The following is a 55,958-nucleotide window of genomic DNA, read 5'->3' as shown; positions in this document are numbered from 1 at the left end:
ATCAAGGCGGTCAGCAAGGCGGCAGCCGATATCTCGCGCGCGTTCGAAGAGGCGGTGACGCGCGGCGCCATATCGGTGCATGATCTGTTCGACGAGTCCTATGTCGGGGTTCCCGGCACGGACCCGCAACAGCACATGACCCGCTTTGTCACCTTCACCGACCGTGTGTTGCCCGGGATACAGGAGCCGATGCTGAATTTCTCGGATCGGGTCGTGTTCTGTGCCGCGACAGACCGCAACGGCTATATCGCCACCCATAATCTCAAGTTCAGCCGCCCGCAGGAAGCGGGGGCCGTCGAGTGGAACGCCAAGAACGCCCGCAACCGGCGCATCTTCAATGACCGTGTCGGGCTGCGTGCGGGGCAAAGCCAGCGGCCCTTCCTGGTGCAGGCCTATCGCCGCGACATGGGCGGTGGCGAATACCGCATGATGAAGGATGTCTCGGCCCCGATCACGGTCAATGGCCGCCATTGGGGCGGGTTGCGGCTGGCCTATCTGGTGGGCTGAGAAAAAGCACGGGGCAGGGCGCAGATCATGCGCCCTGCCGCCGATCTATTCGTCCAGCGATCCGTGGATCGCGAATTGCTCGAGCCCGGCATCCTGCGCCTCGATCACGCGAAACGTCTCGCGCACGCCCGACGGGGTCAGTTCCCGCGCCACGGTCAGCAGCGTGTTGGGGGTGTGATCCTCGCACAGCTCGATCATGTGGTCGATCTCGGCCTCGGCCACGGGGCGGGCCGCCTCGGGGCTTGGGGCGCCATAGACATCGACGAAATGCCGCGCCAGCGCATCAGCCAGCGCGTCGCGCTCGGCCGGCTCGATCTGGGTGACGGCGACAAAGGTCACCCGGCCAAAGGTTTCCACCCCAAGCCAGCCGTTTGAAAATGCCTGTCGCGGCTTGCCGGTCAGATCGGCCTCGGACCAGTTCGAAAACTCGAACCCGCCCGCGACGCACCATTCCCCGGTGCGTGCCGGGCTTGCATAGACACGCATGTCGCTTTCGTCGAAATGGATCGCACGGGCCAGTTTCATGAGCTTTTCTCCAGAACGCTGCTCAGCGGGATGAGATGCGTTTTCGTGTCGTCGCGCAAGAGCATCCCGAAATTCTCGTCCACCCCCAGAAAGGTGCCGGTCAGCCCGTTGCAGGTGATATCCTCGCCGATCCCATGGGCCAGACCGCGCCAATCGGCATGCAGGGCGCGCGGACCGTCCTCTTCCCAACGGGTGATCCAGGCCAGCGTGTGCCGCGCCCAGGCTTCCAGCAGCTCGGTCGCATCCACATCGGCGCACCCCTCGTCATAAAGCGCCGTTTCGTCGGGGCGCTCGCCGGGGGCATGGCCGACGCTCAACAGCGGCACCTCCAGCCCCACCACCAGCCAGTCGGGCAGGGCGGTGGCATCGGGCGTGCTGGCCATCGCCCGCAGCTTGCCGCAGGAGGCGCCGTTCACCCGCAGCCCGCCTGCCCATTCCAGATGCACCGCCACTTCGGGCGGGCCAAGGGCGCCAAGGGCGTTCTGGAAGCCCACACCGCATAGCGGCAGCATGGCCATCGCCTGCTCCAGCGGCACCTCGGGCGCCATGACCAGCGCCGCCGCCAACCGGTTGGCGCCGATGTTGTGCACGATCAGTCCCGCGTCACAGCCAAGCGCCGCCATGGCACAGGCCTTTTCGAACGGGTCGATCCCGGCATCGACCGGGTGGCCCGACATCAGCGGTGGAAAGGCCGGGGCGTCGCTCATGCAACCCCCTGGGCCACCAGATAGCGGGCGATTTCCCGGAACGCCTGCGCCTGCGGCGCATCGGGTTTCGACACCACGATCGGCGCCCCCCCGTCCGAGGCGGTTCGGATGTCGATATGCAACGGCACTTCCGCCAGAAGCGGCACGCCGATCTTCTCGCATTCCGCCTTCACGCCGCCATGCCCGAAGACATGTTCTTCATGGCCGCACTGGCTGCAGATATGGGTGGACATGTTCTCGATCATGCCCAGCACCGGGACATGCAGCTGATTGAACATGTCGATCCCCTTGCGCGCATCCAGAAGCGCCACGTCCTGCGGGGTCGAGACGATGATCGCCCCGTCCACCACGGCCTTTTGCGCCAGGGTCATCTGCACGTCGCCGGTGCCGGGCGGCAGATCGACCAGCAGCACGTCAAGCGCGCCCCACTGGACCTGCATCAGCATTTGCTGCAGCGCCCCCATCAGCATCGGACCGCGCCAGACCACGGCCTGATCCTCGTTGGTCATCAGACCGATCGACATCATTGTGACGCCGTGATTGCGCATCGGCAGGATGGTCTTGCCATCGGGGCTGGCAGGACGGCCCGAGACGCCCAGCATCCTTGGCTGGCTGGGGCCATAGACATCCGCATCCAGCAGACCGACGCGCCGCCCCTCGGCGGCCAGCGCACAGGCCAGGTTGGCCGAGACGGTGGATTTGCCCACGCCGCCCTTGCCGCTGGCGATGGCGATGATGTGATTGACGCCGGGCACATGCTGCGGCCCTTGCGGTTCGGCCTTGCGCTGCGGCTTGAGGTCCGGCGGCGCCTTGGAGGAATGCCCCGTCAGCACCGCCGAGACGCTGGCCACCCCCGCGAGCGCCTTGACCGCGGCTTCGGCCTGTGCGCGCACCGGCTCGTAGATATCGGCCTTTGCCGGGTCGATCTCGAGCACGAAGCGCACGGTGTCGCCTTCGACGTTCAGCCCGCGCATCACGCCTGCCGATACGATATCCGAGCCGCTCACGGGGTCATTGACCGCCTTCAGCGCCTCGAGAACGGTTTCTCTAGTCAGAGCCACGGTCAGCCTTGCCCCTTGATGATGCCGGTCACTTCGTGCTCGATATCCAGCCCGTCGACCGTCAGAACCACGCGCGCCTTGAATTCCTTGCCGTCCAGATCGCCCGCCTTGCGCAGACCGTCCTCGATCGCCTGCTGCGAGGTGACGCCCACCTGCTTGAGGAACTTGCGCATGGACATGTTGAAATCACCGATATCGTCGCTCATTTCCGTCTCCCTCTCTCAAGATTGTTGACGCGGTGGGCCTTGGCTTTCTACCTTGGGCCCATGCGTCGGCTCGTTGTTTCATCCTGCCTTGCCCTGGCAAGCGTGCTTGGCCCCGTCACGGTCGCGGCGGCCGAGGATGTTCGGCTCGCCGTGCCTCCGGCGCTGATGGACTCGGGCCTGCTGGACTATGTGGTGCCGCGGTTCTCGTTGAAAACCGGGGTTCGGATCGACATGGTCGGTGCGCAGGACAGCGCCGATCTGGCGCTGACCAACCAAACAGCGGGAACGCCCGTGTTTCAAGGCCCGAACGCCACCTGGAGCCTGATGCGGCTGGATACCGGCAATGCGGATGCCGCGCGGTTTGCCGACTGGCTCACCGGCGAGATCGGCCGCCGCACGATCACCGCCTTCGAGATCGATGGAACCGCCCCCTTCAGCCTCCCGCAAGAGGTCCGCGCCAAGGCGGTGGCGGTCACCTTTGACGGTGACGCGGCCCTGGGCAAGACGCTGTCGGACGAAATGTGCGGGCGCTGCCATGTGGTGATGGACGAAAAGCGGATGAACGATATCGGCTCCGCCCCCTCGTTCTTCGTGCTGCGTGCCATGCGCGACTGGGACAGCCGCTTTCAGGGCTTTTTCGCGCTCAACCCGCATCCCGCCTTCACCCAGATCAAGGACGTGACCCCGCCCTTTCCCATCGACCGCCCGTCGCCCATCGTGCCGGTCGAGATGGATCTCGACCAGCTCGAGGCGATCCTGGCCTATGTCTCGGATATCGAGCCGGCCGATCTGGGCGCGCCGATCGAACATCAGTGATCCCGGCGCTTGCTGAAATAGTCGTCCGTTGTGCGCACCTGCGGGCGGTCGCCCCCGGCAAAGGGGTTGTCCTTGGAATGGAACTGCGCCTTCACCCGGCAATTGTCGCACATCTGGATCATGCGCGCGGCCTGTTCGTTGGCGAACATCGCGTGCTTGCCGGCCAGCTTCTCGGTGATCCGCTCGACCGTTGACTTCACCCCGAAAAGCCCACCGCATTCCACGCAGGCAAACGGCTCTTCCTCGTTGAGCACCACCTGGGTCATCGCCGCATCGGCAAGGTTCAGGCGCGGCTCATAAGTGATCGCCGTCTCGGGGCAGACATTCGCGCAGAGCCCGCATTGCAGGCAGGCATCCTCCTGAAAGCGCAGCTGCGGCTTGTCGGGATTCTCCAGCAGCGCGCCCGACGGGCATAGCGACACGCAAGATAGGCACAGCGTGCAGGCATCGGTACCCACCAACACCGCGCCATAGGGCGCATCTTCGGGCAGGGGCAGAACCGCATCGGCCGGGTTCAGCGCCTTGGCGGCCATCCGGGCCACCTGCCGGCGGCTTCCCATCAGCAGCACGGTGTCCTCCACCGGCTGCGGCAGGTCGCCCGGCGCATAGAGCGCCTCGCACATCGCATCCGGATCGTTCACATCCAGCAGCTTTATTTTCCCTTCGCCCGCAATGGCTTGCGCCAAAGGCACTTCGCTGTCCAGCGCATCGCGCTCGGTCGTGGGGGCCAGCAGGATCGTGACATCCGCAAAGCCCGAGGCCAGCGCCGCCAGCATCTCGGCATGCCCGAAGCCCGAGATCACATCGATCTCCATCGGGATCACATCCGCTGGCAATCCGCGCCCATGCCGCGCCGCAAGCTGGATCATCTCGGTGCCGAACTCCCGGTCGCAGACCAGCAGGCGCGGGGCGATGCCCCCCGCCTTGCGATAGGCCGAGGCCAGCGTCTGAATGCGCCGGAACGTGGTGTCGGGCGAGGGCGCGTCATAGGTGATCGCCCCCGAGGGGCAGCGCGCGGCACAGGCCCCGCAGCCCGCACAGATCATCGGGTCGATGGTCACATGCTCGCCCGCCGGGCTGATCGCGCCCGTGGGGCAGATATCAAGACAATTGCTGCAGCCCACCTTGCCAGCCCGGCTATGGGCGCACAAGAGCGGCTCCATCGCCACGTAAAGCGGCTTTTCGAACGTGCCGATCATCTGCGCTGCGTTCAGCACCGCGTCGGCCACCGCCGTGATGCTGCCGGGATCGGCCCGCAGATAGCCTTCGCGCTTTTGCGGGGCTGGAAACAGCGCCGTGCCACCCGTCAGATCGAGGATCACGTCGCACTCGGTGACCGCGCCATCGCGCGGCTCGGTCCATGTCAGCGGGCCACGGCCTGCCGGGTTGACCTGCCGCAGCGCATCGATCTGCACGCGGAACTGGCCAAGGGCACCCTGTGCGCTGCGCAAATTGCCCCGGATCACGTCGAAGTCGCGGCTTTCGGGCGGCTCGGTATCGTCCGTCACCAACACCGTCACGCCAAGGATCGGGGCCAGTTTGCGGCCCGCCTCCAGCGCCACATCCGACGCGCCGATCACAAGGCACAGCCCCTCCGAGACCACATCCAGCGTCTTTTCGGCGGGAACATTCAGCGTCGCATCGGCCATCAGCGCGGCCATTTTGGGTAGTTTGGACCGGGGGTCGTCGGACCATCCGGCCCGGTCGCGCAGGTCGGTGAATGCGGGGCTTGGCGCCTCCGAATCGGCGGCCAACTCTTCGAAAATGCGTTGCTCCTGACGACAGCAAATCACCGCATCTCCGGCGGCGATTTCCTCGGCCGCGCGATCGAGTTGGGTCGTGCAGAGCCCCGAATGCACCTGAGAGCATGTCAGCCCGGTCGCCTGTTCCAATCCCTCTCGGTCGATCTCTTGGGTGCCGGAACAGTTACATAAAATCAATCGCTTAGCCATGTCGCTCGCTTTGACTGCCTCCCCATGCCAGACGCCTTCAGAGCGTTCGGCGAGCCACAGATTACACATGATTCGCAGCCGTGGTAAACATCATTTACCAAAGCGGACCGACCGCGCGTTGCGCCGCGAATCACCCAAGTGATTCTCCTTGATGGCTCCGCCGGGCGCGCTTCGCCGACATGTGTAAGGGCCGCGCCGGGACTTTTTGTCCAATGCGGCGGTTTGCCTCTTTCACCGCTGCCCATTCTGTCCGCAGCCCTCCATTGTGGACAATGGAATGCAGATTTCGCTTTGAGTGGTCCGGAAACTGTACCAGTCTATGGGCTACCGAAACTGGGGAGGATCGGTGTGGTTCACAATCCGTCGAGATACGCCAGCATGCCGCTTGGCGTTGTCATCCGGAAAACGCCGGGCGCGACCCGTTGGGCGGCCTGGGCCTGGAAAGCCGTGGCCGTGCTGCCCGGTGCCGGCCCGGCCGATTGGCGTGTGCTGCGCTCGGAAGGGGACGTGACCGAATACCATGCCGCGACACCCACACTCGAGTTGCACGGCGCCGACACCGATGCCTATGTCCACGGCCTCGCCGCTCAGGTGCCTTGCATCTACGTCGTGCTGCGCGCCACCGCGTCGACCGAAGGGGCGCCCTTCGAGGTGCTGCTGGTCACCGCCTCGCCCTATGAGGCTCAGGATTATTGCGACAGCGGCGAAGAGATCGTCGAGAAGGTCGCCATGCCCGAAGGCTTGCTGGCCTGGGTCAGCGAGTTCGTCGATACCCACCATGTCGAAGAGGAATTCAAGAAGCGCCGCCGCGACCGCGTCGATATCGATGTGGTCGAGGATGGTGTGGGCGATCCGCGCATTCACCAGATGCGCGATGTCTTCCGCTCGCCGGCGCTGCAGCGCAAGGGACGGATGCAATGAGCCGGGGTGATTTCTGGTCGCGCCGCAAGGCCAGGGTTCAGGCCGAGCAGGAGGCCGAGGCCCGCGCCGCGCTGGCCGCCGAAGAGGCCGCCCGCGAGCAGGAGCTTGCGGAAAAGCCCGATGCCGAGATCCTCGAGGAACTGGGCCTGCCCGATCCCGACACGCTCGAGCCGGGCGCCGATTTCCGCGCCTTCATGCAAAAGGCCGTGCCCGACCGGATCCGCCGCCGCGCCTTGCGGCGGCTTTGGCTGTCCAACCCGGCGCTGGCCAATCTCGATGGCCTGATCGACTATGGCGAGGATTTCACCGACAGCGCCACCGTGCTCGAGAACCTGCAGACCGCCTATCAGGTGGGCAAGGGCATGATGGCCCATGTCGAGGAACTGGCCCGTCAGGCCGATGAGAAATCCGCCGCCGAAGCCGACATCGCCGAGGCCGCAGATACGACCGACGCCGCCACCGCCGAAGAGCCCGCCGACGACGCCGCGCAAACATATGCCGAGACCGCACAGGCCGACACCGAGCAAGACGACGACCCCGATCAGCACGGCGAGGCGTATGTCTGGCAGGAAAACGGCCCCGAGCCTGCCGCCCCGCCGCGCCGACGTTTGCGGTTTTCCTTCGATGACCGGGCATCGGCCGGTCAGGGCTTTGACATGACGGGAGCATCACAGTGACGGAGCAAGCAGCAGTGAGCCACGCCATCCTCGAAGAAGACCGGCTGCGCGCCGATCTTTACGACTATCTCGGTGTGCTGCTGGCCGGTCCGCCCAATCAGGGCCTGCTCGACCAGACCGCGCGCCTGTCGGGTGACGACACCGACCTCGGCACCGCCATCGCCGCGCTGTCGCGCATCGCGCGCCACACGCAGGAACCCGCTGTCGAACGCGAGTTCAACGCGCTGTTCATCGGTCTGGGCCGGGGCGAGCTTCTGCCCTATGCCAGCTATTACCTGACCGGGTTCCTGAACGAAAAACCGCTGGCCGCCCTGCGCCGCGACATGGCCGCGCGCGGCATGACCCGCGCCCCCAATGTCTATGAGCCCGAGGACAACATCGCCTCGCTGATGGAGATGATGGCGGGCCTGATTACCGGACGGTTCGGCAAGCCCGCGTCGCTGGCCGATCAAAAGACGTTCTACAACAAGCATATCGGCCCCTGGGCCGGGCATTTCTTCACGGATTTGGAGGCTGCAAAGAACTCGGTTCTCTATGCCTCGGTCGGCGCTGTCGGCCGGGTCTTCATGGAGATCGAGGCCCAAGGCTTCCGAATGAGCGCGGAGTGATCCGCATGACCCGGCGGGCAACCGCCATCACCAACGAGAGGAGGACTCTCATGTCGAAGAAAACCGAGGATGGCGCCAGCCGTCGCGATTTTCTCAAACTGGCCGCCTCCGGCGCGCCCGCTGTTGCGGTCGTGACGGCAGTGACCGGTGGGCAGGCCGAAGCGGCCGAGCCCGATCTTGCATCCAGCCGGATTCAGGACACCGCGCATACGCGTGCCTATCTCGACTCTGCCCGGTTCTGAACCGGACAAGGTCACCCATCCATGCCGGCGACCGGTTGCGTGACGCCCGACTGTCCGGTGATCAACCTTAGTACCCAGCAAGCCCCTTGGGGCGCGCCCGGGAGGAGATGAAAACATGCTTAGGAAAAAGACCAACGGGGTTGCGAGACGCCCCCAGCGGACAAGTATCCTGTCTGAGGTCGCCGGGAAATCCGTCGACCGCCGCGCGTTTCTGCGCGGCAGCGGTCTGGCCATCGGTGGCCTTGCCGCGATCGGTGCCATGGGTGGCACCGTCACGAAAGCCAGCGCCGCCACCGCGGCGCAAGGCGCGGTCCAGACCCTGAAATCGGTCTGCACCCATTGCTCGGTCGGCTGCACGGTCATCGCCGAAGTGCAGAACGGCGTCTGGACGGGTCAGGAACCCGGCTGGGACAGCCCGTTCAACCTCGGTGCCCATTGCGCCAAGGGTGCGTCGGTGCGTGAACACGCGCATGGCGAGCGTCGTCTCAAGTATCCGATGAAAAAAGAGAACGGCGAGTGGAAGCGCATCAGCTGGGAACAGGCGATCAACGAGATCGGCGACGGCATGATGCAGATCCGCGAAGAAAGCGGCCCCGACAGCGTCTATTGGCTGGGCTCCGCCAAGCACAACAACGAACAGGCCTACCTGTTCCGCAAGTTCGCGGCCTACTGGGGCACGAACAACGTGGATCACCAGGCCCGGATTTGTCACTCGACCACCGTTGCGGGCGTTGCGAACACATGGGGCTACGGCGCCATGACCAACTCCTACAACGACATCCACAATTCCCAGGCGATCTTCATCATCGGCGGCAACCCTGCCGAGGCGCACCCCGTCTCGCTGCTGCACGTGCTGAAGGCCAAGGAACAGAACAACGCGCCTCTCATCGTCTGCGATCCGCGCTTCACGCGCACGGCCGCACATGCCGATGAATATGTCCGGTTCCGTCCGGGCTCGGACGTGGCTCTGGTCTGGGGCATCCTGTGGCACATCTTCGAGAATGGCTGGGAAGACAAGGAATTCATCCGCACCCGCGTGTGGGGGATGGACCAGATCAAGGAAGAAGTCGCCAAGTGGACCCCCGAAGAGGTCGAGCGCGTCACCGGCGCCCCCGGCAGCCAGCTCGAGCGCGTCGCGCGTACTCTGGCCAACAACCGTCCCGGCACCGTGATCTGGTGCATGGGCGGCACGCAGCACACCAACGGCAACAACAACACCCGCGCCTACTGCATCCTGCAGCTTGCTCTTGGCAACATGGGTGTGTCGGGTGGCGGCACCAACATCTTCCGCGGCCATGACAACGTGCAGGGCGCCACGGACCTTGGTGTTCTGTCGCACACGCTGCCGGGCTACTACGGTCTGGCCGCAGGCTCGTGGGCGCATTGGGCTCGCGTCTGGGGCGAAGATCCCGAATGGCTGGCGGCACGCTTCGACAAGATCACCGGCAAGGACGGCAAGGAAAAATCCCTGCAGAACCTGTCGGGTATCCCGGTCAGCCGCTGGATCGACGGCGTCCTCGAAGACACCGCGAACATGGACCAGCCCAACAAGGTCCGTGCGATGGTGCTCTGGGGCCACGCGCCCAACTCGCAGACCCGTATGACCGAGATGAAGACGGCGATGGAAAAGCTCGACATGCTTGTCGTGGTCGATCCGTTCCCGACCGTCTCGGCCGTGCTGCATGACCGGACCGATGGCTGCTACCTGCTGCCGGCCACCACGCAGTTCGAAACCTACGGCTCGGTGACGGCGTCCAACCGCTCGATCCAGTGGCGCGAAAAGGTCATCGATCCGCTGTTCGAATCGAAGACCGACCACGAGATCATCGGTCTCTTCGCCAAGAAGTTCGGCTTCCATGACCGGATGTTCCGCAACATCCAGCTCGAAGCGGATGGCATCACGCCGAATATCGAGGACACGACCCGCGAGTTCAACCGCGGCATGTGGACCGTCGGCTATACCGGCCAGTCGCCCGAGCGCATCAAGCTGCACATGGCCAACCAGCACACGTTCGACCGGACGACGCTGAAGGCTCTGGGTGGCCCCGCCGATGGTGATTATTACGGGATGCCCTGGCCCTGCTGGGGAACACCGGAAATGCGTCACCCCGGCACGCCGAACCTCTATGACATGTCCAAGTCGGTGGCCGATGGCGGCCTGACCTTCCGCGCCCGTTTCGGCGTGGAGCGGGATGGCGAAAACCTGCTGGCCGAAGGCGTCTACTCGAAGGATTCGGAAATCCAGGACGGATATCCCGAATTCACCATGCAGATGCTGATGGATCTTGGCTGGGACGGTGACCTGACGGCGGACGAACGCGCCGTGATCGAAAAGGTCGCGGGCAGCGCCGACAAGGTGCCTGGCGTCAACTGGAAGACCGACCTTTCGGGCGGTATCCAGCGGGTTGCCATCGCACATGGCTGTGCGCCCTTCGGCAACGCCAAGGCCCGGACCGTGGTCTGGACCTTCCCCGATCCGGTGCCGCTGCACCGCGAGCCGCTCTATACGAACCGGCGCGATCTGGTGGCGGATTACCCGACCTACGAAGACCGGCATGCTTACCGCCTGCCCACCCTCTATGCGTCGATCCAGAAGAACGACTTCTCCAAGGATTACCCGATCATCCTGACATCGGGTCGCCTTGTGGAATACGAGGGCGGTGGCGACGAAACACGGTCGAACCCGTGGCTTGCCGAACTTCAGCAGGACATGTTCGTCGAAGTGAACCCCAGGGATGCGAACAACCTTGGTGTGCGCGATGGCGAGCAGGTCTGGGTGGAAGGCCCCGAAGGCGGCAAGGTCAAGGTCATGGCCATGGTCACCGAACGGGTCGGCGAAGGCGTCGCCTTCATGCCCTTCCACTTCGGCGGTCATTTCCAGGGCGAGGACCAGCGGTCGAAATATCCGGACGGGGCAGACCCCTATGTCTTGGGTGAATCGACCAACACGGCCCAGACCTATGGCTATGACTCTGTGACCCAGATGCAGGAGACCAAAGCGACTCTCTGCAAGATCATGCCAGCGTAAGGAGACAAGAGAATGGCAAGAGCAAAATTTCTCTGCGACGCCGAGCGCTGCATCGAATGCAACGCTTGCGTCACCGCCTGTAAGAACGAGCACGAGGTGCCTTGGGGTATCAACCGGCGCCGGGTCGTGACCATCGAGGATGGCAAGCCCGGTGAACGGTCGATCTCGGTCGCCTGTATGCATTGTTCGGATGCGCCCTGTATGGCGGTCTGCCCTGTGGACTGCTTCTACCAGACGTCCGACGGGGTGGTTCTGCACTCCAAGGATCTGTGCATCGGCTGCGGTTACTGCTTCTACGCGTGCCCGTTCGGTGCGCCGCAGTTCCCGCAGGCAGGCAACTTCGGAAGCCGTGGCAAGATGGACAAATGTACCTTCTGCGCCGGTGGCCCCGAGGAAAACCACAGCCAGGCCGAGTTCCAGAAATACGGCCGCAACCGGATCGCCGAGGGCAAACTGCCCATCTGCGCCGAGATGTGCTCGACCAAGGCCCTGCTGGCGGGGGATGGCGACGTCGTCGCCAATATCTACCGCGAGCGCGTGGTCGCACGGGGCTTCGGCTCCGGCGCCTGGGGCTGGGGCACCGCCTACGAGCAGAAGGGCGGCTGATCCCTTCGGGACCACGGGATGCGCGGCGTTCGCGCATCCACTGCCACACGGACAAGGTCGGGCCGCCGCATCAGGCGGCCCGATCCGACCATGGTTTAATTTGATACAGGACAGATCGCATGACCCGGCTTCTGTACACGCTCTTCTTGTCTTTGCTGCTGGCCGCGCCGGTGTCCTCCGTGACCGCGCAACAGGCCACCGAGACACCCCAGATCGACCGCTCCGCCACCGGCGGGGCGCCTACGCTCGAGGATATTCTGGCCCGCCAGCGCGGCGAGGCCGTGGACAACAGCTGGCGCCGCGGCACCGATGACGGCAGCGCCGACACCGCCCCCGGGACCGGCCCTCTCGGCACGCTTGGCGGCATGTCCAATTCCGATGTCTGGCGCGATCTGCGCTTCAACGAGGCCGATATCAAGGTCTCGGCCGGTGGCCCCGTCGCCAAGGTGCTGGTGCAGGACAGCGGCATGGCCTGGCTGCAATTCCGCGAAGGTCCGCTGATCACCTATGGCGGACTCGCCCTTCTGGGCACGCTCGGACTGCTGGTGATCTTCTACCTGTTCCGCGGCAAGATCCGCATCGACGGCAAGAAATCCGGCCGTACTGTCACCCGCTTCGCCTTCATCGAACGCTTCGCGCATTGGCTGATGGCCGGCTCCTTCATCTTGCTGGGCATCACCGGGCTGATCACGCTGATGGGCCGCAAGTTCATCATTCCCGCGTTCGGCCACGAGGCGTTCTCGACCGTCGCGATCGCGTCGAAATGGATCCACAACAACATTTCCTGGGCCTTCATGCTGGGGCTGGCCATGGCCTTCGTGCTGTGGGTCGTGCACAATATCCCCAACAAGACAGACCTGAAATGGCTGGCCGTGGGCGGCGGGATCTTCAAAAAGGGCGTTCACCCGCCCGCGCGCAAGTTCAATGCGGGCCAGAAGATGATCTTCTGGTCGGTCATCATCCTCGGCGCGTCGATCTCGGCTTCGGGCCTGTCGCTGCTCTTCCCGTTCGAGCTGCCGATGTTCGCCAAGACCTTCGCGATCCTCAACGATACCGGCCTGCCGCAGATGGTGGGTCTGGGCGTGCTGCCCACCGACCTGCCGCCGCATCAGGAGATGCAGCTGGCCCAAGCCTGGCATGCCATCGTAAGCTTCGTGCTGATGGCGATCATCCTCGCGCATATCTATATCGGCTCGGTCGGCATGGAAGGCGCGTTCGATGCCATGGGCTCGGGCGAGGTCGAAGAGCAATGGGCGCGGGAACACCATGGCCTGTGGCTCGAAGAGCTTCAGCAGAAAGGCCAGGCGCCCGCACCCGGCAAGGCGCCCACTCCCGCGGAATAAGGGATGCGCGCGCTGGTCTCAGGCCTGCTCATGTCTGTGCTGGCGGCCCTCCCGGCCGCCAGTCAGGACTTTACCACGCTCAAGGGCCATGGCGGCCCGATCATGGGGGTGCAGGTCGATCCTGCGACGGGCCGGGTGATCTCGGGCAGCTTCGACAATTCCGTGGGGCTTTGGCAGGGACGCGATCCGCGCTGGCTCGAAGGGCATGACGCCGCCGTGAACACGGTGCTTTTCCTCGCGCCTGACCGTGCGGCATCGGGGGGCGATGATTTCAACGTGATCCTGTGGGACCTTGATGCCGGGACACCAAGCCGTCTGACCGGGCATCAGGGCAAGGTCGCGGGGCTGTCGGTCTCGCCGGATGGCGCCCTTCTGGCCTCGGCCAGTTGGGATGGTTCCATCGGGCTCTGGCCGCTTGTCGCGCCTGACGGTGCGCCGCGCTTCTTGCGCGGCCATGGATCGGGGGTGAATGCCGTGACCTTCGCCTCGGACGGCGCGCGGCTCTTTTCGGCCTCCGCCGATGGTACGATCCGCGTCTGGGATGTGGCCTCGGGCGAGGACCGGGTTCTGACCGATCAGGGCTTCGGCGTGAACCGGCTTGTGCTGGGTCCGAACGATGCCTGGCTGGCCTATGGTGCGGTCGATGGCGTCACGCGGGTGATCGACCCGGTCAGCGGGGAGCAACTCTACGATTTCTCGCTCGAGCGGCGCCCAGTGCTGGCAATGGCGCATCACGAGGCGACCAGCCAAATGGCGGTGGGCGACGGGCATGGCTATATCATGATGATTGACACCGGCACGTGGCGCATCACCCGCGATTTCCGCGCCATGCAGCGCGGCCCGGTCTGGGCGCTGGATTTCTCCGCCGACGGGGCCTCGATCCTGGCAGGCGGGCTTGATGATGTGGTCTATTCCTGGCCCGTTGCCCTGCTCGATGAATTCGATCCCGCCGGAAGCTCTCAGCGGCAAAGCTTCCTGCGCGACCCTGAAACCATGCCCAATGGCGAGCGGCAGTTCATGCGCAAATGCTCGATCTGCCACGCGCTGACCCCGCCGCCCTCGCGCAAGGCGGGGCCGACGCTCTATGATCTTTTTGGCCGCAAGGCGGGGGCGATCGCGGATTATCCCTATTCCGACATCCTTGCCACATCGGACATCATCTGGTCCGACGACACTATTGATGCCCTGTTCGACATGGGCCCCGACCACTACATACCAGGGTCCCGGATGCCGATGCAGGTTATCCGGGCCGAGACAGACCGCCAGGACCTGATCGCCTTCCTTCGTTCGGCGACGGCTCCGGATACGGCCCCAGATGCGGGCCCAAACAAGGAGAACTGAGATGAAAGCGATGTATGCGGCCTTTGCGGCCACCGTGGTGATCTCGATCGCCGGTTACTACATTCTCGGCGAGATGGGCTTCTCGAGCGGGCAGACCTTTGCCAGCGACTCCGTCCGGCTCGATGACGCGTCGGAATGACCGTCGCCGGCGTTCAGACAAGCGGCGCCACCCGGCCCGATGACGATTACGGCGAAAATCTCGAGGTCGCCTCGATCCTCGTGATCGATGACGAGCCGGGAATGCGCAACTTCCTGACCAAGGTTCTGACGCCGCGCTGCAAGCGCGTCGAACAGGCGCGCTCGGCCCGCGAGGCGTCGGACCTGCTGGATCAGGCGCATTTCGATCTCATCATCCTCGACAACATCATGCCCGAAACCGCCGGTCTGGATTGGCTCGATGAGCAGCGCCGCGTGGGGCTTTTTGCCGATGCGATCCTGATCACCGCCTATGCCGATCTCGACACCGCCATTCGCGCGCTGCGCGCCGGGGTGGCGGATTTCGTGCTCAAGCCGTTCCGCGCCAACCAGATCCTCAATGCCGTGGCGCGCGCGCTCGACCGCAAATATCTGCGGCGCGAGAATTACCTTCTCAAGCATGAACTCTCCGAAGGCGGCATCAGCGCGCGGGGGCGTCTTTTGGGCCAGTCCCCCGCCGTGCAGGACGTGCGTGACATGCTGGCCAAGGTGGCGCCGCAGCGCACCACGGTGCTCTTCACCGGCGCCAGCGGCACCGGCAAGGAAGTGGCCGCGCGCACGCTGCACGGCCTGTCGGACCGGGCCGAGGCGCCCTTCGTCGCCGTCAACTGCGCCGCCATCTCGCCCGACAAGATCTCCGAAGAGCTGTTCGGCGTCCTGCAGGACGGCCAGCCGCTCAAGGAAGGGTTGTTCCTGCATGCCGATGGCGGCACGCTCTTTCTGGACGAGGTGGCGCAACTACCCGTCCAGGCGCAGGCCACGCTGTTGCGCGTGCTCGAAGATCAGCGCATCCGCCCCGCCGGCGCCGAGCGCGAGATCCCGCTCAACCTGCGGTTTTTGTTCGCGACCAATGCCGATCTCGACGCCGCCGTGGCCGAAGGCCGCTTCCGCGCCGATCTCTACCACCGGATCAACGTGTTCCGCATCGAGATGCCGCTGCTGCGCGACCGCACCGAGGATATCGTCGAGCTTGCGGCCTATTTCATGAGCGAGTTTTCCCGCGCGCTCGGCCTGCCGGCGCTGGAGCTGAACGAAGAGGTGTTCCTCAAGCTCAGCCGCTACGACTGGCCCGGCAATGTGCGCGAGCTGCGCAACCTGATCGAACGCTCGGTGATTCTCGGCGCCTTCCCGGCAGAGTTTTCGGGCGAGGGGCGCATCACCGGCCCCGAGGCCATCGAGACGCTGGAGCTGGTCGAGCAGCGCCATATCCTCAACGTGCTCGACGCCTGCGGCGGCAACCGCGCCGAGGCCGCCCGCCGCCTTGGCGTGTCGCGCAAGACCATCGACCGCAAATGCGCGAGCTGGGGCGTCTAGACCCGAGGTCGGGCATTGCGATGGACGCGCCTTTGGCGCGGCAGGGTTTGCGCGCCATGGGCGCGCGGGTGGGGGCCAGCCCCCGCCGTTGAAATCCTGAAGGGATTTCAACGACTCCCCCGGGATATTTCTGGCCAGAAGAAACCCGGTGCATTAGGCTTTGCGGCGACAGTCCATCTGCAAGGAGCCGACCCGATGTCCGACCGCCCGCAGGCGCAGCCCACGACCCTGGCCGATGATGACAGCCACCGCATCACAAGGTTCGATTTCGAACCGGGCGCCGAGACCGGCTGGCATGTGCACGGCTTCGATTACGTCATCGTGGCACTGAGCGCCTGCGAGATGCATCTCGAGATGCCCGATGGCAGCGTCAATGAGGTGAGCTTGCCGCCGGGCCGGACCTATCACCGGCCCGTCGGCGTGGAGCATAACGTCATCAATGGCGGCACGGCGCCCATGGCCTTTGTCGAGCTGGAGTTCAAGCAGGGGCTCGATCTCGCTGCACTCGACAAAGGCTGAGACCTGCGGCTAAAGGGCTGCAGGCTCAGGCGCGCGACAGAACGCTGGCGGGGCGCGCCTTGTAAAGCGCCGCGGTCAGCGCTGCCGCCAGACCTGCCTTGATGAGATCGCCGGGGATGAACGGCGCCATCGACAGCGTGGCCTGGGTCACGGTGAGATCGAGCATCGCCACCATCCCGAGGATGCCGGGGATATAGAGCACCAGGATCCCGCCGATCACCGCCGCGCAGATCGCGGCGGGAAAGACCGGCGCGCCGCGCATCCGTTCCATGATCCACCCGGTGACGAAGGCCGCGATCGGAAAGCCGATCAGAAAGCCCACCGTCGGCCCGGCAAAGACGCCCAGACCGCCGCGCCCGCCCGCCAGAAGCGGCAGGCCAAGCGCCACCAGCCCCAGAAACAGCAGCACCGCCAGCGCGCCGCGTCGCGCGCCCAGGATCGTGCCGCAGAGCATGATCCCCATGCCCTGCGCGGTGATCGGGATCCCCGAGGCCAGCGTGAATTTCGGCACCAGCCCCAGCACCGCGATCAGCGCCGCGAAAAGGGCGATGAGTGTGACCTGTCGTTCCATGCGTCCTGTTCCCTTCCTTGTCAGTCCTGTTCAATCCATATCGAATCCGCCGCGCGCGCGCAGCGCCTCGGCGACATGTTCGGCGTCATCCACCGCCACCAGCGTGATCGGCAGCGCCACCTGCCAGCCGGGGCGCCGCGGGCTGCGCGCGCGCCAGGCGTCGATCAGCAGCCGGGCCTTGTCCAGCATCACGGGGATGAAGCGCACCACCAGCACGATGGCAAAGCCGATGGGCGCCGTTCTGACCCCCAGCCGTCTGAGCGGCGACAGCCCCCACATCACCACCTCGACCAGATCGTCGAAGCGGCTGGTCATGGTCACCAGATTGGCCAGCGCCACCGCCGCGATCAGCCGCAGTGCGATCACCGTGCCCGCCCGCAGATCGCCGGTCAGCCCATGCCACGCGAGCACCAGCGCCACGAAAAACCACACCGGCTTGAGCAGGCCCAGCCCCGCGTGCAGGAACCGCCACCCCGCCACGAGGTAAAGCCCCGCTACCGCCGCATTGGCCAGCATCATCGCGGCGACGCTGTCGAGCACGAAGAGCGCAACCGTCGCGGCGCAAAGCGCGGCCAGCTTGGCCCCGGCGCGCAGCCGGTGATAAGGTGTGCGGATCTCAGAGGTCAGCGTCAGCATCGCCAAGCGCCTCCATCGCCTTCAGATAGGCCGCAAGCGTCGCCTCGGCCGGGCCGTCGGCGGCAACACCGCCCCCCTCAAGCCAGATCGCCCGATCATAGCCCGAAAGCGCCGAGATGTCGTGCGAGACATGGATCACCTGTGCCGGTACCGCATCAAGATAGCGCCGCAGCGCCCGCGTCGTCGGCAGGTCCAGCCCCGCAAACGGCTCGTCCAGCACGATGACGCGCGGCGCCATCGCCAGCACCGACATCAGGCAGACCAGATGCCGCTGGCCTTGCGACAGGGTCGCCACCGGGCGCTCGGACCAGTCAGCGCGCCCGAACCGCGCCAGCATCGCATGCGCCTCGGCGCGCGCGGCGGTCTTGTCATGGCCCAGCTGGCGCAGGCCGAAGGCCAGCTCTTCCTCGACGGTGGGAAAGATGATCTGGTGATCGGGGTTCTGGAACAGGATGCCCACCGTGCGGATCGCGGCCTTGCGGTCGCGGGCGACATCCACGCCCGCCACCGTGACCTGTCCCGCATCGGGCGCGATCAGCCCCGCGATCAGCCGCGACAGCGTCGTCTTGCCCGAGCCGTTGCGCCCCACGATGCCGATCCGCCGTTCGGACAGCGTCAGGCTCAGGTCGCGCAGCACGGTGCGGGCGCCGAAGCCGTGGCTTACCCCCGTCAGGCGCACCGGTCCCATCGCTGTGCTGTCTGGCGTCATCCTGTTGTCCCGCGTCCCGAACGCTGCTGAACCGGTGCAATATCGCGCCGGCCACGGACTTGCCAGTGCAAACACCGGGTCCCGGCTTTGACTGACGTCAATTCCCGGCGGCTTGCCCTGCGTTAAGCTCGTTGCGCACACCGTTTACCGGCATTCCAGCAACAGGAGGCTGCGACCCGCATCATGAGCGATACCTCAGATCCCGCCGATGGTCCCGAACTCCCGCAGCCGCTTGCGCCCGAGCGGCTCTGTGTCCCGGTCACGGCGGCGGATTTCGACTTCGCCACCACCGCCGATCTCGCGCCCGATATCGGCTGGCTGGGTCAGGAGCGCGCGGTGGATGCGATCCGCATGGCCGCCGACATACCGCATGGCGATTTCAACGCCTTCGTGCTGGGGACGCCCGGAAGCGGTCGGCACCGGATCGTGCGCGCCATTCTGGCGCAGGCCGCCGAGGACCGCGAGCGGCCAAGCGATTGGGTTTACGTCAATAATTTCGACGCGCCGGACAAGCCGCGCGCGATCGAACTGCCCCCCGGTCAGGCCAGCCGCTTCTGCAAGGCGATGGAGCATCTGATCGACGAATTGGCCAATGACATCCCGGCGATCTTCGAATCCGAGGATTACCAGACCCGCCGCAACGCCATCGAACAGGAATTCGCCGATCTGCACGAGGCCGAGATGTCGCAGCTCTTCGAGCGCGCCCGCGGCCGGGGCGTGGCCATCCTGCGCACGCCGATGGGCTTCACCGTGGCCGGGCTGCATGGCGGCGAGGTGCTCACCCCCGACAAATACGAGGCGCTCTCCGAAGATGAGCAGGCCCGCGTCGATGCCGCAGTCGATCAGACGCAAGGTGAGCTGGCCGAGGTGCTCAAGGCCGCGCCTGCGCGCGAGAAACAGCACCGCGCCCGCGTCGAGACCCTGAATGTCGAGATGGCCACCGCCGGGGTGGATGCCGCCATCGCCGAAGTGGCCGAGGCGTTCCGCGATCACGCCCCGGTGCGCGCGCATCTCGACCGCGTGCGCGCCGATCTGATCGAGAACGCCCAGCTTTTTCTGATCCGCGACGAGCAGATGCAGGGCGGCCCCTTTCCCGGCCCCACCAGCAAGCATTACGCGCGGCCCCAGTTTCAGCGCTACGCCGTCAACGTGATGGTCGCGCATGACGGGGCAGGGCAGGGGGATGCCGCCCACGACACCCAAGGCGCCCCGGTGATCGAGGAATCGCTGCCCACCTTGGGCAATCTGATCGGGCGCATTGAATATGCCTCCGAGATGGGCGCGCTGGTGACCAATTTCACCATGATAAAACCCGGTGCGCTGCACCGTGCCAATGGCGGGTTTCTGGTGCTGGATGCGCTGCATGTGCTGCAGGAACCCTTCGCCTGGGACGCGCTCAAGCGCTGCCTGCGCACCGGTGAGATCTCGATCTATTCGCCCGGCGAGCGGCTCAGCCTGATTTCCACCGTGTCGCTCGATCCCGATCCGATCCCCCTCAAGACCCGTGTGGTGCTGGTGGGCGAGCGGCTGCATTACTACCTTCTGGCGGCCTTTGATCCGGATTTCGCGCATCTGTTCAAGCTGCAGGCCGATCTCAACGATCACATGCCGGCGGGCGAAGACCACCGGCAGGGCTATGCGCGGATGCTGGGCAGTCTGGCGCATGACGCGGGCATTCGTCCCCTCGAGCCGGGCGCCGTGGCCGCCACCTTGCGCGAAAGCACCCGGCTTGCGGGCGATGCGGAACGCTTCACGCTCGACACCGACACCCTGTCGGACATCCTGCGCGAGGCGGATCACTGGGCCGATGGCAACGACCACAGCGCAATCACCGCCGCCGATATCGACCGCGCCATCGCTGAACGCGACCGCCGCGCCAGCCGCCTGCGCGATCTTTCCCACGAGGCGATCACCCGGCAGACCGTGCTGATCGACACCGACGGGGCGCGCATCGGACAGATCAACGCGCTTTCGGTGCTGCAGATCGGCGCCGCCACCTTCGGGCGGCCCTCCCGGCTGACCGCGCGCACCCGGATGGGCAGCGGCAAACTGGTGGATATCGAACGCGAGACCGAGCTGGGCGGTCCGATCCACTCCAAGGGCGTGCTGATCCTTCAGGGCTATCTTGCCAGCAGCTTCGCCACCGACGCGCCGATGTCGCTCTGGGCCAGCCTCGTGTTCGAACAAAGCTATGGCGGCGTGGATGGCGACAGCGCCTCGGCGGCCGAGTTGCTGGCGCTGATCTCCTCGCTGGCCGAGGCGCCCATCGATCAGTCCTTCGCGATCACCGGATCGGTCAACCAGTTCGGCGACATTCAGGCCATCGGCGGGGTCAATGAAAAGATCGAAGGCTTCTTCGACATCTGCGCCGCCCGTGGCCTGACGGGGCGGCAAGGCGTGCTGATCCCCGCCGCCAATGTCAAGCATCTCGCCCTGCGCGCCCGGGTGATCGACGCGGTCCGCGACCGCCGTTTCCGCATCCTCCCGATGCGCAGCGTCTCGGACGCCATCGCCGTTCTGATGGGGGCCAGTGCCGGAGTGCGCGGCCCCGACGGCGCCTATCCCGAAGGCAGCATCAACGCCCGGGTCGAAGCCCGCCTTCGCGCCTTCGCCGAAGCCCGGCGTGCCTATGTCAAACAGGCGACCGAGCAGCCCGGAGGCACGCCATGAGGCCCGGTGACCGCCGCGCGCGGGTGATCCTTGGGGCGACCTGCTCGGTCGATGCGATCGGCACCTTGCAGATCGCCGTGCAGATCGCCCGCCGCCGGGGCGCTGACCTTTATGGCCTTCTGGTCACCGATGAGGCGATCCTCGCCGCGGCCTCTGGGCCGCGCGCCCGTGCCGTGGGCTTTTTCGGCGGGCAGATCGCGCCGATCACCGCCGAAAGGATGCTCGATGCGTTCCGCGCCGATGCGCGCCGCTTCGAACAGGGGCTGTTGCGCGCGGCTCAGGCGGCCTCTGTCCATGCCGCGTTCCGGCAGGCGCAAGGCCGGCTCGCGACCGCGCTCGACGAAGGCGCAGGGGCCGGCGATCTGCTGGTCTATGGTTTTGCCCGCCCCGAGCGCGGTGCCGATTGCGTGGTGCTGCTCTCCGATGGCACGGCGCCTGCCGCCGATCTGCTCGAGCTTGCGGCCCAGCTTGCCGCCTATCCGGACAGGCCGCTGGTGGTGCTGGCCCCGCCAGGCGGGGATGCCGCGCTGAAGGCAGCTCTTGCCGCCCATGCGCCCGCTGTCTCTCACGCCCCTGTGCTTGTTCCCGTCGCCGACATGTCGGCGCTTCTGGCGCAGCTGGAACGCCGCCGCCCCGCCGCCGTGATCGCCGCCGCCCCCCGCGCGGCATTGCCGCCGGTTGGCCGCCTTCTCGATGCCGCGCGCTGCCCGGTGATCTTTCCTGCCGATCCATCCGCCGCGATCTCGGCCCAGAACACGGCCCAGAACACGGCCCAGAACGCGGCGCCTTCAGACCGGGCAGGCAGCTAGGCCATGTCCGAACCTTCCGTCATCTTCCGCACCGAAGGGCTGACCAAGGTCTATGACACCGGCGCGCTCAAGGTGCATGCCCTCGCCGGTGTGGATATCCAGCTTTATGCTGGTGAATTGGCGGTGCTGCTCGGCCCTTCCGGCAGCGGCAAATCCACGCTTCTCAATATCCTTGGCGGGCTCGATCACGCCACCTCGGGCCGCGTCTGGTTCCGCGACACCGAATTGACGCAACTGGGCGACCGGGGGCTGACCCGCTACCGGCGCGATCACGTGGGCTTCGTCTTTCAGTTCTACAACCTCGTGGCCAGCCTCACCGCGCGCGAAAACGTGCAGCTTGTCACCGATGTCGCCCGCAATCCGATGCGCCCCGAAGAGGCGCTCGAACAGGTCGGCCTCACGCATCGCATGGATCACTTTCCCGCCGAGATGTCGGGCGGCGAACAGCAGCGCGTCGCCATCGCCCGCGCCATCGCCAAACGCCCCGAAGTGCTGCTCTGCGACGAGCCCACCGGCGCGCTCGACAGCCAGACCGGCGTGCAGGTGCTCGAGGCGCTCAAATCCATCAACGACACGCTCGGCACCACCACCGCCGTCATCACCCATAACGCCGCGATACGGGGGATGGCGCATCGGGTGATCTGGTTCCGCGACGGGCGGATCGACCGGGTCGAGTGCAACGATACCCGCATCGCCCCCTCCGAGATTTCATGGTGAGCCGATGAAAGCCCTTGATCGCAAACTCTTGCGCGATTTTCGCCGCCTCTGGGCGCAGGCGGCGGCGATCGCTCTGGTGCTGGCCTGCGGCGTGGCGATCCTGATGACGAGTTTCGGCATGTATGGCGCGCTCGAAGACACGCGCGACGCCTATTACGACCGCAACCGCTTTGCCGATGTCTTCGCCGATGCGCGGCGCGTGCCCGACGGTGTGCTCACCGATATCCGCGCCATTCCCGGCGTCCGTCAGGCCGAGGCTCGGGTGATCGAGCATGTGATCCTCGATGTGCCGGGCCGGCCCGAGACGGTGACCGCGCGCGTGATCTCGCTGCCCGAGGCCTCCGCGCCGCTGCTCAATCTGCCCTTGCTGCGCTCAGGCCGCATGCCCGATCCCGCCGCCACCGACGAGATCGCGGTCAATCATCCCTTTGCGCTCGCCAACGATCTGCGCCCCGGCGCGCGGCTCAGTGCCAATCTCGGCGGCCAGCGCCGCGAGCTGACCGTGACCGGCAGGGTGCTGTCGCCCGAATTCATCTACACCATCGGCCCCGGCGCCCTGATGCCCGACAACGAAACCTTCGGCATCCTGTGGATGCCCGCGCGCATGGCCGATGCCGCCTTCGACATGGACGGCGCTTTCGACAACGTCACACTCCGGCTCGATCCCCATGCGAGCCTCGAGGATGTCATCGACCGTCTGGACAGGCTGCTTGAACCTTATGGCGGGCTGGGGGCTTACGGGCGTGACAGCCAGGTGTCGCACAGTTTCGTCGATGCCGAGATCGAGCAGCTGCGCACCACCGCCCTGATCCTGCCGCCGATCTTCTTCGGCATCACTGCCTTTCTGGTCAGCATGGTGATTGGGCGGATCATCGCCTTGGAACGCTCTGAAATCGGGTTGCTCAAGGCCATCGGCTATTCCGACGTGGAAATCTGCGTGCATTACCTGATGCTGGCGGGGCTGATCTCGGTGGTGGGCACGGGGTTGGGCTGGGCCGTGGGCACCTGGCTGTCTCAGGCACTGGCCCGGCTTTATGCGCAATTCTTCGATTTTCCCTACCTGATCTACCGGGTCGCCTATGACGCCTATGCCATCTCGGCGGGTCTTGCGCTGCTCAGCGCGGCGCTTGGGGCCGCGCGCAGCGCGCTGCATGCCGCGCGGATGCCGCCTGCCGTTGCGATGGCCCCTCCCGCCCCTCCGCGCTTCAAGCGCAGCGCGCTTGACCGGCTCTTGTCGCGTCTGCGCCTCTCCCAGCCGGTGATGATGATCCTGCGCGCGCTGATGCGCTGGCCGTTCCGTGCCGCCATGACGACGCTCGGCCTGTCTCTGGCGGTGGCGATCCTCGTGGCCTCGAGCTTCTTTTCCGACGCGCTCGACCGGATCATCGACAGCGCCTTCACCCAGTCCAACCGGCAGGACGCGATCCTTCTCTTCACCCCCGACATCCCCGAAACCGCGCTGTCCGAGGTGGCAAACCTGCCCGGTGTCCTGCGCGCCGAGGGCCAGATGTTCCAGGCCGCCGTTCTGCGCCACGGTCATCTGGAAAAGGACGTCCCCATCGAGGCCCGCCGCCCCGGCACCGACCTGTCGCGCATCATCGACGGATCGGGCACGGTGCTCGACGCGCCCCCCGGCGGCATCCTTCTGTCCGAGCGTCTGGCCATGCATCTCGCCGCCCGCCCCGGCGATGTGATCGAGGTGACATTCCTTGGCGAGCGTGGCGAAACCCACCGCGTGCATGTCGCGGGCCTCGTGCAGCAATATCTGGGCCTCGGCGCCTATATGGACCTCGCCACGCTCAACCGCCTCAAGCGACAGGCCCCGCGCATCACCGTCGCCAACCTGCTGATCGACGAGGCGCGCCTGCCCGAGCTTCACGCCGTCCTCAAACAGACCCCTGAACTCGGCGGGCTCATCATGCTGACGGAAATGCGCCGCTCGTTTCAGGACACGATCCGCGAGAACGTCACCATCATGACCAGCGTCTACATCACCATCGCCGTTCTGATCACCTTCGGCGTCGCCTATAACGGCGCGCGCATCCAGCTGTCGGAACGCGCCCGTGAACTGGCCAGCCTGCGCATCCTCGGCTTCACCCGCGCCGAGGTGTCCTTTGTCCTGATGGGCGAAACCCTGCTGCTGGCGGTGCTGGCGCAACCGCTTGGCTGGGCGCTTGGCGGGCTGATCGCCAAGGCGCTGGCGCGCGGCTCCACCTCGGATCTCTATGCCGTGCCGCTGGTGCTGGAGCCGTCGGGCTTTGCGCGCGCCAGCCTCGTGGTGCTGGCCGCCTCGCTGATCTCCTCGCTGATCGTACGCCGCAGGCTGGACCGGCTCGATCTTGTCGACGTCATGAAAACAAGGGAGTAATCCACCATGGCCCTCAAGGCCCGTACCGGTCTCACCGTCGCTCTTGGCGCAGCCCTCGCCCTTGGTCTTGGCTGGGTGGCGTTTCGCACCGATCCCGTGCCGGTCGATCTGCACCCGGTCGCGCGTGCGCCGATGCAGGTCACGGTCGATGCCGACGCCCGCACCCGCATCGCCGAGATATACGAGGTGGCCGCGCCCATCTCGGGCATCGCCCAACGCTCCCCGGTCCGCGAAGGGGATCCGGTGATCGCCGGCGAAACCGTCGTCGCGATCGTCGAGCCTGCCGCCTCGAGCCTGCTGGATGCCCGCAGCCGCATTCAGGCCGAAGCCTCCGTCCGCGAGGCCGAGGCGGCACTCTACGTCGCCCGCAGTCAGCTCGATCAGGCCGAAGAGGAAGTGACCTTCGCCCGCAGCGACTACCAGCGCACCAAGACGCTGGTGGATCGCGGCGTGGCTTCCGTTGCCCGGCTCGAAACCGCCGAGCAGCGCCTCGCCACGGCGCAGGCCGGGGCCGAGGCCGCGCTGTCGAATCTCGAACGGGCCAACAGTGCGCTTGACCGTGCCCGCGCCGCCCTGATCGAACCGGGCGCGGATGACAGCCCCGCCGCGTCGTGCTGCGTGCGCCTGACCGCGCCCATCGATGGCCGCGTGCTCACCGTCGAGACGGTCAGCGAACGGCCCGTCACCGCCGGTGCGCGGCTTGTCTCGGTCGGACGGCCCGACGATCTCGAGATCGTCGCCGATCTTCTCTCCACCGATGCCGTGCGGCTCTCCGCCGGGATGCACGCCGAGGTCGAGCGTTGGGGCGGCCCCGGCACCCTTGCCGCGACCCTGACCAAGATCGAGCCGTCTGGCTATACCAAGGTCTCCGCGCTTGGCATCGAGGAACAGCGCGTCGATGCGATCTTTTCCATCGACACGCCGATCGCCGAACGCTCCGCCTTGGGAGACGGGTTTTCGGTGTTCCTTCGGATCGTCGAATGGGAGGCTCCGGATGTGCTGCAAGTGCCGCTTGGCGCGATGTTCCGGCGCGGGCAGGACTGGGCGGTGTTCGTCGCCGCCCCCGATGGCACCGCCCGCCTGCAGGTGATCGAGATCGGCCGCCGCAACGACCTGAGCGCGCAGGTGCTCTCGGGTCTGATCGAAGGCCAGCAGGTCATCACCCACCCATCGGACGCGATCTTTGACGGCGTGCCCATCGTCCAGCGCGCGGCACCCTGACGCGCGCCGCCTCTCAGCCCGCCAGCGCCTGCACCGTGACCGCCCCGCCATAGATCAGCAACAGCGCCGTGCTTTCCACGCCGATCCGGCCCGGCCCGTCGCGTTCCCGCACGATCAGCCCGATCAACAGGATGCTCGTCATCACCAGCCCCACCGCGATCCAGAACAGGTCCGCAGTCGTGATCGCGTGATAGATCGACCCCTCGCGATACCCCGCATCCGCCGCCGTCAGGAACAGCACATCGAATGTGTTGCCGCCGATGATTCCGCCCACCGCCAGTTGCACCGCACCGCGCCGCACCGCGGCCAGCGTTGTGATAAGCTCTGGCAGCGATGTGGCCACCGCCGTCATCAGCGCGCCCACCACCGTCGCCGAAATCCCCAGCCGGGCCGACAATTGCACCCCGATCTTGGACATCATCCAGCCCGCCAGCCCCAACACACAGGCCAGAAGCGCAAAGCGCGCCAACAGCGGGATCGGGCCGCGCGCGTGCTCCGGGGCCTCGTCCGGCCGGTCCGCGCGGGTGTAAAGCGTCTGCACCGGATACCACATCGGCGCCGCGCGCACCCGCGCCGCGATCCGGACGCCCGCGACATAGATCACCGGCAAGACGAACGACACCGGATGCATCCCCAGCACCGACACCTCCGGCATCGTGAATGCCGCCAGCGGCAGGCCCAGCATCAGCGTCAGCAGGCTCGCCTGATAGAGATTGGCCAGATCCGCCGAGGCATGTTCCAGATTGGCCTTGCGATAGACCATATCCGCCAGCGCCAGAAACGCGGTCTGCGCCGCGATCCCGCCCACCGCATTGGAAAACGCGAGCGACGCTTCCCCGTCCAGTGCTGCGGTGACCGACACGACCGTGCCCGACAGCGACGTGGCCATGCCCAGCAGAACCGCCCCGGTGATCGCCTCTCCGATGCCGGTCTCGTCGGCCAGTTGATCGGCCTTTCCGGTCAGCTGCACGCCGACCACCGCGATCACCCCGGCGACAATCAGAAAACCGGCGATCAGGGCGGGCAGGGGCAGAGCGTCGAACCACATGCGGCCCGTTGTGCAGATCGTGCCGCCGGATGGCAATGCGCGCGCGCAATCCGCCGCGAACCGGGTGCATTTTCGCGAGTTGTGTACGGGATGGACACAAATCCGGGGATCGCGATGCCGTTCGGTCCCAAAGCCGTGTAGGTTTCGTACGGATTGTACGCAGCTTCGCGCGCTCCGGGCTTCCCTGCGGCGGGATTTTGCGGCATCACTCGGACATGACACCGAATGACCTTGTCCTGACCCCGATGGGCCTGCGTTTTCAGGGCCGGCGCTATCCCTGCTCGATTGGCTGGGGTGGGCTAAGTGCTTGTAAACGCGAAGGAGATGGCGCTACACCGGTTGGTGTGCACCGCATCGTGGGCCTGCTGTATCGTCCCGATCGCATGGCCCGGCCCGCCGATTGGGCGGTGCCGATCCGCCCGTCGGACCTGTGGTGCGACGACCCCGGTCATGAAGATTACAACCTCATGATTCGAAAGCCTTTTTCCCATTCGCACGAGGTTCTGCACCGGGCCGACCCGCTCTATGATCTGGTTTTAATTACCGATTGGAACTGGCCTTACGCCGAACGCGGCCGGGGATCATGCATCTTTTTGCACCAATGGCGCAGGCCGCATTATCCGACTGCCGGATGCATCGCCTTTCGGCGCGATCATCTTATTGAAATTGCGTCGAAAATTCGATACGAGTCGCGGTTGATCGTGCGCCCTCAGCCGTAATCGCGCGCGCCGAAAATGGCGCTGCCGACCCTCACATGGGTTGCGCCAAGCGCAATCGCTTCCTCGAAATCGCCGCTCATCCCCATTGAAAGCCCCTGCAATCCGTTCCGCTCGGCGATCTTCGCCAGAAGCGCGAAATGCAGGCTGGGTTCCTCATCGACCGGCGGAATGCACATCAATCCTCGCACGGGAAGGTCCATCCCCTTGCAATCATTGATGAATTTATCTGCATCCGCTGGCAGGACACCGGCTTTCTGATCCTCTTCGCCGGTATTGACCTGCAGGAAGATGTCCGGGCAATGCCCTTCCTCCTGCGCGATCCGGGCAATCGTGCTGGCCAGCTTGGGTCGATCGACCGAATGGATCGTCTGGAACAGGTCAAACGCCTGCCGGGTCTTGTTGGTTTGCAGCGGCCCGATCAGATGCAGGTCAATGCCTTGAAAACGCTCGCGAAATTGCGGCCACTTGCCAGCAGCCTCCTGAACGCGGTTCTCTCCGAAACAGCGATGCCCCATCTCCAGCACCGCCTCCACCCGCTCATTGGGCTGCACCTTGGAGACCGCGATCAACGTCACGCTCCCCTCCTCGCGCCCCGCCGCCCGCTCGGCTTTGTGGATGCGGTTCCTGATGTCTTCGAGACTCACCTGCGGACCCTCCGGGCTGTTCCTACGCGGACCGCATCTTTGCCACAGCCCCATGCAGCAGCACAATCCCCCGCCGCGGACCGATGCCGGATTTCAGTAAACTCCTTGCCCCATTGTCCGACCTTGGATAGTAGGAGAGAGAAACAATGTCGGATCGCGTAATGACCAAGTCCCGCATCATCACTCTAGGCCTGTCACTCGGTTGTGCCGTAACGCTGGTGGCGTGTGATTCCATCAGGAACGAGGGGTTCCGCGATGAGGCGCTGAATGTCGAAAACGGTCGTGACTACCAGACGCAGCTGCGCCAAGACGGGTCTTTTCTCGATTTTTTCCGGAATGAGGGTGTGGGCGTCAACGTCAACCGCTTCCTCTGGACGGCGTCTCTCGACGTTCTGGATTTTCTTCCAGTTCAAACGGCGGATCCGTTTACTGGCATAATTTCAACAGGTTACGGCACGCCGCCCGGCGGGGGGCAGTCCTATCGCGCAACCATCCTCATCAGCGACCCCGCGCTTGATGCAAGGTCGCTCAATGTGGCCCTGCAGACGCGCGGCGGCCCCGTGAACGCGGCCACACAACGCGCGGTCGAGGATGCCATTCTGGCGCGCGCCCGCCAGCTGCGCATCAACGCCGGGAATTTCTGACTTTCCGGCAAGGCGTATTCAGACCTTTGCGCCGCTCATGATGCTTGAGATCCAGTCAATCTGTCGTGGCAGGGCAATCGTGCGCAAATCATAATTCTGCACGATATGCGCCCGCGCCGCCTGGCCCATCCGCTTGCGGGCGTCGTCGTCTTCGAGCAGGGCAACGACCTCGGTGACGAGGCCCTCTCGATCGAAAAAGTCCACCAGCCGCGCGGTTTCGCCCTGGCTCAGCACCTCGCGCACGGGGGTCGTGTCGCTGGCCACGATGGCCGCTTTGCAGCTCATGGCTTCCAACAGGCTCCAGCTCAGGACGAACGGATAGGTCAGATAGACATGCACCGTGCTGATCTGCAGAAGTGTCGTGAACTGCTGATGCGGTATGCGGCCCAGGAAATGGACCCGCGCCCAATCCGTATCGGGGATGTCTTTCCTCACCTCGTCGATGAAGATCTGCTTCCAGGTCTGGCCATTTGGGGGGCGTGCCCCATAGCTGACCTCGTCTCCGCCCACGATCAGGACACGTAGTTTGGGCCGTTCCTTGAGCAAACGCGGCAAGGCGCGCATGAAGACATGGTAGCCGCGATAGGGTTCGAGATTGCGGTTCACGAAGGTGACGATTTCATCCTGCTTCGTCAGATCGCCCGCGCCCTCGATGCTCAGGCGCACATCGGGGTCGGGACGCGACAGATCCGTGTCCACCCCGTCATGCACCACGGTGATCCGGTCGCGGAATTCGGGCGGAAAGGTATCTGCCTGAAACCGTGTCGGGCTGATCCCGGCGTCGGCCATCGGGAAATGGATGTGATTGTTGAGGTTTTTCATGCGGATGCGCAAATGCGCCAGCTCAGCATCGCCCGAGGTGAACTCGGGGTCGAAATCCACATGCGGGTAATCGGACAGATGATAGAGCTCGCAATAAAGCCCGAGGCGCGCATCGGGCCACACATCGCGCAGGAACATCGATTCGCCCCAGCCGGGATGCGCGAGGATCAGATCGGGGGTAAATCCCTTGTCCCTCAGCTGCCGCGCCGCGCGATAGCAGGCTTCGGCCCGCGTGACCTTGGTGTCGAGATCCGTCAACCACGGGTGCACGGCCTGCGCCTTGCGCTTTGGTAGGGTGTAGGGCAGCACTCGGACGCCATTCCAGGTGGTCGCTTCTTTCACCCGCAGCGTAAGGGCCACGCATTGATGCCCCCGCGAGGCCAGCAAGGGCGCCAGATGTTTGTATTGGCCGGGAAAGTTCTGATGGATGAACAGGATTTTCATTGGGATGGACTGCCCGATACTCGTTTTGCCACCTTATATGCCCTGCCAAACTCCATGCAAAGGGGCGCGATTTTGCGCCTTGCCACTGGACCCGGCGGCGTGTGCGGCCTATCACGCGGAGCAACGCACCGGATGACCGAGGGACTGCAGCACATGTCGCGCTATTCTGCCGCCGAGATCGAAGCGAAATGGCAAGAGGCCTGGGACAAGGCGGAGATCTTCCGTGCCTCCCGCAGCGCCGACAAGCCCAAATACTATGTGCTCGAGATGTTCCCCTATCCGTCCGGGCGCATCCATATGGGCCATGTGCGCAACTACACGATGGGCGATGTGATTGCGCGCTACAAGCTGTCCACCGGCCATAACGTGCTGCATCCGATGGGTTGGGACGCTTTCGGGATGCCTGCGGAAAACGCAGCCATGGCGATCGGCGGACATCCCAAGGACTGGACCTATTCCAACATTGCCGACATGCGCGCGCAGATGAAGCCGCTTGGACTGAGCATCGACTGGAGCCGGGAATTCGCCACCTGCGACCCCGAGTATTACGGTCAGCAGCAGGCGCTTTTCCTTGATATGCTGGAAAAGGGGCTGGTCTATCGCAAGAACGCGGTGGTCAACTGGGATCCCGTGGATATGACGGTGCTGGCCAACGAACAGGTCGAAAACGGTCGCGGCTGGCGTTCGGGTGCTCTGGTGGAGCGGCGCGAACTGACCCAGTGGTTCTTCCGCATTTCGGATTTCGCCGAAGACCTGCTCGAGGCTCTGGACGGGCTGGACAACTGGCCTGCCAAGGTCAAGCTGATGCAGGCCAACTGGATCGGCCGGTCGCGCGGTCTGCAATTCGGCTTTTCGCTGGTCGACGCACCCGATGGGCATGACCGGATCGAAGTCTATACGACGCGGCCCGACACCCTGATGGGCGCGAGCTTCGTGGGGATTTCCCCGGATCATCCGCTGGCCCGCCAGCTTGAGAAGGACAACGCCGATCTGGCAGCCTTCAACGCCGAGTGCCGCCGCATGGGCACCTCTGAAGAAGAGCTTGAGAAAGCCGAGAAAAAAGGCTTCGACACTGGGCTTCGGGTGCGTCATCCGTTCGACACCGCTTGGGAATTGCCGGTTTACATCGCCAATTTCATCCTGATGGATTATGGCACGGGCGCGATCTTCGGCTGCCCGGCCCATGACCAGCGCGACCTTGATTTCGCCAACAAATACGGGCTGCCCGTCGCCTCGACCTTCGAGCCGGAAAAGCCGGAGGATGGGTTCAAGCGCCCCGAAGATGGTGGTGCGGCCTATGTCCCGCCGAAATCCGAAAAGGTAAGATATGTCAAAGGTTTCGCTGGCGATGAGCTGCAGTCGGGCGAGGCGGCTGTGGAGGCTGCCATCGACTTCTGCGAAGCCAATGGCGTGGGTCAGGGTGTCACCAAGTACCGGCTGCGCGATTGGGGCCTTAGCCGCCAGCGTTATTGGGGTTGCCCCATTCCGGTGATCCATTGCGAGGCCTGTGGCGTGGTGCCTGAGGCCAAGGAAAATCTGCCGATCCGCCTGCCCGATGATGTGACGTTCGATCAGCCCGGCAATCCGCTGGACCGGCACCCGACATGGCGCGATTGCACCTGTCCCGCCTGTGGCGCCCCGGCCCGGCGCGAGACCGACACGATGGACACGTTCGTGGACAGCTCATGGTACTTCGCGCGTTTCACCGCGCCCCATGCCACGACGCCCACCGATATGGCCGAGGCCGAGTACTGGATGAATGTCGACCAGTATATCGGCGGGATCGAGCATGCGATCCTGCACCTGCTGTATTCGCGTTTCTTCGCCCGCGCGATGCAGCTGACGGGCCATTTGCCCGCCAAGGCGATCGAGCCGTTCGATGCGCTGTTCACGCAAGGGATGGTGACCCATGAGATTTACCAGACCCGTGATGCGAATGGACGGCCCGTCTATCACCTTCCCGAAGATGTGGAGGGCGGCAAGCTGATCGCCACGGGTGAAACGGTCGAGATCATTCCCTCGGCCAAGATGTCGAAATCCAAGAAGAACGTGGTTGACCCCGTGACGATCATCCGTGCCTTCGGGGCCGATACCGCGCGCTGGTTCGTTCTGTCCGACAGCCCGCCCGAGAGGGACGTGGAATGGACCGCCGCAGGCGCCGAGGCGGCGTTCAGGCATCTGGCGCGGGTGCACCGGATCGTCACCGAAGCCGCTGCCAGCGATGCCGCGCCCAATGCCGACGACGAGGCGCTGCTGCGCGAGATGCACAAGGCCATTCATGACGTGACGAGCGGGGTCGAGTCCTTTGGCTTCAATGCGGCGATCGCCCGGCTTTATGCCTTTACCAACACGCTTTCCAAATCGCAGGCGGGCGGCGATGCGCGGCGCGAAGCGGCCCGTGCTCTGGTGCAGCTCATGTCCCCGATGACACCGCATTTGTCCGAAGAGCTTTGGTCGGTGCTGGGGGGTGAGGGGCTGGTTGCCAACGCGGCCTGGCCACAGGCCGATGAGGCCATGCTGGTGGATGAGACTGTCATTATGCCGATCCAGATCAACGGCAAGCGCCGGGCCGAAATCACCGTGCCCAAGGATATGGACAAGTCAGAGGTTGAAAAACAGGCGCTGGCGACGGATGCTGTCCGCAAGGCGCTGGATGGGGCCCAGCCCAAGAAAGTCATCGTTGTCCCCGGTCGGATCGTGAATGTCGTCGTGTGACCGCAGAAGATTTCTCGTCGGACCGCCAGCCCTCATCGCGGCGGCGGTTCTGTCGGGCTGTGGGTTCACCCCGGCTTACGGACCGTCCGGTTCCGCGGGAAAGCTGCTCAATGCCGTCGAGGTTTCGGAGCCGATGGGACGCGCCGGCTATTTGATGACGCGCGAACTTGAAGACCGTTTGGGTCGGGCCGGTCAGCCACGCTACGCGCTGGTCTATGCGATCGAGGTGAGCGAAACGCCGGTGGCGATTTCGCGCCTCAACCTGATCACCCGATACAACATGCTGGGCAAGGTGACCTATGCGCTGAATGATCTGGCCACGGATCAGGTACTGACCTCGGGGACGGTCGATAATTTCACCAGTTTCGCGGCCTCCGACACCACCGTCGCGACCGAGGCCGCCCGCCGCGCCGCTGAAGAGCGCATCGTGGTTATCCTTTCAGATCAAGTGGTTGCACGTCTTGTCGCGGCGGCGGATAGCTTCGAGACATGAAGCTGTCGGGGCGGGATGCGCCGGGCTATTTCGCACGGCCCGAGGCGGGGCGGACGGGGCTGCTGATCCATGGGCCGGACGGGATGCGCGTGGCGCTCAGGCGGCAGGAGGTGATCGCGGCATTGATCGGGCCGCAGGGCGAGCAGGAGATGCGCCTGACCCGTATTCCTGCAGCCGATCTGCGCAAGGACCCTGCCATGCTGCTCGATGCGGTCAAGGCACAGGGCTTTTTCCCGGGCCCCCGTGTCGCCTTCGTGGAAGATGCCAGCGAAACCGTGGCGCAGATCATCATCGATGCGCTGTCCGAATGGCGCGAGGGGGATGCGCAGGTCGTGGTGACGGCGGGGCAGCTCAAGCCCGCCTCGAAATTGCGCAAGCTTTTCGAGGGGCATCCCAACGCCTATGCCGCCGCGATCTATGATGATCCGCCATCGCGCGCCGAGATCGAGGCCACGCTCAAGCGTGTCGGACTGACCAATATCGCCGGGGATGCGATGCGCGATCTGACGGCGCTGGCGCATGATCTCGATCCCGGTGATTTCAGGCAAACCATGGAAAAAATTGGGCTTTTCAAGCTGGGTGATCCTGATCCGCTGTCGTCAGAAGATGTGGCCGCCTGTGCGCCCAGTTCCACCGAGGCCGAGCTCGACGACATTCTGAACATCGTGGCCGAGGCGCGCTCGGGCGAGATCGGGCCGATGATGAAGCGGCTGCGGGCGCAGGGGGTGCAGCCGGTCACCTTGTGCATTTCGGCGACCCGGCATTTCCGGACGCTTTATGCCGCGGCCTCGGATCCCGGTGGGCCTGCGCAGGGGATCGGGCGGGTCAGGCCCCCGGTTTTCGGGCCGAGACGCGACCGGATGGTCCGGCAGGCGCAGGGCTGGGGGGCGCAGAAACTTCAGGATGCGCTGGGGTATCTGACCGACACCGATCTGGAATTGCGCTCGGCGGGGCAGCATGCGCCGGCGATGGCGCTGGTGGAACGCACGCTGATCCGGCTGGCGATGATGGCGGCACGGTGAACGCCGCGCCGAATCATGGTTAAGGCAATGGAAAAAAAGGGAAATACCTGTTCGGTATCGCGTCGGTATAACGTCGGTATCGCGTCGGTGCGGGATCGGTAAAAACCGCGGGTTATCACGCCGCGCGCTTGCCAAGGGGCCGGGGCTGCGCCAAGGTGAACCACCCAGCCCGATCCCGAGAAAGGACATCGCATGTATCAGGTCATCGGCACCCGCGCGAGCCGGGCGTTCCGCGTCTTGTGGCTTCTGGAAGAGATGGGCCAGCCCTATGAGCATGTCGCGGTCGCCCCGCGCAGCAAGGAGGCGCTGGAGGCCAACCCGTCGGGCAAGATCCCGGCGCTGCGCGATGGCGATGAGGTGCTGACCGATTCGACCGCGATCATGACCTATCTTGCGGACAAGCACGGCCAGTTCACCCATCCCGCCGGAACCATCGCACGCGCCCGACAGGACGCGCTGACCCATCAGATCCTCGACGATGTGGATGCGGTGCTCTGGACCGCCGCGCGCCATAGTTTCATCCTGCCCGAAGAGCACCGCGTGCCGCAGGTCAAGGAGCCGTTGAAATGGGAATATGCCCGCAATCTCGAACGGCTTTCGGCCGGGTTGCAGGGCCGGAGCTTCCTCATGGGCGATGAGATGCTGGTGCCGGACATCCTGTTGGCGCATTGCCTTTTGTGGGCCGGAAAGGCCGGATTCCCCGAGCCGGATGCGGTGCTGGCGGAGTATGTCGCGCGCCTGACGGGAAGAGAGGCGTTCGCGCGGGCCGCAGCGCTGCCCTGACCCGTCGCGGCGGGGGACGCTGTCCCCCGGACCCCCTGGGATATTTTCGGCCAGAAGAAACCGGGAACCGGTCCGGTCAGCCGGGCGGGCGCAGCCAGGCGGCGGCGGCGCGGCCGGCCCAATGGCCCGTGGCGAGGCATCCGGTCAGAAGGTAACCGCCGGTCGGCGCCTCCCAGTCGAGCATTTCGCCGGCGGCGAAGGTGCCGGGACGGCTCAGCAGCATCAGGCCGGCATCGAGCGCCTCGAAGCGGATCCCGCCCGCGGTGGAGATCGCCTCGTCCATGGGGCGCGGGCCGCTGTGGCGGATCGGCAGCGCCTTGAGACGGGGCGCGAGATCGGCCGGCAGGGGCCGGCCGAATTCCATCAGGAGCGCCTGTTTCGCGGGATCGAGTTTCAGGGTCTTGCGCAGGTGGTTGGAGAGGCTTGCCTTGCCGCGCGGCCGCGAGAGGCGCTGGCGAAGCTGCTCTTCGGAAAGATCGGGTGCGAGATCGAGCGTCAGGGCGGCGCCCGCGCGCAAGGCTGCCGAGAGCGCATAGAGCCCGCCGCCTTCGAGGCCGGTGGCGGAGATCACGATCTCGCCGCGAGAGATCCGGTCCCCGGCGTGCAGGGCGATGCCCTTGAGGGGGCTGCCGAAATGGCGCGCCATCGGGGCGGACCAGTCGACGCAGAGCCCCATATTGGCGGGCTCGAACGGGGCCAGAAGGGGCGCGGGCACATGCCCGGCCCAGGCCCCGTCCGATCCGAGCCGCGCCCAGCTTGCGCCGCCGCAGGCGAGGATCGTGACCTGAGGTGAGAGGCTTTGGCGCCCGTCGGGTGTGTCGAACAGCACGGCCCCTGCCGCATCCCAGCCCTGCCAGCGCCAGCGCGTCACGATCCGCACCCCGAGGCCGTCAAGCCGCGAGAGCCAGGCGCGCAAGAGCGGCGAGGCTTTCATCGCGACGGGAAAGACCCTGCCCGTGGAGCCGGTGAAGAGCGGCTGTCCGAGATCTTCGGCCCAATGGCGGATCTGATCGGGGCCGAACGCGTCCAGCATCGGGCGCAGTGCGGGGGCCGCGGCGCCGAAGGCGGCGAGCACCTTGTCCATGGGGGCGTCATGGGTGAGGTTGAGGCCGGATTTTCCGGCCATCAGGAATTTGCGCGCAACCGAGGGTTTGGCCTCGGCCAGGGTCACGGCATGGCCCGCCAGGGCCAGCTCCTGGGCCGCCATGAGACCTGCGGGCCCGGCGCCGATGACCAGAGCGCCGGTCATGGGGCGGGCGGGGTCCGTTTCCGGGGATTGTCGGGCTGCATGTCCCACCTCTTGCAAATGTCCGTCGCCGGTCCATCCTCTTGCCTGCAACATCGGCGAGGATCAAGGAAAAGCGATGGTTCATCCGGTTTGTCCGCTCTGTGAAAGGCCCATACTGCCAGAGGCGAAGCAAAGCCTGCATCACCTGATCCCCAAGCTGAAGGGCGGCAAGGGAGGGCCGACGGTTCTGTTGCACCAGATTTGCCATAACGAGATTCACGCCACGCTGACCGAGGCGGAGCTGGCGCGCGATCATGCCACGATCGAGGCGCTGCGCGCGCATCCGAGGCTCAGGCGCTTCATCGCCTGGGTGGCACGGCGTCCGCCGGCCTTTCATTCCAGAACGGCGGGCGGGCGGCGCAAGCGGTGAGAGCGGTTTTGCAGCGCGGGTCTTGACCATTGGGCGCGGGCACGCACCATATGCAGCCGGGGGACATCAGGGAGAGGTCGACAGATGCCGAACCGTCGGGAGGTGATTGCCGGGGCCGCCGGGCTGCCGTTGCTTGGGCTTGCACGCCGGGCCGGGGCGGCCGCGGCACCGATCTTGAGGGCGGCGCCGGAGAGGGTGCGGCTTGCACCGGAGGCGTATCCCGAGACGGAGGTCTGGGCCTATAACGGGCAGGTGCCGGGACAAACGCTGCGCTATGAGCAGGGGCAGGTTCTGGAGGTCAGGCTGGAGAATGCGCTGCCCGAGCAGGACAGCACGATCCATTGGCACGGGCTGCGCCTGCCCAACGAGATGGACGGGGTGCCGGGGCTGACGCAGGCGCCGGTCAGGCCGGGTGAGGGATTCGATTACCGCTTTGCGCTGAGGGATGCGGGGACGTTCTGGTATCATCCGCATGCCCATTCGGTCGAGCAGATCTCGCGCGGGTTGGCGGGGGTTCTGGTGGTGGATGAGCCCGAAGCGGCAAGGCCTGACGTGGATGGGGACGAGGTGCTGGTGCTGGATGACTGGCGGATGGCGAGCGATGCGGTGATCCGCGACGATTTCGGAGCCTGGCACGACATGTCGCATGCCGGGCGGCTGGGCAATTACGTGACGGTGAATGCGCGGCCCGAGTATCGCCGCAAGGTGGCGCAGGGTGAGCGGCTGAGGCTGCGGCTGGTCAATACGGCGACGGCGCGGATCTTTACGCTGAGGTTCCGGGGGATGCGGGTCTGGCTTGCGGCGCTGGACGGGATGCCGCTGGAGGCGCCGGGTGAGATCGAGGAGGTGGTGATCGCCCCGGCGCAGAGGGCCGATATTCTGGTCGATCTTCTGGCCGAGCCGGGGGAGGAGGCGTTGATCGCGTCGGTCGAGAGGGACGGGACCTATGCGCTGGCGGGGTTCGAGGTGACCGGGCCGGGGGGCGTGGCGCGCGATGCGCCGGCCGCGCTTGTGCCCAATGACATGCCGCTGCTCGAGCTCGAGGGGGCGCGGGCGGTACCGCTCGTGATGGAGGGCGGCGCGATGCGAGGCCTGCCCGAGGGCGCGGTCTGGCGGGGCAACAAGATGGAGATGCGCGCGCTCGCGGAGGCGGGGCAGTTCTGGGCGTTCAACGGGATGGCGGGGATGGGGGAGGCGCCGCTGGTGGATGCGTTCCTGGGCGAGACGATCCGTATCCCGATGACCAACCGGACAGCGTTCAGCCATGCGATGCATCTGCACGGGATGCATTTCCGGGAGGTCATGAACGATGGCAGTCTGGGGCCATGGCGCGATACCCTGCGGGTGGCGCCGGGGGAGGTGCGGGAGATCGCCTTTGTGGCCGAGACCCCGGGCGACTGGATGTTTCATTGTCACATGCCCAGTCACCAGATGTCGGGCATGATGAACTGGATCCGGGTGAGCTGAGGCGGCTGGCAGGCGCGGGCCGGTTTGCAAGCTGCTTGAGTTTTGAGCAATGCGGCGGCAGGTGGGGTGTGCCGGGCGGGTGCGGGTTGTAACCGGGCGTCCCACCGCCCATAGTTGGCGCGATATCCGGGATCGGACACGTGATCTGAAACATGGCAGACGGAAGCAACGGCAAACCTGGGCAGGGTCTTCTGGGAGATACGGAAAACCACGCGCGGGTCAGGACCACGGCGCTGGTCATCATCGCGTTTGCGGTGGTGCTGTTCATGCTTGTGCAGGCGAGGTTCCTGCTGATCTCGCTGGCGGTGGCGATCATTCTGTTCGCACTGACATCGGATGTGATCCGGTTCATCGCGCGGCAGAGGATCGGACGGTTCGGTGTGCCCAACTGGCTGGCGTCGATCGCGGCGCTGGTGCTGATCTCGACGGCGTTGCTGGTGCTGTCTTCGATCCTGCTGGCGCAGCTGAACACGGTGCTGGTCACGACCGTCTCCTATGCGGAACGGGCGCCCTCGGCGGTGGCGTCGCTGTTTGGGTGGATGGGCGAGGATGTCGAGACGGCGGTGTTCAATTCGCTGCGCTCGGTCGAGATTTCAGGCTATGTGCGCACTGTGGCGGGGCAGGCGGGCAACCTGATGCAGGGCACGGTTCTGGTGATCCTGTTCGTGGGGTTCCTGTTTGCGGAGCGTATCTGGTTCGACACCAAGATGACCAATTTCTTCGAGGATGAGGGGCAGGCCGCGCGGGCCACCAAGATCATCACCTCGATCATTCACCGGGTGAACTATTACCTTCTGGTCAAGACCGTGGTCAGCGTCATCACGGGTGCGATGATCTATGTGGTGGCGCAGGTCTTCGGGATCGAGTTGGCGCTGGCGCTGGGTATCCTGACCTTCATCCTGAATTACATCCCCAATATCGGCTCGATCGTGGCCACCGGCATGGTGGCGCTGGTCGGCTATGTCGAGACCGGAGATGCACAGACCACCGGCATCCTGTTCCTGATCACCGGCGCGATCCAGTTCATCAACGGGAACGTGATCGATCCGTGGATGATGGGCCGGGCGCTGCGGTTGTCTTCGTTCGGGATCATCATGAGCCTCGCCTTCTGGGGGGCGGTGTGGGGCATTCCGGGCATGTTCCTGTCGGTGCCGATCATGGTGATGCTGCTGGTGGTCTGCTCGCATGTGCCCGAGCTGCGCAAGGTGGCGGTTCTGCTGTCGCGCGAGGGCCTGCCCGAGGACGAGCAGGAGCTGGACCGGCTGGCCGAGGAAATCGAGAACCGCAAGGGGTGAAGGGGCAGGTACAAGGCCTTTCGAAAGGCCTTGGAAGGCGGTTTCGAAACCGCCTGACGCGGAGAGCCGGCACATGCGCTTGATGGTGGCCACGTGCCGATGCTCTGCCGACAGCACATCTGCAGCGATATCGAGCGCGGTTGGCAAAAGCGCGTCAGGTGCGACGATGCGGTCGAACAGGCCCGGGTTCAGCGCGGTCTCGTGGTCGAGGTTCTGGCTGCCCCTCGGGATCGTTCGGCTGCTGTGCGGGTAGAGTGGTCCGCAAGGTGACAGCGCGGATGCCAAAGCCTTGGAAGGCGGTTTCGAAACCGCCTGACGCTCAGACCCGGCACATGCGCTTGATGGTGGCCACGTGCCGATGCTCTGCCGACAGCACATCTGCAGCGATATCGAGCGCGGTTGGCAAAAGCGCGTCAGGTGCGACGATGCGGTCGAACAGGCCCGGGTTCAGCGCGGTCTCGTGGTCGAGGTTTTGGCTGCCCCTCGGGATCGTTCGGCTGCTGTGCGGGCAGAGTGGTCCGCAAGGTGACAGCGCGGATCCCAAGGCCTTGGAAGGCGGTTTCGAAACCGCCTGAGGCTCAGACCCGGCACATGCGCTTGATGGTGGCCACGTGCCGGTGCTCTGCCGACAGCACATCTGCAGCGATATCGAGCGCGGTAGGCAAAAGCGCGTCGGGTGCGACGATGCGGTCGAACAGGCCCCAGTCCAAGGCGGTCTCGTGGTCGATCTTCTGGCCGCCCATCAGGATCATCTTGGTGCGGGCAGGGCCGATCAGGGCGATCATGCGCCCGGCATCGGAGGGCTGCGGCAGAAAGCCGAGTTTCATCACCGGATAGAAGGCCCGCGTGCCGGGCACGGCGATCCGCAGATCGCAGGCCAGCGCCATGCCCATGGCCCCGCCAGCGACCGTGCCGTTGAGGGCGGCGATGGACAGTCCGGGAAATCCGGCGATCGCCCCGCTGAGCCGTTCCCACACCGCGGATGTGGCAAGCCCGGTGCGCGCGGCGTCAAGATCGGCGCCTGCCGAAAAGACCGGGCCTGCGCCTGTCAGGATCAGCACGCGGGCCTCCTTGTGGGCGGCCTCGGCGATGCGGGCCAGTTCGGTCAGCATCTCTTCGGTCAGGGAATTGGCCTTTTCGGGCCGGTCGATCGTGGCGGTCCAGACGCCGCCATCCTGCTCAAGCCGGATCATGCGAGGCCCACCTGACGGCGCATTTCGGGATCGCGCAGGGAAATTTCCTGCCCCAGATGGGCATCGGCCTGCGCGGTGCACATCCAGACAAGGGCGCGGGCGGGCCAGTCGGGTGGGATATGGTCGGACCAGTCCAGCTGGCTGATCGGATTGACGCCGCTGGCCTTGATCTCGTGCTGCATCTGCGTGGCGACGGTACCCGGCGAGAGGCTCATGACCCGCAGCCCGCGATCCGCCCCTTCGAGATGGGCGCAGTGTGTCAGCATCAGGGCTCCGGCCTTGGAGGCGCAATAGTGGCTCCAGCCTTCCAGAGGGTTGTGGGCGGCCCCCGATCCGACGGTCAGGATCGTACCGCCGCCCTGTTTCAGCATGACCGGCATTGCAGCGCGCATTCCGTGGAACACGCCCTTGAGGTTGATGTCGATGGCGGTGCCCCAGCCCTCGGGATCGGCCGAGGAAAGATGCGAGATCGGTTCGATCACACCGGCATTGTTGATCAGGATATCGAGCCGCCCGAACGCCGCGATGGTGGCTGCGACGGCGGCTTCGACCTGCGTGTAGCGGGTGACGTCGCAGGGGATGGTGATGGCGGAGCTGCCGATCTTTTCTGCGATTGCGGCGATGGCGTCGCCGCTGCGCGCGGCAAGGGCGACATTCGCGCCTGCGCTGGCGAAGGCATGGGCCGCCGCCTCTCCGATGCCGCGGCTTGCGCCGGTGATCAGAACCGTTTTTCCTGTCAGGTCCATGCCGTCTCCCCCTTGGTCCGGATGGTGTCTCTGGTACCCTGCGGTTTTGGCGGGGTCCAGCCAGAACTCCCCTTGACCCAGGCGGCACAAGCGCGGAAGCTGGAGGCGAATTTGTTATGAAAGGGTTCGTGATGACGGTCCGCAGGAATTTGGCCAGCTCGGGTTTGGCATTGTGTATTTCGATGACGGGGGCGCCGCTTTGGGCGGAGGTCACGCCGCAGCAGGTCTGGGACGATTGGCAGGCCTATTTCGAGGGTCTCGGCTATCAGCTGGAGGCGAGCGAATCGCAATCCGGCGGTGATCTGGTGATTTCGGACATGACGATGTCCGTCGATGTGCCCGAAGAGGGGGCCAGTGCCTCGATGAGCATTTCCGAGCTGGTTCTGGCCGATAATGGCGATGGAACGGTGACGGTGTCGTTCCCGGCCAGCATGCCGCTGCGCATGATGGGCCGTGACGATGAGGGGCAAGAGGTTCAGACGGTGCTGGATGTCAGCAACGAGGGACTTGTGATGACCGTTGCGGGGGATCCGGACGATCTGACCTACAGCTATGCGGCGGCCCGGCTGACCATGGCGCTGGATGAGATCGTGGCCGATGGAACCCCGGTCGAGTTCGGCGATGCCAGCATGACCATCGCCAATCTTGCGGGCACGACCACGATGACCATGGCCGCGCTGCGCGACACGACACAGGATTTCTCGGCGGGGCCGGTGAGCTATGATCTCGACATCACCGATCCCGAAACCGGCGGGCGCATGGTGGCCAAGGGTGGCTATGAGAGCATCGCCTTCAAGGGCGACACCAAGATTCCGCTCGAGGTGAGCGGATCGGACATGGCGGGAATGCTGAGGGACGGGTTTGCGCTGGATGGCGGGTTTACCTTCGCGGCGGGATCGTCGGAGTTTTCCTTTGAAGAAGACGACCAGACGCTGGAGGGGAGCACCGCGTCGCGCGGCGGTCAGCTTGATGTGCAGATGAGCGGTGACCAGCTGCATTACGGCGGCAAGGCCGAGGGGATGGAGCTCAACATGCAGACCAGCGATCTGCCCTTCCCGGTCGCTTTCGCGACCGAGACCTTCGGACTGGACCTGATGTTCCCGGTTCTGGAAAGCGAGGAGGCGCAGGATTTCGCCGCGCGGTTCACGCTGTCGGATTTCACCATGTCCGAGATGATCTGGGCGATGTTCGATCCGGGCGCGCAATTGCCGCGCGATCCGGCGACTGTGGCGTTCGACCTTGCGGGCAAGGCGCGGCTGTTCTTCGATCTGCTGGATCCCGAACAGGCCGAAGCGATGGACGACAGTGATGCGGTGCCGGCAGAGCTTGAGACGCTGGCGCTGAATTCCCTGACCGTGAGGCTTGCCGGGGCGGAACTGACTGGCGAGGGGGCGTTCACCTTCGACAATACCAACCTCGAGACATTCGACGGGATGCCCGCGCCGACTGGCGCGCTAGACCTGCGGCTGGTGGGCGGCAATGCGCTGCTGGACAAGCTGGTTGCGATGGGGCTGGTCCCGCAGGATCAGGCCAGCGGGATGCGGATGATGATGGGTCTTTTCGCGCGGCCCGGCGGTGGCGAGGACGAGCTGGTTTCGACCATCGAGGTCAACGAGGAGGGCCATGTTCTGGCCAATGGCCAGCGCATCCAGTAACGCGCTGAGGTTCGGCTGACATGAGGCGACGGTCACGCGCCCCCGCAGGAATTGCGGGGGCGGTTTTTTTGGCGGGGGTGATTGCGGTTCGGGTTGGGGGCGTCTGCGTCACGGGCCGTCCTGCGCCTCACCGGGCCTGTGTCGTGGGGTGCCAGTGGGAACAGGGGGGAGGCCGCCGAGAGGGGGCGAAACGTCATCTTTTCCGGTTAATCGGGGGCTGCTTCAAGTCGGGCGCAATCAGGGTTTGGATACTATCAAATCCGCGCCCAATGGTCCTTGCAAAGATGCCATGCAGTTATCGACGAACATCTGCACGAGTCTTCGTTTTGGCCCCGGTGCAAACCCCAACGATAGGGTGACGCCGCTTGTGCTGTCGGCGATGGGAAGGCAGCGTATCTGGTCGCCCGCATAGGTCAGAACGTCGCGGGGTTTCATGTTCAGCAAAGATATCCCGATCCTTGAGGCGACAAGGGAACGGACCATTTCGGTCGAATTGGCGGTTGCGACGATGCGAAGGTCTGAGCCGCCCTGTTCAAGGAGATCCATATAATATCCACGCGCGGCGGGACGGTCCAAAAGGATCAGTGACTCTTGCACAATCTGCGAGACGGACACGGTTTCATGCTGCGCTAGGGCATGATCTGCAGGGCACAAGCAATAGGTGGGCGCAAAGATAAGCGGTTGTGTTTCTATTTGGGGATTGGGCAATTCTTCGACAAAGAGGATTACGTCGAACTGTCCGTCCATCAGTCCCTTCTGCACGGAATCGTTGTTGCCTTCGGTAAAGGTAAACACAACATCGGAGTGCGCGGCTGACATCTCTGCTGCAAGACGCGGCAAGAAAGCTGGCGCAATCGGTGCATTGTAGCCGATGGCCAGATTGCCTGAGAGGCTCGATTTCAGGTCGGATACGCCTGACATCAAGGTATCATATCTTTCCAGCAGATCGTCGATACCCCGGCCTACGTCACGGCCTGTCAACGTCGGGAAGACGCCTTTGGCACGCGCACGGGTGACGAGCGTTATGCCGAAAATGGCCTCTGCCTGATCCAATGCGGCTGCAATGGCCGATGGCGTCACATGCATGGCGTCTGCGGCGGCTGTTATGCTGCCATGCTGCAAGGCTGCCTGAACATAGCGCAGCGCGCGAAGAGATAGGGTCATGCTGTAACCTCAGAATATCTGAGATATTATCTCATTTAAAAAGATTTTTCAAAGGATAGGAGATTTGCGAAAGTTTGCTGGGCTAAAAACCGGGAGCGCGCCATGAAATCCAGAACCAAAGTCGTTGTCATTGGCGGTGGCATCGCGGGGTGCTCGACCTTGTATCACCTCACGCAAGAGGGATGGTCCGACGTGGTTTTGGTCGAGCGGGATGAGCTGACCTCGGGCACGACATGGCATTCGGCGGCGCAGGTCACGAATTTCGGCATGAACCAGACGATGGTGGGGCTCAAATCTCATTCCATCGCGCTCTACAAGAAATTGCGGGACGATCCAGAATATCCCGTGGGATATCATCATGGGGATGGCGGCATTCGGCTGGCCAACACCGAGGCGCAGATGCAAGGCTATCGCCATTTCGCTTCCATGGCGCGTGGTATGGGTGTGGAATTCGAGGTCATCGATGCAGAAGAATGCGCGCGCCGTCACCCATTGATCGCGACCGAAAACCTGCTTGGCGGGCTTTGGGATGGCCAAGACGGCGATATTGACCCGGCCCAACTATGCCAGGCATTGGCGTTTCATGCTCGCAAGGCCGGGGCAGAGGTCTATCGCAGCACCCCCGTGACGGGCCTGACCCAGCACAGGGACGATACGTGGACGGTTCACACCGAACATGGCGACATCGATTGCGATATCGTCGTGAATGCGGGTGGCTATCGCGTCAACGAGGTTGGTGCGATGATGGGCGTCCAGCACCCGGTGGCATCCATGGAGCACCAGTATTTCGTCACGGAGGACATCCCGGCCATTGCCGAGGCGGGGCACCGGATGCCGCTGCTGCGCTGTCCGATTTCGGACTACTATTCCCGTCAGGAAAAGAACGGCCTGCTGGTGGGGTTTTACGAGCAGGATTGCAAGACATGGGGCATGGATGGGATCAGTCCGAGCTTTTCCAATGATCTGTGCCCGGATGATCTTGATCGGGTGATGGATGTGCTTGAAGGCGCGTTCCAGAGGATGCCCGTGCTGGCCGAGGTCGGCATCAAGCGCGTTGTGAACGGACCGATCACCTATACGATGGATGGCGCGCCCCTCGTTGGCCCGATTCCGGGCAAGCGCAACGCATTTTGCATCATCGGCCTGCGCGCGGGCCTGGGTGAAGGCGGCGGGCATGGCTGGCTTCTGGCGCAGCAGATCGTTCATGGCGAAGCATGCTATGACACCTGGGTCATCGATCCGCGCCGCTTCACGGGACATGCAACGGTGGAGCTGACCTCGCGCAAGGCCATCGAAGACTATCAGAACGAGTTCAGGTTCCATTTCCCGCATGAGCATCGCCCCGCCGGGCGCAATGCCAAGACGACCCCTTTGACCCCTGTCCTGGCCGCCGAAGGTGCGGAATTCACGGTGGTCAACGGGTGGGAGCGCGTCGACTACTTCAAACCATCGCCCGATTTCCGTCCGTCGCTGAGCTTCGACTTTGACGAGGCATTCGATGTGGTCGCAGCAGAAGTGCAGAACGTGACCACCAATGTCGGCTTGACCGAAGTCAACGGGTTCAACCGGATCGAGATCACGGGGGCCGACCGCCATGCATTTCTGGATCGCATGATCTGCGGGACTGTGACCCGGCGCGCGGGCCGCGTCGGCCTTGGCTATCTCCTGAATGATCACGGCTGCATCAAAGCCGAAGCGACGGTTGCCAACCTGCCTGCATCGGACCGCGGACCCGAGAGGGTCTGGTACGGGTCGGCAGCGGCGTCGGAATACCATGACATGGATTGGCTGAAGTTGCATCTGAAGGCGGATGAAGACGTGCGGTTGCGCAGCCTGACCAATGATCAAACGATCCTCGTACTCGCGGGTCCAAGGGCGCGCGCTGTGCTGTCGGACTGCGCGAGAGGAGATTGGTCGGCGGACGGCTTCCCGTGGTTGTCCGTAAGGGAATGCTGCATCGGTTTCGCACCGGCCACCGTCATGGGCGTGAGCTTCTCCGGGGAGTTGGCGTATGAGATCCACGTGCCAAACGCGTCGCTCTACGCTGCCTATCTGGCGTTGCGAGAAGCGGGTCAAGCATACGGACTGAAACTCTTTGGCGCCCGTGCGGTCGAGTCCATGCGCATGGAAAAGGGGTTCCTCCATTGGAAGGCCGACCTGATCACCGAATTTGACCCGTTCGAGACGGGACTGGCCAGGTTCGTGACGCTCGACAAGGGCGACTTCATCGGCAAGGCCGCGTTGCTCGAACGTCGGGTGGCGGGGCCGGGTCGCAAGCTGGTGACGCTCAGGATCGATGCGGCACACGCGCCGGCACATCCAGGTGCATCCTTGATGCTCGCCGATAAAGTGGTCGGCACAATCACATCTGGAGCCTACGGGCATCGCGTTGGCATGAACCTCGCCTACGCGTTCATCGCACCGGACCTGGCCAGAACCGGCGCAGTGATGGACTTGGATCTATGCGGTGAACGTGTTGCCGCGCAGGTCATCGAACCATCGCCGTACGATCCGAAGTTCGAGCGGATGCGAAGCTGATGGATCCTTGACCGCGGCAGAGTTTTGCCCAGGCTCAACATCTACGCGACGTCTGGCGGAAAAATCGCTTATGGCGCGGACAGAGGCGACCGGTCTTGGTCAATTCTCGGAACGAGGATGTCCCGAAAGCGGCAACTGGAGCAAGTGCAGCGAAAGAACGCTTCGTCCCACAATTTGTGAGTTCGCAAGTTGCGCGGCGAAGGTCAGCTATCGCAGTGTCAAGCTATGGGTTAGCGGTGCGCTTTGGGGCGATAGTGGTCCTTGGGGCAACTCAGAGGGGCGCTGATGGCGCGTATGCGAGTGCTGCATCACCGCATGACCGCTTCACGCCCGGAACGGACTTGCAGGATGCGAAATGGGGCCTTTGGAAGCAGAATTTTGCGCGGCTCGAAATCACGGTGTCCCCTTCCGTAATCGCTCAACACTTTCGGCTTTCAGTTGATCGGTGACAATTGTGTGTTGATCAAACACAACCGGCTTAGACGCGACGCCCTCCGATTGCCAGTAATGCGCGTCATATATCTCGAACCCTGCGGGTAGTACCGTGCCGTTCAGTGCTGCGCTCAGAAAGAAATGAGGCGCATTTTCACGTGTTCTTTCAAACCAGTCTTTTTCGTCGAAAGTACCGGTGAAGACACCGACCGAACTGGGATAGCGATCAAAGGTCATATGGGTTTTGGTTCCACAGGTGCCACAGAAATTAATATGGATCACCTTGCCGCTTCCTTCGCTCATGTGGTCATAAACTTGAGGTGCCCCGCGCAGAAGATGAAACTTTTCCTTGTCGAACATCGTTTCGACCAAATACGCGGAGCCAGTGGCCCTCTGGCAGAAGTTGCAGTGACAATTGATGATGTCGTTTGGCTGTCCCTCGACCCCAAATTCAATCTCGCGGCAAAGGCAGTGTCCGATTTTCATGGGGCCTCCTTTTCGGTGGTTGATATTATCACTTAATGACGGGTTTGTCCGCATCAGGGCTATGGTGCAGGTCGCAGCCAATGACCGCCGCGACGCATCCTGATCAAGGCAGAGCAAGGGGCCAAGAATGCGATGGAGGCGGGTGCCCGGCGGACAGTCTTGCGGCGTGCAGGACCACTTCCAACCCCACGCAGACGGACCATCCAAGCCGGTCACCCCGGCCATTTTGACAGACAGCGCACTTGCAGGGGGGCGGGGCAGGGGCTACCTGTTGCGCGCATTCAGGAGACAGTCATGACCCAAGCCCTCGACAAGCTGACAGACGCTGTTCTTGCCGCCGCGCGAAAGGCGGGAGCCGAGGCGGCCGACGCCATCGCCATCGAGGGACGCTCGGTGACCATCGACATGCGCGGCGGCACTCTTGAGCAGGCAGAGCGCGCCGAGGGCATCGATATCGGTCTGCGGGTGCTGATGGGGCAGCGTCAGGCCTGTGTGTCGGTGTCGGATGCGCGGCCCGAAACGCTGGCGGCGCTGGCGGAACGGGCGGTGGCCATGGCGCGCGAGGCGCCGGAAGACCCCTATATCGGTCTGGCCGATCCCGGCCAGCTTGCCACGCCAAGGGATGCGGAGGGGCTTGAGCTGTGCGATCCCACGCCCGAGCCCACGCCCGAGGCGCTGCAGGAAGATGCGCGCGCCGCCGAGGCCGCGGCATTGGCGGTCAAGGGGGTCAGCCAGGTGCAATCGGCGAGTGCCGGCTATAGCTGGCGGGCGGTGCATATGGCGGCGACCAACGGCTTTGCCGGGGGATATGAGCGGACGGATCGCGGCTTGTCCTGTGTGGCGATCGCGGGCGAAGGCACTGGCATGGAGCGCGAGTATGACGGCGACAGCCGCATCTTTCAGGCCGATCTGCGCAGCGCCGACGAGATCGGCCGGACTGCCGGGGAGCGGGCTGTTGCCGCGCTCAACCCGCGCCGGCCGCGCACGGGGGCCTATCCCGTGCTTTTCGACGAGCGGATTTCATCGTCGCTGATCGGGCATCTGCTGATGGCGGCCAATGGTGCCGCGATTGCGCGGGGATCCTCGTGGCTGCTGAACCGGCTGGGGGATCAGGTCTTGCCGGAGGGCATGTCGCTGATCGAGGATCCGCATCGGGTGCGGGCGATGAATTCGCGCCCCTTCGATGCCGAGGGACTGCCGACGCAGCGGCGCGCGCTGGTGGACAATGGCGTTCTCACGGGCTGGTCGCTGGATCTGGCCAATGCGCGCAAGCTGGGGATGGCGCCCACGGGCAATGCCAAGCGCGGTGCATCTTCGCCGCCAAGCCCCGGCACATGGAACATGGAGCTTACCGAAGGGGACCGGAGCCGGGAGGCGTTGATTGCCGAGATGGGTACGGGGCTTCTGGTGACGTCGATGATCGGCTCGACCATCAACCCAAACACAGGCGATTATTCGCGCGGCGCGTCGGGCTTCTGGGTCGAGAACGGTGAGATCACCGGCCCGGTCAACGAATGCACCATCGCGGGCAGTTTGCCCGAGATGCTGCGGCGCATGATTGCGGCCAATGATGCGCGTCCGTGGCTGAGCCGGGTGGTGCCGTCGCTTCTGGTCGAGGGGCTGACGATTGCCGGCGAGTGATCTTGGGCTTCTGATCGACGCGGCGCGCGCCGCGGGCGATGTGGCGATGGGCTTTGCCGGACCGCAGGCGAAACGCTGGGACAAGCCCGGCGGCTTGGGGCCTGTGACCGAGGCCGATATGGCGGTGAACGCGCTGCTGGAAGAGCGGCTGCGCACGGCGCGTCCCGGCTATGGCTGGTTGTCCGAGGAAACCGAGGATGATTCCGCGCGGCTGAGTGCCGAGCGGGTGTTCATCGTCGACCCGATCGACGGCACGCGCAGTTTCATCGAAGGCTCGGGCACCTGGGCGCATGCGATCGCGGTGGCCGAGCGGGGGCGGGTGACGGCGGCGGTCGTGTATCTGCCGGCGCGCGGCAAGATGTATGTTGCCGCCGAAGGGCAGGGGGCGTTGCTGAACGACATGCCGATCCGCGTTACCGCACGCAACGATCTGACCGGGGCCACGTTGCTGGCGGCCAAACCGAATTACGCGCCCGAGCACTGGCCGGGCGGAGTGCCGGATGTGAAGCGCGCCTATCGTCCGTCGCTGGCTTACCGGCTGAGCCTTGTGGCCGAGGGGCGCTATGACGCGATGCTGACGCTGAGGCCCAGTTGGGAATGGGATATTGCCGCCGGGGAGTTGATCCTGCGCGAGGCGGGGGCGCGCACCTCGGATCGCGAGGCGCTGCCGTTGCGCTTCAACAACCGGGTGCCGCAGGTCAATGGCGTGGTCGCGGCCAATCCACGCCTGCACGAGGCGATCGCCGAGGCGCTGGCGCCGGTCTGACCGGTGAAAACAAGCCGCGAGGCGCCGCATCTGCCCCTTGTCGGTCGCGGCGTTCCGGGTCTACATCTTGGCGAAGACCTTTGTGAAAGCCGCGAGAATGCCACGATCCGACAATTTGACCGGGGCGGTCCTTATGATGGCCTCGATGGCGGCGTTCACCATCAACGACACCTTCATGAAAGCGTTGGCGGGGGAGGTTCCCCTGTTCCAACTGTTGTTTCTGCGCGGGGTGCTGACCACCCTCGCTGTGGGTGGCATCGCCTGGTGGATGGGCGCCTTTCGCGCAAGGCTGTCGCGCCGGGACACGGGCAGCATCGTGCTGCGCATCGTGGGCGAGATCGGGGCGGCTTATTTCTTCCTGACCGCGCTGTTCAATATGCCGATTGCGAACGTGACTGCGATCCTGCAGGCGATTCCGCTGACCATCACGCTGGCCGCGGCACTGTTTTTCGGCGACTCTGTCGGGTGGCGGCGGCTGTCGGCGATCCTTGTCGGTTTCGTGGGCGTGATGCTGATCGTGCGGCCCGGCGCGGAGGATTTCACGATCTATTCCTTTTATGCGCTGGCAGCGGTGGGATTCGTCACCTTGCGCGATCTTGCCACAAGAAGGCTGGCGCGCGAGACGCCGTCGATGCTTGTGACGTTCATCACCTCGGGGTCGATCATGGTCTTTTTCGGATTGGCCAGCCTGACCGGAGACTGGGTGCCGATGGACCTGCGCGCCAGTGTCCTGACCATGGGCGCGTCGGTGATGATCATCGGCGGCTATCTGTGTTCGATCATGGTGATGCGCGTGGGCGAGATCAGCTTCATCGCGCCGTTTCGCTATACCGGGCTGATCTGGGCGCTGGTGCTGGGATGGCTGGTCTTCGATGAATGGCCGGAGCCGATCACGCTTGTGGGTGCTGCGATCGTGGTGGGATCGGGGTTGTTCATGCTTTATCGCGAAGCGCAGATTGGCCGGAAAAGACGGTTTTCACCTGTGCCTCGTCCACGTTGAAACGGGCCTTGAGATCGGCGCTTTCGGCCTCGGTCAGGGGTTTCAGACGGGTGTCGTTGGCGCCGGAATCGTTGTCGTCGTGCAAGGCGCGAATGAACATCGGCGTCGAGGGCTCGATCAGGGTGGGCATCACCTCGTGCAGTTTGTGATGGGCGTAGTTCATCACCGTCTTGGGATCGCCCGGACGGAACAGCACGGCCAGACCACACGCCCAGAAAGGCGCCTGCACGGGGCGCGCGCTGATGCCGTCGGCGGAGAGCCGCGCGCTGTAGCCGCTGCGATATTCTATGGCCATGTTGCGCCAGCCCTCGCGCATCCGGGTGCTGCGACGGGCAGTACGGCGCAGGGCGCGGATGAAGTGGATGCCAACCGCATCGTCATCGTCCAGCCGGAACTGGATCGACTCGGTCTCGACGCCGGCCAGTTCTTCTTGAAGGACAAGCTGCATGGCCAGCCGGTGCTTCATCGGCGGACGGGCCACGATACGGATTTGCGGAACCGCCGCGGTCAGGTCGTGCAGCCGGTCGAGATAGGGTTTCGGCAGGCTCTCGCCGATCAAAACAAGAAAGGTGAAATCCGGGTCGCGCTGTGCGGCGATCGAGGGAAGCGTGAGGGTTTCGAAATGCCTGAAGCGCAGTTCCATGCGGTCGGGCGCATAGAGATAGGCCTCGCGGTCCTCGATGGAGTCATGCATACGCTTGAACCCGCCAAGGGCAGGATAGGAAAACCGGCAGATACCCAGAACGCGCATTGGACCAGACCACGCTTGACGCCATTTGCGTCATGCTGACAAATGCGGAGGACGGGAACAAGGCCAAAGCCGGTCGGCAGGTCAAGTGCGTCATGCAAAGCTTGGGACAGGGGCTGTTGACAACCCCGGCGACTCCCCATATACGCGCCCCATCCAGGCCAAGGGGGTCGCCCCGCCGCCGACATCATAACTGAAGTGGTCACGATCCGGGCGCCTATGCCCCGATCCTCTGGAAACCCACCGCGTCGTACCTGAACGAACAGGATGCGATTGCGGTTTTTGCGTTTTGCGGACGCGTAGAGCGCAGCGAAAATGAACCCGCACGATTTTCGTGCAGACACATGTGTTGAGAGACGGGGAAAGAGACCCAATGCCAACGATCCAGCAGCTGATCCGCAAGCCGCGGCAGCCCAAAGTCAGAAGCCAGAAGTCCATGCATCTTCAGGGATGCCCGCAGAAGCGTGGCGTCTGCACACGCGTCTATACCACGACGCCGAAGAAGCCGAACTCGGCCATGCGTAAGGTTGCCAAGGTGCGCCTGACGAATGGCTTCGAGGTCATCAGCTATATTCCCGGTGAAAGCCACAACCTTCAGGAGCACTCGGTGGTTCTGATCCGTGGCGGCCGTGTGAAAGACCTTCCCGGTGTGCGCTATCACATCCTGCGCGGCGTTCTCGACACGCAAGGCGTCAAGGACCGCAAGCAGCGCCGGTCGAAATATGGCGCGAAGCGTCCGAAGTAAGAGGAATTACAGATGTCCCGTCGTCACGCCGCAGAAAAACGCGAAGTCCTGCCCGACGCCAAGTATGGTGATCGGGTTCTGACGAAATTCATGAACAACCTGATGATCGACGGCAAGAAATCCGTCGCAGAAAAGATCGTCTACAACGCGCTCGGCCGGGTCGAGGACAAGGCCAAGCGCGCGCCGGTGGAAGTGTTCCACGAGGCGCTGGACAACATCAAGCCGTCGGTCGAGGTTCGGTCGCGCCGCGTTGGTGGTGCCACCTATCAGGTGCCTGTCGAGGTGCGTCCCGAACGCCGTGAGGCGCTGGCGATCCGCTGGCTGATCAACGCATCGCGCGCTCGCAATGAGAACACGATGGAAGAGCGCCTTGCCGGCGAACTGCTGGACGCGGTGAACAGCCGCGGCACGGCCGTCAAGAAGCGCGAAGACACTCACAAGATGGCCGAGGCGAACAAAGCCTTCAGCCATTACCGCTGGTAAACCCGTAGAGGCTCACGACATGGCACGCGAATTTTCGCTCGACCGCTACCGCAATTTCGGCATCATGGCGCATATCGATGCGGGTAAGACAACCTGCACCGAGCGCATCCTGTTCTACACCGGCAAGTCTCACAAGATCGGTGAGGTGCACGATGGTGCGGCCACCATGGACTGGATGGAGCAGGAGCAGGAACGCGGGATCACCATCACCTCGGCGGCGACGACCACCTTCTGGTTCCGCACCGAGGATGGCGAAAACCCCACCGGCATCTATGGCGACACGCCGCAGGAAGCCAAATTCCGCTTCAACATCATCGATACGCCCGGCCACGTGGACTTCACAATCGAAGTCGAGCGTTCGCTGGCTGTTCTGGATGGTGCCGTTGCTGTTCTGGACGCCAATGCCGGCGTTGAGCCTCAGACCGAAACCGTGTGGCGTCAGGCTGACCGCTACAAGGTGCCGCGGATCGTGTTCGTCAACAAGATGGACAAGATCGGCGCCGACTTCTTCAACTGCGTCGACATGATCGCCAGCCGCACCGGTGCGGTTCCGGCGCCGGTCCAGCTGCCCATCGGGGCCGAAGACAAGCTGGAAGGCATCATCGACCTGGTGACCATGAAGGAATGGGTGTGGAAGGGCGAAGACCTTGGCGCAAGCTGGGTCGTGCAGGACATCCGCGACGACATGAAAGAGCTGGCCGAGGAATGGCGCGGCAAGCTGATCGAGAACGCCGTCGAAATGGACGATGCCGCGATGGAAGCTTACCTCGAGGGCGAAGAGCCCGACGAGGTGACCCTGCGCGCGCTTATCCGCAAGGGTACGCTGTCGATGAGCTTCGTGCCGGTTCTGGCCGGGTCGGCCTTCAAGAACAAGGGTGTGCAGCCGCTTCTGAACGCCGTGATCGACTATCTGCCGGGTCCGCTCGACGTGCCGCCCTACATGGGCTTCTCGCCGGATGACGAAACCGAGACACGCAACATCGAGCGTCGCCCCGGTGACGACCAGCCGTTTGCCGGTCTGGCGTTCAAGATCATGAACGACCCGTTCGTGGGCACGCTGACCTTCACGCGCATCTATTCGGGCCTGCTCGAGAAGGGCGCGGGCGTTCTGAACGCCACGAAGGGCCGTAAAGAGCGTATCGGTCGTATGATGATGATGCACTCGAACTCGCGCGAAGAGATCGATTGGGCGGGGTCGGGCGATATCATCGCTCTGGCTGGTCTGAAGGAAACGACCACGGGTGACACGCTGTGTGATCCGCAGAAACCGGTCGTTCTGGAAACCATGACCTTCCCCGATCCGGTCATCGAGATCGCGATCGAGCCGAAGACCAAGAACGACCAGGAAAAGATGAGCCAGGGTCTCCAGCGGCTTGCCGCCGAGGATCCGTCCTTCCGCGTCGAAACCGATCTGGAATCGGGTCAGACCATCATGAAGGGCATGGGCGAACTTCACCTCGACATTCTGGTTGACCGTCTCAAGCGGGAATTCAAGGTCGAAGCCAATATCGGTGCGCCTCAGGTGGCTTACCGCGAGACGATCGGTCACGAGGTCGAGCATACCTACACCCACAAGAAACAGTCGGGTGGTTCGGGTCAGTTCGCCGAGGTGAAGATGATCATCTCGCCGACAGAGCCGGGCGAAGGCTACAGCTTCGAGTCGCGCATCGTCGGCGGGTCGGTTCCCAAGGAATACGTCCCCGGCGTCGAGAAGGGCATCGAAAGCGTCATGGACAGCGGTCCGCTGGCCGGCTTCCCGGTGATCGACTTCAAGGTCGCACTGATCGACGGCAAGTTCCACGATGTGGACTCCTCGGTCATGGCCTTCGAGATCGCAGCCCGTATGTGCATGCGCGAAGGTCTTAAGAAGGCCGGCGCGAAACTGCTCGAGCCGATCATGAAGGTCGAGGTGGTGACGCCCGAAGAATACACCGGCAGCATCATCGGGGATCTGACGTCCCGTCGCGGTCAGGTCTCGGGTCAGCAGACCCGCGGCAATGCGATCGTGATCGACGCCAATGTGCCGCTGGCCAACATGTTCGGCTATATCAACACGCTGCGCTCGATGTCGTCGGGCCGGGCCCAGTTCACGATGCTGTTCTCGCATTACGAACCGGTGCCGCAGAACATCAGCGAAGAGATCCAGTCGAAATACGCATAAGAAGCGGTGCGGGGACGCCCCCGCACCCTACCCACCCGTAGGGTGCGTGCCAGCACGCACCGCCACAACACCAGGAGGCCATCATGGCAAAGGAAAAGTTTGACCGCACGAAACCGCATGTGAACATCGGCACGATTGGTCACGTTGACCACGGCAAGACGACACTGACGGCGGCGA

General features: G+C 64.4%; 54 protein-coding genes (1 of these 54 running past the window's edge). 36 read left to right on the top strand and 18 right to left on the bottom strand.

The genetic code is table 11. The features are described from left to right. Positions 1–507, top strand: partial view of a methyl-accepting chemotaxis protein gene (locus tag F3H35_RS00270; protein WP_188129821.1) — the end only. Its footprint begins 933 nt before the window's first position; the window shows 507 of its 1,440 coding nt (coding positions 934–1,440); its start codon lies off the left edge, out of view; the stop codon is at positions 505–507. A gap of 45 nt (positions 508–552) precedes the next feature. Here the strand turns inward: F3H35_RS00270 and F3H35_RS00265 are convergent, their stop codons facing one another. From F3H35_RS00265 to F3H35_RS00250, 4 genes are read right to left on the bottom strand one after another with little or no spacing between them, the layout of a single operon-like run. After that, positions 553–1,032 carry a DUF6505 family protein gene (locus F3H35_RS00265; protein WP_149777676.1) on the bottom strand — a complete coding sequence of 160 codons (480 nt, stop codon included), beginning with the start codon at positions 1,030–1,032 and terminating at the stop codon, positions 553–555. Beyond that, a complete protein-coding gene (locus F3H35_RS00260; protein ID WP_149777675.1) occupies positions 1,029–1,739 on the bottom strand; it encodes a biotin/lipoate--protein ligase family protein in 711 nt (236 codons plus the stop codon). Before F3H35_RS00260 ends, F3H35_RS00265 begins: the two co-directional genes overlap by 4 nt. Beyond that, positions 1,736–2,800: an iron-sulfur cluster carrier protein ApbC gene (apbC, locus tag F3H35_RS00255; protein WP_149777674.1), complete on the bottom strand. Its 1,065-nt coding sequence runs from the start codon at positions 2,798–2,800 to the stop codon at positions 1,736–1,738. The genes F3H35_RS00260 and apbC overlap by 4 nt, the downstream gene beginning before the upstream one ends. A gap of 2 nt (positions 2,801–2,802) precedes the next feature. After that, complete coding sequence (locus F3H35_RS00250) at positions 2,803–3,006, bottom strand: DUF6494 family protein (RefSeq protein WP_007816838.1); 204 nt, start codon at positions 3,004–3,006, stop codon at positions 2,803–2,805. A 60-nt stretch (positions 3,007–3,066) separates the two neighbouring features. On the opposite strand from F3H35_RS00250, the gene F3H35_RS00245 reads away from it, so the two are divergent. Further along, complete coding sequence (locus tag F3H35_RS00245) at positions 3,067–3,822, top strand: hypothetical protein (protein WP_223228276.1); 756 nt, start codon at positions 3,067–3,069, stop codon at positions 3,820–3,822. Here the strand turns inward: F3H35_RS00245 and F3H35_RS00240 are convergent. Next, positions 3,816–5,774, bottom strand: a complete 1,959-nt coding sequence (locus tag F3H35_RS00240; protein ID WP_149777672.1) for a 4Fe-4S binding protein — start codon at positions 5,772–5,774, stop codon at positions 3,816–3,818. The genes F3H35_RS00245 and F3H35_RS00240 overlap by 7 nt on opposite strands. Before the next feature lie 378 nt (positions 5,775–6,152). On the opposite strand from F3H35_RS00240, the gene F3H35_RS00235 reads away from it, so the two are divergent. The 11 genes from F3H35_RS00235 (at position 6,153) to F3H35_RS00190 (ending at position 16,568) form a co-directional block, all read left to right on the top strand. Further along, a complete protein-coding gene (locus F3H35_RS00235) occupies positions 6,153–6,695 on the top strand; it encodes a DUF3305 domain-containing protein (protein ID WP_149777671.1) in 543 nt (180 codons plus the stop codon). Then, positions 6,692–7,372, top strand: coding sequence for a DUF3306 domain-containing protein (locus F3H35_RS00230; protein ID WP_149777670.1), 681 nt, complete (start codon positions 6,692–6,694; stop codon positions 7,370–7,372). The genes F3H35_RS00235 and F3H35_RS00230 overlap by 4 nt, the downstream gene beginning before the upstream one ends. Further along, positions 7,369–7,980 (top strand): TorD/DmsD family molecular chaperone, encoded by a 612-nt coding sequence (locus F3H35_RS00225; RefSeq protein ID WP_149777669.1) that lies wholly within the window; start codon positions 7,369–7,371, stop codon positions 7,978–7,980. The genes F3H35_RS00230 and F3H35_RS00225 overlap by 4 nt, the downstream gene beginning before the upstream one ends. Before the next feature lie 50 nt (positions 7,981–8,030). Then, positions 8,031–8,222, top strand: coding sequence for a ubiquinol-cytochrome c reductase iron-sulfur subunit N-terminal domain-containing protein (locus F3H35_RS00220; RefSeq protein WP_007816850.1), 192 nt, complete (start codon positions 8,031–8,033; stop codon positions 8,220–8,222). Positions 8,223–8,337: 115 nt separating this feature from the next. Beyond that, on the top strand, positions 8,338–11,250 hold the full coding sequence (locus F3H35_RS00215) for a formate dehydrogenase subunit alpha (protein WP_149777668.1): 2,913 nt from the start codon (positions 8,338–8,340) through the stop codon (positions 11,248–11,250). Positions 11,251–11,262: 12 nt separating this feature from the next. After that, positions 11,263–11,856, top strand: a complete 594-nt coding sequence (fdh3B, locus tag F3H35_RS00210; RefSeq protein WP_007816854.1) for a formate dehydrogenase FDH3 subunit beta — start codon at positions 11,263–11,265, stop codon at positions 11,854–11,856. Between the two features lie 119 nt (positions 11,857–11,975). Continuing rightward, positions 11,976–13,199 carry a formate dehydrogenase subunit gamma gene (locus tag F3H35_RS00205; RefSeq protein ID WP_149777667.1) on the top strand — a complete coding sequence of 408 codons (1,224 nt, stop codon included), beginning with the start codon at positions 11,976–11,978 and terminating at the stop codon, positions 13,197–13,199. Between the two features lie 3 nt (positions 13,200–13,202). Beyond that, entirely contained in the window at positions 13,203–14,540 is a 1,338-nt protein-coding gene (locus tag F3H35_RS00200) for a c-type cytochrome (RefSeq protein WP_149777666.1), read from the top strand. Between the two features lies 1 nt (position 14,541). Then, complete coding sequence (locus tag F3H35_RS18725) at positions 14,542–14,679, top strand: hypothetical protein (protein ID WP_188129820.1); 138 nt, start codon at positions 14,542–14,544, stop codon at positions 14,677–14,679. Then, positions 14,676–16,049, top strand: coding sequence for a sigma-54-dependent transcriptional regulator (locus tag F3H35_RS00195; protein WP_149777665.1), 1,374 nt, complete (start codon positions 14,676–14,678; stop codon positions 16,047–16,049). The genes F3H35_RS18725 and F3H35_RS00195 overlap by 4 nt, the downstream gene beginning before the upstream one ends. A gap of 195 nt (positions 16,050–16,244) precedes the next feature. Next, positions 16,245–16,568, top strand: a complete 324-nt coding sequence (locus tag F3H35_RS00190; protein ID WP_007816860.1) for a cupin domain-containing protein — start codon at positions 16,245–16,247, stop codon at positions 16,566–16,568. A gap of 25 nt (positions 16,569–16,593) precedes the next feature. Here F3H35_RS00190 and F3H35_RS00185 read toward each other — a convergent pair whose 3' ends face one another. The 3 genes from F3H35_RS00185 to F3H35_RS00175 are packed head-to-tail and all read right to left on the bottom strand — an operon-like array spanning position 16,594 to position 18,484. Continuing rightward, the gene (locus tag F3H35_RS00185) at positions 16,594–17,139 is read right to left on the bottom strand and encodes a biotin transporter BioY (RefSeq protein WP_149777664.1); all 546 of its coding nucleotides are present in this window, start codon (positions 17,137–17,139) and stop codon (positions 16,594–16,596) included. Positions 17,140–17,169: 30 nt separating this feature from the next. Continuing rightward, entirely contained in the window at positions 17,170–17,775 is a 606-nt protein-coding gene (locus F3H35_RS00180) for an energy-coupling factor transporter transmembrane component T family protein (protein WP_149777663.1), read from the bottom strand. Beyond that, the gene (locus F3H35_RS00175) at positions 17,756–18,484 is read right to left on the bottom strand and encodes an energy-coupling factor ABC transporter ATP-binding protein (RefSeq protein ID WP_394852300.1); all 729 of its coding nucleotides are present in this window, start codon (positions 18,482–18,484) and stop codon (positions 17,756–17,758) included. Before F3H35_RS00175 ends, F3H35_RS00180 begins: the two co-directional genes overlap by 20 nt. Before the next feature lie 183 nt (positions 18,485–18,667). Between F3H35_RS00175 and F3H35_RS00170 the strand changes: the two genes are divergently transcribed. From F3H35_RS00170 to F3H35_RS00150, 5 genes are read left to right on the top strand one after another with little or no spacing between them, the layout of a single operon-like run. After that, positions 18,668–21,154, top strand: coding sequence for a Lon protease family protein (locus F3H35_RS00170; protein ID WP_149777662.1), 2,487 nt, complete (start codon positions 18,668–18,670; stop codon positions 21,152–21,154). Next, positions 21,151–21,963 (top strand): hypothetical protein, encoded by an 813-nt coding sequence (locus F3H35_RS00165; RefSeq protein WP_149777661.1) that lies wholly within the window; start codon positions 21,151–21,153, stop codon positions 21,961–21,963. Before F3H35_RS00170 ends, F3H35_RS00165 begins: the two co-directional genes overlap by 4 nt. 3 nt (positions 21,964–21,966) lie before the next feature. Further along, entirely contained in the window at positions 21,967–22,680 is a 714-nt protein-coding gene (locus F3H35_RS00160; RefSeq protein ID WP_149777660.1) for an ABC transporter ATP-binding protein, read from the top strand. A gap of 4 nt (positions 22,681–22,684) precedes the next feature. Further along, positions 22,685–25,048: an ABC transporter permease gene (locus F3H35_RS00155; RefSeq protein WP_149777659.1), complete on the top strand. Its 2,364-nt coding sequence runs from the start codon at positions 22,685–22,687 to the stop codon at positions 25,046–25,048. A gap of 6 nt (positions 25,049–25,054) precedes the next feature. Continuing rightward, positions 25,055–26,269 (top strand): efflux RND transporter periplasmic adaptor subunit, encoded by a 1,215-nt coding sequence (locus F3H35_RS00150; RefSeq protein WP_149777658.1) that lies wholly within the window; start codon positions 25,055–25,057, stop codon positions 26,267–26,269. A gap of 13 nt (positions 26,270–26,282) precedes the next feature. On the opposite strand, the gene F3H35_RS00145 is transcribed toward F3H35_RS00150, so the two are convergent. Continuing rightward, the gene (locus tag F3H35_RS00145) at positions 26,283–27,317 is read right to left on the bottom strand and encodes a sodium:calcium antiporter (protein WP_149777657.1); all 1,035 of its coding nucleotides are present in this window, start codon (positions 27,315–27,317) and stop codon (positions 26,283–26,285) included. Between the two features lie 215 nt (positions 27,318–27,532). Between F3H35_RS00145 and F3H35_RS00140 the strand changes: the two genes are divergently transcribed. After that, the gene (locus tag F3H35_RS00140; protein ID WP_149777656.1) at positions 27,533–28,036 is read left to right on the top strand and encodes a L,D-transpeptidase family protein; all 504 of its coding nucleotides are present in this window, start codon (positions 27,533–27,535) and stop codon (positions 28,034–28,036) included. On the opposite strand, the gene F3H35_RS00135 is transcribed toward F3H35_RS00140, so the two are convergent. Then, the gene (locus F3H35_RS00135) at positions 28,027–28,680 is read right to left on the bottom strand and encodes a YggS family pyridoxal phosphate-dependent enzyme (RefSeq protein ID WP_188129819.1); all 654 of its coding nucleotides are present in this window, start codon (positions 28,678–28,680) and stop codon (positions 28,027–28,029) included. The two genes, F3H35_RS00140 and F3H35_RS00135, sit on opposite strands and share 10 nt — an antisense overlap. Before the next feature lie 146 nt (positions 28,681–28,826). Here F3H35_RS00135 and F3H35_RS00130 point away from each other — a divergent pair, with 146 nt between their 5' ends. After that, positions 28,827–29,324: a DUF3576 domain-containing protein gene (locus F3H35_RS00130; protein ID WP_149777654.1), complete on the top strand. Its 498-nt coding sequence runs from the start codon at positions 28,827–28,829 to the stop codon at positions 29,322–29,324. An 18-nt stretch (positions 29,325–29,342) separates the two neighbouring features. Here F3H35_RS00130 and F3H35_RS00125 read toward each other — a convergent pair whose 3' ends face one another. Further along, positions 29,343–30,590 carry a glycosyltransferase gene (locus tag F3H35_RS00125; protein ID WP_149777653.1) on the bottom strand — a complete coding sequence of 416 codons (1,248 nt, stop codon included), beginning with the start codon at positions 30,588–30,590 and terminating at the stop codon, positions 29,343–29,345. Between the two features lie 153 nt (positions 30,591–30,743). Here F3H35_RS00125 and leuS point away from each other — a divergent pair, with 153 nt between their 5' ends. The 4 genes from leuS to F3H35_RS00105 all read left to right on the top strand — a co-directional run bounded on the left by leuS (position 30,744) and on the right by F3H35_RS00105 (position 35,603). Further along, positions 30,744–33,305, top strand: a complete 2,562-nt coding sequence (leuS, locus tag F3H35_RS00120) for a leucine--tRNA ligase (RefSeq protein WP_149778353.1) — start codon at positions 30,744–30,746, stop codon at positions 33,303–33,305. Further along, positions 33,292–33,798, top strand: a complete 507-nt coding sequence (lptE, locus tag F3H35_RS00115; RefSeq protein ID WP_149777652.1) for an LPS assembly lipoprotein LptE — start codon at positions 33,292–33,294, stop codon at positions 33,796–33,798. Before leuS ends, lptE begins: the two co-directional genes overlap by 14 nt. Continuing rightward, entirely contained in the window at positions 33,795–34,820 is a 1,026-nt protein-coding gene (gene holA / locus F3H35_RS00110) for a DNA polymerase III subunit delta (RefSeq protein ID WP_149777651.1), read from the top strand. The genes lptE and holA overlap by 4 nt, the downstream gene beginning before the upstream one ends. A gap of 192 nt (positions 34,821–35,012) precedes the next feature. Then, a complete protein-coding gene (locus F3H35_RS00105; protein ID WP_149777650.1) occupies positions 35,013–35,603 on the top strand; it encodes a glutathione S-transferase family protein in 591 nt (196 codons plus the stop codon). A gap of 76 nt (positions 35,604–35,679) precedes the next feature. On the opposite strand, the gene F3H35_RS00100 is transcribed toward F3H35_RS00105, so the two are convergent. Next, the gene (locus tag F3H35_RS00100) at positions 35,680–36,852 is read right to left on the bottom strand and encodes a TIGR03862 family flavoprotein (protein WP_149777649.1); all 1,173 of its coding nucleotides are present in this window, start codon (positions 36,850–36,852) and stop codon (positions 35,680–35,682) included. A gap of 115 nt (positions 36,853–36,967) precedes the next feature. Between F3H35_RS00100 and F3H35_RS00095 the strand changes: the two genes are divergently transcribed. The 3 genes from F3H35_RS00095 (at position 36,968) to F3H35_RS00085 (ending at position 40,023) form a co-directional block, all read left to right on the top strand. After that, positions 36,968–37,261, top strand: a complete 294-nt coding sequence (locus F3H35_RS00095; RefSeq protein ID WP_149777648.1) for an HNH endonuclease family protein — start codon at positions 36,968–36,970, stop codon at positions 37,259–37,261. Between the two features lie 84 nt (positions 37,262–37,345). Beyond that, the gene (locus F3H35_RS00090; protein ID WP_149777647.1) at positions 37,346–38,728 is read left to right on the top strand and encodes a multicopper oxidase family protein; all 1,383 of its coding nucleotides are present in this window, start codon (positions 37,346–37,348) and stop codon (positions 38,726–38,728) included. A gap of 152 nt (positions 38,729–38,880) precedes the next feature. Continuing rightward, positions 38,881–40,023, top strand: coding sequence for an AI-2E family transporter (locus F3H35_RS00085; RefSeq protein ID WP_149777646.1), 1,143 nt, complete (start codon positions 38,881–38,883; stop codon positions 40,021–40,023). Positions 40,024–40,342: 319 nt separating this feature from the next. Here the strand turns inward: F3H35_RS00085 and F3H35_RS00075 are convergent, their stop codons facing one another. The 3 genes from F3H35_RS00075 to F3H35_RS00065 are packed head-to-tail and all read right to left on the bottom strand — an operon-like array spanning position 40,343 to position 41,962. After that, on the bottom strand, positions 40,343–40,567 hold the full coding sequence (locus F3H35_RS00075) for a hypothetical protein (RefSeq protein ID WP_188129818.1): 225 nt from the start codon (positions 40,565–40,567) through the stop codon (positions 40,343–40,345). Between the two features lie 34 nt (positions 40,568–40,601). After that, the gene (locus F3H35_RS00070; protein ID WP_149777645.1) at positions 40,602–41,216 is read right to left on the bottom strand and encodes an enoyl-CoA hydratase/isomerase family protein; all 615 of its coding nucleotides are present in this window, start codon (positions 41,214–41,216) and stop codon (positions 40,602–40,604) included. Continuing rightward, positions 41,213–41,962, bottom strand: coding sequence for an SDR family oxidoreductase (locus F3H35_RS00065; RefSeq protein WP_149777644.1), 750 nt, complete (start codon positions 41,960–41,962; stop codon positions 41,213–41,215). The genes F3H35_RS00070 and F3H35_RS00065 overlap by 4 nt, the downstream gene beginning before the upstream one ends. Positions 41,963–42,078: 116 nt before the next feature. Here F3H35_RS00065 and F3H35_RS00060 point away from each other — a divergent pair, with 116 nt between their 5' ends. Next, positions 42,079–43,617 (top strand): DUF2125 domain-containing protein, encoded by a 1,539-nt coding sequence (locus F3H35_RS00060; protein ID WP_149777643.1) that lies wholly within the window; start codon positions 42,079–42,081, stop codon positions 43,615–43,617. 237 nt (positions 43,618–43,854) lie between these two features. On the opposite strand, the gene F3H35_RS00055 is transcribed toward F3H35_RS00060, so the two are convergent. Beyond that, a complete protein-coding gene (locus F3H35_RS00055) occupies positions 43,855–44,781 on the bottom strand; it encodes a LysR family transcriptional regulator (protein ID WP_149777642.1) in 927 nt (308 codons plus the stop codon). 102 nt (positions 44,782–44,883) lie between these two features. On the opposite strand from F3H35_RS00055, the gene F3H35_RS00050 reads away from it, so the two are divergent. Next, on the top strand, positions 44,884–47,319 hold the full coding sequence (locus F3H35_RS00050) for a GcvT family protein (RefSeq protein ID WP_149777641.1): 2,436 nt from the start codon (positions 44,884–44,886) through the stop codon (positions 47,317–47,319). Positions 47,320–47,712: 393 nt separating this feature from the next. Here F3H35_RS00050 and F3H35_RS00045 read toward each other — a convergent pair whose 3' ends face one another. Continuing rightward, on the bottom strand, positions 47,713–48,237 hold the full coding sequence (locus F3H35_RS00045) for a GFA family protein (RefSeq protein WP_149777640.1): 525 nt from the start codon (positions 48,235–48,237) through the stop codon (positions 47,713–47,715). 294 nt (positions 48,238–48,531) lie between these two features. Between F3H35_RS00045 and F3H35_RS00040 the strand changes: the two genes are divergently transcribed. The 3 genes from F3H35_RS00040 (at position 48,532) to F3H35_RS00030 (ending at position 51,644) form a co-directional block, all read left to right on the top strand. Next, positions 48,532–49,878, top strand: coding sequence for a TldD/PmbA family protein (locus F3H35_RS00040; protein WP_149777639.1), 1,347 nt, complete (start codon positions 48,532–48,534; stop codon positions 49,876–49,878). Beyond that, positions 49,865–50,644 (top strand): 3'(2'),5'-bisphosphate nucleotidase CysQ, encoded by a 780-nt coding sequence (locus F3H35_RS00035; RefSeq protein WP_149777638.1) that lies wholly within the window; start codon positions 49,865–49,867, stop codon positions 50,642–50,644. The genes F3H35_RS00040 and F3H35_RS00035 overlap by 14 nt, the downstream gene beginning before the upstream one ends. A 97-nt stretch (positions 50,645–50,741) precedes the next feature. Continuing rightward, positions 50,742–51,644, top strand: a complete 903-nt coding sequence (locus tag F3H35_RS00030; RefSeq protein WP_149777637.1) for a DMT family transporter — start codon at positions 50,742–50,744, stop codon at positions 51,642–51,644. Here F3H35_RS00030 and F3H35_RS00025 read toward each other — a convergent pair. After that, positions 51,577–52,395 carry a putative rhamnosyl transferase gene (locus F3H35_RS00025; RefSeq protein WP_149777636.1) on the bottom strand — a complete coding sequence of 273 codons (819 nt, stop codon included), beginning with the start codon at positions 52,393–52,395 and terminating at the stop codon, positions 51,577–51,579. The genes F3H35_RS00030 and F3H35_RS00025 overlap by 68 nt on opposite strands. A gap of 370 nt (positions 52,396–52,765) precedes the next feature. On the opposite strand from F3H35_RS00025, the gene rpsL reads away from it, so the two are divergent. The 4 genes from rpsL to F3H35_RS00005 all read left to right on the top strand — a co-directional run. Next, positions 52,766–53,137, top strand: coding sequence for a 30S ribosomal protein S12 (rpsL, locus tag F3H35_RS00020; RefSeq protein ID WP_007817136.1), 372 nt, complete (start codon positions 52,766–52,768; stop codon positions 53,135–53,137). Positions 53,138–53,149: 12 nt separating this feature from the next. After that, complete coding sequence (gene rpsG / locus F3H35_RS00015) at positions 53,150–53,620, top strand: 30S ribosomal protein S7 (protein WP_007817137.1); 471 nt, start codon at positions 53,150–53,152, stop codon at positions 53,618–53,620. A gap of 19 nt (positions 53,621–53,639) precedes the next feature. Beyond that, on the top strand, positions 53,640–55,781 hold the full coding sequence (fusA, locus tag F3H35_RS00010) for an elongation factor G (RefSeq protein ID WP_149777635.1): 2,142 nt from the start codon (positions 53,640–53,642) through the stop codon (positions 55,779–55,781). Between the two features lie 83 nt (positions 55,782–55,864). Continuing rightward, positions 55,865–55,958, top strand: a 94-nt coding sequence (locus tag F3H35_RS00005) for a GTP-binding protein (protein WP_149777634.1), incomplete at its 3' end; no start/stop codon positions are given.

The organism is Roseovarius litoreus (assembly GCF_900142765.1).
Taxonomy (GTDB): Bacteria; Pseudomonadota; Alphaproteobacteria; order Rhodobacterales; family Rhodobacteraceae; genus Roseovarius; species Roseovarius litoreus.
The sequence above is the reverse complement of the archived record's forward strand: the minus strand, read 5'-3'. Positions and strand labels throughout refer to the sequence as shown.

What these genes read in the sequence shown, in the direction of transcription:
- F3H35_RS00265 (WP_149777676.1), bottom strand. Translation starts at nt 1,032, where the DNA reads ATGAAACTGGCCCGTGCGATCCATTTCGACGAAAGCGACATGCGTGTC.
- F3H35_RS00260 (WP_149777675.1), bottom strand. Translation starts at nt 1,739, where the DNA reads ATGAGCGACGCCCCGGCCTTTCCACCGCTGATGTCGGGCCACCCGGTC.
- F3H35_RS00250 (WP_007816838.1), bottom strand. Translation starts at nt 3,006, where the DNA reads ATGAGCGACGATATCGGTGATTTCAACATGTCCATGCGCAAGTTCCTC.
- F3H35_RS00245 (WP_223228276.1), top strand. Translation starts at nt 3,067, where the DNA reads ATGCGTCGGCTCGTTGTTTCATCCTGCCTTGCCCTGGCAAGCGTGCTT.
- F3H35_RS00240 (WP_149777672.1), bottom strand. Translation starts at nt 5,774, where the DNA reads ATGGCTAAGCGATTGATTTTATGTAACTGTTCCGGCACCCAAGAGATC.
- F3H35_RS00235 (WP_149777671.1), top strand. Translation starts at nt 6,153, where the DNA reads ATGCCGCTTGGCGTTGTCATCCGGAAAACGCCGGGCGCGACCCGTTGG.
- F3H35_RS00230 (WP_149777670.1), top strand. Translation starts at nt 6,692, where the DNA reads ATGAGCCGGGGTGATTTCTGGTCGCGCCGCAAGGCCAGGGTTCAGGCC.
- F3H35_RS00220 (WP_007816850.1), top strand. Translation starts at nt 8,031, where the DNA reads ATGTCGAAGAAAACCGAGGATGGCGCCAGCCGTCGCGATTTTCTCAAA.
- F3H35_RS00215 (WP_149777668.1), top strand. Translation starts at nt 8,338, where the DNA reads ATGCTTAGGAAAAAGACCAACGGGGTTGCGAGACGCCCCCAGCGGACA.
- fdh3B (WP_007816854.1), top strand. Translation starts at nt 11,263, where the DNA reads ATGGCAAGAGCAAAATTTCTCTGCGACGCCGAGCGCTGCATCGAATGC.
- F3H35_RS00205 (WP_149777667.1), top strand. Translation starts at nt 11,976, where the DNA reads ATGACCCGGCTTCTGTACACGCTCTTCTTGTCTTTGCTGCTGGCCGCG.
- F3H35_RS00200 (WP_149777666.1), top strand. Translation starts at nt 13,203, where the DNA reads ATGCGCGCGCTGGTCTCAGGCCTGCTCATGTCTGTGCTGGCGGCCCTC.
- F3H35_RS18725 (WP_188129820.1), top strand. Translation starts at nt 14,542, where the DNA reads ATGAAAGCGATGTATGCGGCCTTTGCGGCCACCGTGGTGATCTCGATC.
- F3H35_RS00195 (WP_149777665.1), top strand. Translation starts at nt 14,676, where the DNA reads ATGACCGTCGCCGGCGTTCAGACAAGCGGCGCCACCCGGCCCGATGAC.
- F3H35_RS00190 (WP_007816860.1), top strand. Translation starts at nt 16,245, where the DNA reads ATGTCCGACCGCCCGCAGGCGCAGCCCACGACCCTGGCCGATGATGAC.
- F3H35_RS00185 (WP_149777664.1), bottom strand. Translation starts at nt 17,139, where the DNA reads ATGGAACGACAGGTCACACTCATCGCCCTTTTCGCGGCGCTGATCGCG.
- F3H35_RS00180 (WP_149777663.1), bottom strand. Translation starts at nt 17,775, where the DNA reads ATGCTGACGCTGACCTCTGAGATCCGCACACCTTATCACCGGCTGCGC.
- F3H35_RS00175 (WP_394852300.1), bottom strand. Translation starts at nt 18,484, where the DNA reads ATGACGCCAGACAGCACAGCGATGGGACCGGTGCGCCTGACGGGGGTA.
- F3H35_RS00170 (WP_149777662.1), top strand. Translation starts at nt 18,668, where the DNA reads ATGAGCGATACCTCAGATCCCGCCGATGGTCCCGAACTCCCGCAGCCG.
- F3H35_RS00165 (WP_149777661.1), top strand. Translation starts at nt 21,151, where the DNA reads ATGAGGCCCGGTGACCGCCGCGCGCGGGTGATCCTTGGGGCGACCTGC.
- F3H35_RS00160 (WP_149777660.1), top strand. Translation starts at nt 21,967, where the DNA reads ATGTCCGAACCTTCCGTCATCTTCCGCACCGAAGGGCTGACCAAGGTC.
- F3H35_RS00155 (WP_149777659.1), top strand. Translation starts at nt 22,685, where the DNA reads ATGAAAGCCCTTGATCGCAAACTCTTGCGCGATTTTCGCCGCCTCTGG.
- F3H35_RS00150 (WP_149777658.1), top strand. Translation starts at nt 25,055, where the DNA reads ATGGCCCTCAAGGCCCGTACCGGTCTCACCGTCGCTCTTGGCGCAGCC.
- F3H35_RS00145 (WP_149777657.1), bottom strand. Translation starts at nt 27,317, where the DNA reads ATGTGGTTCGACGCTCTGCCCCTGCCCGCCCTGATCGCCGGTTTTCTG.
- F3H35_RS00140 (WP_149777656.1), top strand. Translation starts at nt 27,533, where the DNA reads ATGACACCGAATGACCTTGTCCTGACCCCGATGGGCCTGCGTTTTCAG.
- F3H35_RS00130 (WP_149777654.1), top strand. Translation starts at nt 28,827, where the DNA reads ATGTCGGATCGCGTAATGACCAAGTCCCGCATCATCACTCTAGGCCTG.
- F3H35_RS00125 (WP_149777653.1), bottom strand. Translation starts at nt 30,590, where the DNA reads ATGAAAATCCTGTTCATCCATCAGAACTTTCCCGGCCAATACAAACAT.
- leuS (WP_149778353.1), top strand. Translation starts at nt 30,744, where the DNA reads ATGTCGCGCTATTCTGCCGCCGAGATCGAAGCGAAATGGCAAGAGGCC.
- lptE (WP_149777652.1), top strand. Translation starts at nt 33,292, where the DNA reads ATGTCGTCGTGTGACCGCAGAAGATTTCTCGTCGGACCGCCAGCCCTC.
- holA (WP_149777651.1), top strand. Translation starts at nt 33,795, where the DNA reads ATGAAGCTGTCGGGGCGGGATGCGCCGGGCTATTTCGCACGGCCCGAG.
- F3H35_RS00105 (WP_149777650.1), top strand. Translation starts at nt 35,013, where the DNA reads ATGTATCAGGTCATCGGCACCCGCGCGAGCCGGGCGTTCCGCGTCTTG.
- F3H35_RS00100 (WP_149777649.1), bottom strand. Translation starts at nt 36,852, where the DNA reads ATGACCGGCGCTCTGGTCATCGGCGCCGGGCCCGCAGGTCTCATGGCG.
- F3H35_RS00095 (WP_149777648.1), top strand. Translation starts at nt 36,968, where the DNA reads ATGGTTCATCCGGTTTGTCCGCTCTGTGAAAGGCCCATACTGCCAGAG.
- F3H35_RS00090 (WP_149777647.1), top strand. Translation starts at nt 37,346, where the DNA reads ATGCCGAACCGTCGGGAGGTGATTGCCGGGGCCGCCGGGCTGCCGTTG.
- F3H35_RS00085 (WP_149777646.1), top strand. Translation starts at nt 38,881, where the DNA reads ATGGCAGACGGAAGCAACGGCAAACCTGGGCAGGGTCTTCTGGGAGAT.
- F3H35_RS00070 (WP_149777645.1), bottom strand. Translation starts at nt 41,216, where the DNA reads ATGATCCGGCTTGAGCAGGATGGCGGCGTCTGGACCGCCACGATCGAC.
- F3H35_RS00065 (WP_149777644.1), bottom strand. Translation starts at nt 41,962, where the DNA reads ATGGACCTGACAGGAAAAACGGTTCTGATCACCGGCGCAAGCCGCGGC.
- F3H35_RS00060 (WP_149777643.1), top strand. Translation starts at nt 42,079, where the DNA reads ATGAAAGGGTTCGTGATGACGGTCCGCAGGAATTTGGCCAGCTCGGGT.
- F3H35_RS00055 (WP_149777642.1), bottom strand. Translation starts at nt 44,781, where the DNA reads ATGACCCTATCTCTTCGCGCGCTGCGCTATGTTCAGGCAGCCTTGCAG.
- F3H35_RS00050 (WP_149777641.1), top strand. Translation starts at nt 44,884, where the DNA reads ATGAAATCCAGAACCAAAGTCGTTGTCATTGGCGGTGGCATCGCGGGG.
- F3H35_RS00045 (WP_149777640.1), bottom strand. Translation starts at nt 48,237, where the DNA reads ATGAAAATCGGACACTGCCTTTGCCGCGAGATTGAATTTGGGGTCGAG.
- F3H35_RS00040 (WP_149777639.1), top strand. Translation starts at nt 48,532, where the DNA reads ATGACCCAAGCCCTCGACAAGCTGACAGACGCTGTTCTTGCCGCCGCG.
- F3H35_RS00030 (WP_149777637.1), top strand. Translation starts at nt 50,742, where the DNA reads ATGCCACGATCCGACAATTTGACCGGGGCGGTCCTTATGATGGCCTCG.
- F3H35_RS00025 (WP_149777636.1), bottom strand. Translation starts at nt 52,395, where the DNA reads ATGCGCGTTCTGGGTATCTGCCGGTTTTCCTATCCTGCCCTTGGCGGG.
- rpsL (WP_007817136.1), top strand. Translation starts at nt 52,766, where the DNA reads ATGCCAACGATCCAGCAGCTGATCCGCAAGCCGCGGCAGCCCAAAGTC.
- rpsG (WP_007817137.1), top strand. Translation starts at nt 53,150, where the DNA reads ATGTCCCGTCGTCACGCCGCAGAAAAACGCGAAGTCCTGCCCGACGCC.
- fusA (WP_149777635.1), top strand. Translation starts at nt 53,640, where the DNA reads ATGGCACGCGAATTTTCGCTCGACCGCTACCGCAATTTCGGCATCATG.